Origin of the sequence: Streptomyces liliiviolaceus, assembly GCF_018070025.1 — a bacterium.
Lineage (GTDB): Bacteria > Actinomycetota > Actinomycetes > Streptomycetales > Streptomycetaceae > Streptomyces > Streptomyces liliiviolaceus.
In genome coordinates this window covers 1-57,671 of sequence record NZ_JAGPYQ010000003.1, presented here as the reverse complement: position 1 = coordinate 57,671, position 57,671 = coordinate 1, and the positions used below count along the sequence as shown (strand labels likewise).

General features: G+C 69.0%; 39 protein-coding genes and 6 pseudogenes (1 of these 45 running past the window's edge). 16 read left to right on the top strand and 29 right to left on the bottom strand.

Annotated elements, in window-relative coordinates:
• From J8N05_RS46500 to J8N05_RS46450, 11 genes are all read right to left on the bottom strand, one after another.
• Nucleotides 1-215, bottom strand: the beginning of a protein-coding gene (locus tag J8N05_RS46500) for an enoyl-CoA hydratase/isomerase family protein (RefSeq protein ID WP_210894493.1). The gene continues 598 nt to the left of window position 1, outside the view; only the first 215 of its 813 coding nucleotides appear in the window; the start codon lies at nucleotides 213-215; its stop codon lies off the left edge, out of view.
• 103 nt (nucleotides 216-318) lie between these two features.
• Complete coding sequence (locus J8N05_RS46495) at nucleotides 319-1,458, bottom strand: CaiB/BaiF CoA transferase family protein (protein WP_210894557.1); 1,140 nt, start codon at nucleotides 1,456-1,458, stop codon at nucleotides 319-321.
• A gap of 149 nt (nucleotides 1,459-1,607) precedes the next feature.
• Nucleotides 1,608-2,369: a hotdog fold thioesterase gene (locus J8N05_RS46490; RefSeq protein WP_210894491.1), complete on the bottom strand. Its 762-nt coding sequence runs from the start codon at nucleotides 2,367-2,369 to the stop codon at nucleotides 1,608-1,610.
• 235 nt (nucleotides 2,370-2,604) lie between these two features.
• Nucleotides 2,605-3,420, bottom strand: a complete 816-nt coding sequence (locus tag J8N05_RS46485; protein ID WP_210894489.1) for an enoyl-CoA hydratase/isomerase family protein — start codon at nucleotides 3,418-3,420, stop codon at nucleotides 2,605-2,607.
• 97 nt (nucleotides 3,421-3,517) lie between these two features.
• Nucleotides 3,518-4,276 carry an SDR family NAD(P)-dependent oxidoreductase gene (locus J8N05_RS46480; RefSeq protein WP_210894487.1) on the bottom strand — a complete coding sequence of 253 codons (759 nt, stop codon included), beginning with the start codon at nucleotides 4,274-4,276 and terminating at the stop codon, nucleotides 3,518-3,520.
• A 138-nt stretch (nucleotides 4,277-4,414) separates the two neighbouring features.
• Nucleotides 4,415-5,359: a hydroxymethylglutaryl-CoA lyase gene (locus J8N05_RS46475; RefSeq protein ID WP_210894485.1), complete on the bottom strand. Its 945-nt coding sequence runs from the start codon at nucleotides 5,357-5,359 to the stop codon at nucleotides 4,415-4,417.
• A gap of 56 nt (nucleotides 5,360-5,415) precedes the next feature.
• Nucleotides 5,416-6,660, bottom strand: a complete 1,245-nt coding sequence (locus J8N05_RS46470) for an acetyl-CoA hydrolase/transferase family protein (protein WP_210894483.1) — start codon at nucleotides 6,658-6,660, stop codon at nucleotides 5,416-5,418.
• A complete protein-coding gene (locus tag J8N05_RS46465) occupies nucleotides 6,660-7,850 on the bottom strand; it encodes a thiolase family protein (RefSeq protein WP_210894481.1) in 1,191 nt (396 codons plus the stop codon). The genes J8N05_RS46470 and J8N05_RS46465 overlap by 1 nt, the downstream gene beginning before the upstream one ends.
• Nucleotides 7,850-8,599: an SDR family NAD(P)-dependent oxidoreductase gene (locus J8N05_RS46460; RefSeq protein WP_210892211.1), complete on the bottom strand. Its 750-nt coding sequence runs from the start codon at nucleotides 8,597-8,599 to the stop codon at nucleotides 7,850-7,852. The genes J8N05_RS46465 and J8N05_RS46460 overlap by 1 nt, the downstream gene beginning before the upstream one ends.
• Complete coding sequence (locus J8N05_RS46455; RefSeq protein ID WP_210892213.1) at nucleotides 8,599-9,765, bottom strand: acyl-CoA dehydrogenase family protein; 1,167 nt, start codon at nucleotides 9,763-9,765, stop codon at nucleotides 8,599-8,601. The genes J8N05_RS46460 and J8N05_RS46455 overlap by 1 nt, the downstream gene beginning before the upstream one ends.
• Nucleotides 9,766-9,867: 102 nt before the next feature.
• Complete coding sequence (locus J8N05_RS46450) at nucleotides 9,868-10,935, bottom strand: acyl-CoA dehydrogenase family protein (protein ID WP_210892216.1); 1,068 nt, start codon at nucleotides 10,933-10,935, stop codon at nucleotides 9,868-9,870.
• 203 nt (nucleotides 10,936-11,138) lie between these two features.
• Here J8N05_RS46450 and J8N05_RS46445 point away from each other — a divergent pair, with 203 nt between their 5' ends.
• From J8N05_RS46445 to J8N05_RS46435, 3 genes are all read left to right on the top strand, one after another.
• Nucleotides 11,139-12,191: a helicase associated domain-containing protein gene (locus J8N05_RS46445; protein ID WP_407700022.1), complete on the top strand. Its 1,053-nt coding sequence runs from the start codon at nucleotides 11,139-11,141 to the stop codon at nucleotides 12,189-12,191.
• 104 nt (nucleotides 12,192-12,295) lie between these two features.
• Complete coding sequence (locus J8N05_RS46440) at nucleotides 12,296-12,565, top strand: hypothetical protein (RefSeq protein WP_210894477.1); 270 nt, start codon at nucleotides 12,296-12,298, stop codon at nucleotides 12,563-12,565.
• 35 nt (nucleotides 12,566-12,600) lie between these two features.
• Nucleotides 12,601-13,095, top strand: a complete 495-nt coding sequence (locus J8N05_RS46435) for a hypothetical protein (RefSeq protein WP_210894475.1) — start codon at nucleotides 12,601-12,603, stop codon at nucleotides 13,093-13,095.
• A 908-nt stretch (nucleotides 13,096-14,003) separates the two neighbouring features.
• On the opposite strand, the gene J8N05_RS47840 is transcribed toward J8N05_RS46435, so the two are convergent.
• Genes J8N05_RS47840 through J8N05_RS46420 form a run of 4 tightly spaced genes read right to left on the bottom strand, consistent with a single transcriptional unit; the run spans nucleotide 14,004 to nucleotide 16,181 of the window.
• Entirely contained in the window at nucleotides 14,004-14,756 is a 753-nt protein-coding gene (locus J8N05_RS47840; RefSeq protein WP_247707047.1) for a ThiF family adenylyltransferase, read from the bottom strand.
• Nucleotides 14,756-15,364, bottom strand: coding sequence for a hypothetical protein (locus tag J8N05_RS47835; protein ID WP_247707041.1), 609 nt, complete (start codon nucleotides 15,362-15,364; stop codon nucleotides 14,756-14,758). The genes J8N05_RS47840 and J8N05_RS47835 overlap by 1 nt, the downstream gene beginning before the upstream one ends.
• Nucleotides 15,365-15,393: 29 nt before the next feature.
• Complete coding sequence (locus J8N05_RS46425) at nucleotides 15,394-15,801, bottom strand: hypothetical protein (RefSeq protein ID WP_210894473.1); 408 nt, start codon at nucleotides 15,799-15,801, stop codon at nucleotides 15,394-15,396.
• On the bottom strand, nucleotides 15,798-16,181 hold the full coding sequence (locus tag J8N05_RS46420; protein ID WP_247707040.1) for a multiubiquitin domain-containing protein: 384 nt from the start codon (nucleotides 16,179-16,181) through the stop codon (nucleotides 15,798-15,800). Before J8N05_RS46420 ends, J8N05_RS46425 begins: the two co-directional genes overlap by 4 nt.
• Before the next feature lie 212 nt (nucleotides 16,182-16,393).
• On the opposite strand from J8N05_RS46420, the pseudogene J8N05_RS48290 reads away from it, so the two are divergent.
• Together J8N05_RS48290 and J8N05_RS46415 are read left to right on the top strand one after the other, a co-directional pair.
• Nucleotides 16,394-17,032: pseudogene (locus J8N05_RS48290) on the top strand (helix-turn-helix domain-containing protein); the annotation flags it as partial.
• 361 nt (nucleotides 17,033-17,393) lie between these two features.
• Nucleotides 17,394-18,392, top strand: coding sequence for an STM4015 family protein (locus J8N05_RS46415; protein ID WP_210894471.1), 999 nt, complete (start codon nucleotides 17,394-17,396; stop codon nucleotides 18,390-18,392).
• An 876-nt stretch (nucleotides 18,393-19,268) separates the two neighbouring features.
• Here J8N05_RS46415 and J8N05_RS46410 read toward each other — a convergent pair.
• The 7 genes and pseudogenes from J8N05_RS46410 to J8N05_RS48345 form a co-directional block, all read right to left on the bottom strand.
• Nucleotides 19,269-20,069 (bottom strand): ABC transporter permease, encoded by an 801-nt coding sequence (locus J8N05_RS46410; RefSeq protein WP_210894470.1) that lies wholly within the window; start codon nucleotides 20,067-20,069, stop codon nucleotides 19,269-19,271.
• Nucleotides 20,066-21,064 (bottom strand): ATP-binding cassette domain-containing protein, encoded by a 999-nt coding sequence (locus J8N05_RS46405; RefSeq protein ID WP_210894467.1) that lies wholly within the window; start codon nucleotides 21,062-21,064, stop codon nucleotides 20,066-20,068. Before J8N05_RS46405 ends, J8N05_RS46410 begins: the two co-directional genes overlap by 4 nt.
• A gap of 40 nt (nucleotides 21,065-21,104) precedes the next feature.
• Nucleotides 21,105-21,311 (bottom strand): MbtH family protein, encoded by a 207-nt coding sequence (locus J8N05_RS46400; RefSeq protein WP_210894466.1) that lies wholly within the window; start codon nucleotides 21,309-21,311, stop codon nucleotides 21,105-21,107.
• Nucleotides 21,308-31,792 carry a non-ribosomal peptide synthetase gene (locus J8N05_RS46395; RefSeq protein WP_282108213.1) on the bottom strand — a complete coding sequence of 3,495 codons (10,485 nt, stop codon included), beginning with the start codon at nucleotides 31,790-31,792 and terminating at the stop codon, nucleotides 21,308-21,310. The genes J8N05_RS46400 and J8N05_RS46395 overlap by 4 nt, the downstream gene beginning before the upstream one ends.
• 902 nt (nucleotides 31,793-32,694) lie before the next feature.
• Nucleotides 32,695-33,423: a transposase gene (locus J8N05_RS46390; protein ID WP_210894464.1), complete on the bottom strand. Its 729-nt coding sequence runs from the start codon at nucleotides 33,421-33,423 to the stop codon at nucleotides 32,695-32,697.
• A 40-nt stretch (nucleotides 33,424-33,463) separates the two neighbouring features.
• Complete coding sequence (locus tag J8N05_RS46385; protein WP_247707039.1) at nucleotides 33,464-34,273, bottom strand: SAVMC3_10250 family protein; 810 nt, start codon at nucleotides 34,271-34,273, stop codon at nucleotides 33,464-33,466.
• Nucleotides 34,274-34,712: 439 nt separating this feature from the next.
• Nucleotides 34,713-35,224, bottom strand: a pseudogene (locus J8N05_RS48345) (transposase); the annotation flags it as partial.
• Between the two features lie 348 nt (nucleotides 35,225-35,572).
• On the opposite strand from J8N05_RS48345, the gene J8N05_RS46375 reads away from it, so the two are divergent.
• Nucleotides 35,573-36,088: a hypothetical protein gene (locus tag J8N05_RS46375; RefSeq protein WP_210894549.1), complete on the top strand. Its 516-nt coding sequence runs from the start codon at nucleotides 35,573-35,575 to the stop codon at nucleotides 36,086-36,088.
• A gap of 46 nt (nucleotides 36,089-36,134) precedes the next feature.
• Here the strand turns inward: J8N05_RS46375 and J8N05_RS46370 are convergent, their stop codons facing one another.
• Nucleotides 36,135-37,040 carry a DUF4231 domain-containing protein gene (locus tag J8N05_RS46370; protein WP_247707038.1) on the bottom strand — a complete coding sequence of 302 codons (906 nt, stop codon included), beginning with the start codon at nucleotides 37,038-37,040 and terminating at the stop codon, nucleotides 36,135-36,137.
• 523 nt (nucleotides 37,041-37,563) lie between these two features.
• On the opposite strand from J8N05_RS46370, the gene fxsBH reads away from it, so the two are divergent.
• The 4 genes from fxsBH to fxsT all read left to right on the top strand — a co-directional run bounded on the left by fxsBH (nucleotide 37,564) and on the right by fxsT (nucleotide 45,863).
• The gene (fxsBH, locus tag J8N05_RS46365; protein WP_210894460.1) at nucleotides 37,564-39,708 is read left to right on the top strand and encodes a radical SAM/SPASM protein FxsBH, inactivated beta-hydroxylase extension form; all 2,145 of its coding nucleotides are present in this window, start codon (nucleotides 37,564-37,566) and stop codon (nucleotides 39,706-39,708) included.
• 4 nt (nucleotides 39,709-39,712) lie between these two features.
• On the top strand, nucleotides 39,713-40,507 hold the full coding sequence (locus tag J8N05_RS46360) for an AAC(3) family N-acetyltransferase (protein ID WP_247707037.1): 795 nt from the start codon (nucleotides 39,713-39,715) through the stop codon (nucleotides 40,505-40,507).
• A 104-nt stretch (nucleotides 40,508-40,611) separates the two neighbouring features.
• Nucleotides 40,612-41,931 (top strand): TIR-like protein FxsC, encoded by a 1,320-nt coding sequence (locus J8N05_RS46355; RefSeq protein WP_210894458.1) that lies wholly within the window; start codon nucleotides 40,612-40,614, stop codon nucleotides 41,929-41,931.
• Entirely contained in the window at nucleotides 41,928-45,863 is a 3,936-nt protein-coding gene (gene fxsT, locus J8N05_RS46350) for an FxSxx-COOH system tetratricopeptide repeat protein (protein WP_210894456.1), read from the top strand. The genes J8N05_RS46355 and fxsT overlap by 4 nt, the downstream gene beginning before the upstream one ends.
• Nucleotides 45,864-45,877: 14 nt before the next feature.
• Here the strand turns inward: fxsT and J8N05_RS46345 are convergent, their stop codons facing one another.
• Together J8N05_RS46345 and J8N05_RS46340 are read right to left on the bottom strand one after the other, a co-directional pair.
• A complete protein-coding gene (locus J8N05_RS46345) occupies nucleotides 45,878-46,756 on the bottom strand; it encodes an alpha/beta fold hydrolase (RefSeq protein ID WP_247707036.1) in 879 nt (292 codons plus the stop codon).
• 302 nt (nucleotides 46,757-47,058) lie between these two features.
• Nucleotides 47,059-47,223 (bottom strand): annotated as a pseudogene (locus tag J8N05_RS46340) (LLM class F420-dependent oxidoreductase); the annotation flags it as partial.
• Between J8N05_RS46340 and J8N05_RS48285 the strand changes: the two are divergent.
• Nucleotides 47,207-47,440, top strand: a pseudogene (locus J8N05_RS48285) (aromatic-ring hydroxylase C-terminal domain-containing protein); the annotation flags it as partial. The pseudogenes J8N05_RS46340 and J8N05_RS48285 sit on opposite strands and share 17 nt — an antisense overlap.
• Nucleotides 47,441-47,450: 10 nt before the next feature.
• Nucleotides 47,451-49,601, top strand: coding sequence for an MMPL family transporter (locus J8N05_RS46335; RefSeq protein WP_210894452.1), 2,151 nt, complete (start codon nucleotides 47,451-47,453; stop codon nucleotides 49,599-49,601).
• 207 nt (nucleotides 49,602-49,808) lie between these two features.
• Here the strand turns inward: J8N05_RS46335 and J8N05_RS46330 are convergent, their stop codons facing one another.
• The 3 genes and pseudogenes from J8N05_RS46330 to J8N05_RS46320 all read right to left on the bottom strand — a co-directional run.
• Entirely contained in the window at nucleotides 49,809-51,296 is a 1,488-nt protein-coding gene (locus J8N05_RS46330; protein WP_210894450.1) for a HAMP domain-containing sensor histidine kinase, read from the bottom strand.
• On the bottom strand, nucleotides 51,293-51,976 hold the full coding sequence (locus J8N05_RS46325; protein ID WP_282108212.1) for a response regulator transcription factor: 684 nt from the start codon (nucleotides 51,974-51,976) through the stop codon (nucleotides 51,293-51,295). The genes J8N05_RS46330 and J8N05_RS46325 overlap by 4 nt, the downstream gene beginning before the upstream one ends.
• 127 nt (nucleotides 51,977-52,103) lie before the next feature.
• Nucleotides 52,104-52,229, bottom strand: a pseudogene (locus J8N05_RS46320) (IS5/IS1182 family transposase); the annotation flags it as partial.
• Nucleotides 52,230-52,342: 113 nt separating this feature from the next.
• Here J8N05_RS46320 and J8N05_RS46315 point away from each other — a divergent pair.
• The 4 genes from J8N05_RS46315 (at nucleotide 52,343) to J8N05_RS46300 (ending at nucleotide 56,061) form a co-directional block, all read left to right on the top strand.
• The gene (locus J8N05_RS46315) at nucleotides 52,343-52,564 is read left to right on the top strand and encodes an aromatic-ring hydroxylase C-terminal domain-containing protein (protein WP_210894447.1); all 222 of its coding nucleotides are present in this window, start codon (nucleotides 52,343-52,345) and stop codon (nucleotides 52,562-52,564) included.
• Nucleotides 52,565-52,698: 134 nt separating this feature from the next.
• Entirely contained in the window at nucleotides 52,699-53,826 is a 1,128-nt protein-coding gene (locus J8N05_RS46310; RefSeq protein ID WP_210894445.1) for an amidohydrolase family protein, read from the top strand.
• A gap of 493 nt (nucleotides 53,827-54,319) precedes the next feature.
• Entirely contained in the window at nucleotides 54,320-55,606 is a 1,287-nt protein-coding gene (locus J8N05_RS46305) for an IS256 family transposase (RefSeq protein ID WP_210894443.1), read from the top strand.
• A gap of 92 nt (nucleotides 55,607-55,698) precedes the next feature.
• Complete coding sequence (locus J8N05_RS46300; RefSeq protein ID WP_210894441.1) at nucleotides 55,699-56,061, top strand: hypothetical protein; 363 nt, start codon at nucleotides 55,699-55,701, stop codon at nucleotides 56,059-56,061.
• A gap of 26 nt (nucleotides 56,062-56,087) precedes the next feature.
• On the opposite strand, the pseudogene J8N05_RS46295 reads toward J8N05_RS46300, so the two are convergent.
• Nucleotides 56,088-57,671: pseudogene (locus J8N05_RS46295) on the bottom strand (hypothetical protein); the annotation flags it as partial.

Here is a 57,671-nt window from a genome sequence, read left to right as displayed (position 1 = left end):
TCGTAGCCGGCGCAGAACGCCTTGCCCGCCCCGGTGAGGATCACGACCCGGCAGTCGTCCTCGTCGTCGAGCGCGACGGCCACGTTCTCCAGCTCGTCGAACATCGTGTTCGTCATCGCGTTGTAGCGCTGGGGACGGTTCAGGGTGACCACGACGACACCGGGTGAGCGCTCCTCCAGCGTGAGCGTCTCGTACACCGCTTCCAGACTTTTCATCAGTGCTCCTCGGCTCCGTGGCGTTTCGGCTCTGTGGCGTTTGGGTCCTGCTGCTCTTCGGCTCTGCGTGTCGCCGTCCGTGTCGGACCGGGGTGGACCGGGGTCAGCCCGTGCCGGTTACGCGCACGGCTCCGGCCGCCTCCCAGGCGGCGACCGTCCGCTCGGGAACACCCCAGGCGGTGAGCGCCTCCCGGGTGTGCTCGCCGGGCGCGGGCGGGGGGATGTCCACAGTCGCGGGTGTACGGCTGAAGCGGGGCGCCGGGGCGGGCTGGGTGAGCCCGGCGATCTCGACGAAGGATCCGCGTGCCCGGTGGTGCGCGTCCTCGCCCACCTCGTCGGGTTCGAGGACCGGGGTCAGGCAGACGTCCCGGCCCTCGGCGGCGGCCACCCACTCGTCGCGGGTCCGCCGGCGGACCGCCCCGGCGAAGATCTCCTTCATCCGGGGCCACTGCGCGGTGTCGTTCTGCGGGGGCAGCTCGTCGGGTGCGAGCCCGAGCAGGTCGATCAGCTCGGCGTAGAAGTGTGCCTCCATGCCGCCGACCGCGACCCACTTGCCGTCGGCGGTCTCGTAGGCGTCGTAGTAGGGGGCACCGCTGTCCACGATGTTGCTGCCGCGCTCATGCCATACGCCTGTCTGGCGGTAGCCGAAGAAAGCGGTGCCGAGCAGGGCGGCGCCTTCGCTCATGGCCGCGTCGACGACCTGCCCCTTGCCCGAGGCACGGCTCTCCCACAGGGCCGCGAGGACGCCGAACGCCAGCAGCATGCCCCCGCCGCCGAAGTCCCCGACGAGGCTCAGCGGCGGGGTCGGCGCCTGGCCGGCCCGGCCGATCAGCGAGAGGACACCGCTGTGCGCCACGTAGTTGATGTCGTGGCCCACGGTCTGCGCCAGCGGACCGTCCTGGCCGAAGCCGGTCATCCGCCCGTACACCAGCCGGGGGTTGCGGGCGTGACAGTCCTCGGGGCCGATCCCGAGGCGCTCGGTGACGCCGGGCCGGAAACCCTCGATGAGCACGTCGGCCCTCTCCACCAGCGACAGCACCGCTTCCGGACCGTCGGGGTGCTTGAGGTCGACGGCGACGGAGCGCCGTCCCCGGTGCAGCAGTTCGGTGCGGAAGTCCGCGTTGGGGCCGACGAGGGCGGCGCCCCGGGCACGGTCGATCCTGATCACGTCGGCGCCCAGGTCGGCCAGCAGCATGGCGCAGAACGGACCCGGCCCGATACTGCCGATCTCGACGACCTTCATACCTGTCAGTGGACCGGTGAACGATCGTTCCGGCTGGTGCTGCGTCACTGCGTCACTCCCTCGGACCTAGCTCAGATTACATGCCAATGGTCAGTCCGAATACGGTGACGGCGAGAAACTTCGCCCTCAGCGTCGTCGGCCTCCGCAGGTCAGGTACGTACACCGGTCGTCACGGTGGCGATCGTGCACGGTCTGCCGTTCTCGTTCACGGACGTCACCCGCACCACGGCGAAGCTGCGCCCGGCGTGCTCCACCGACGCCCTGAACCGCACGGCCGTGTTCCGCGGCACCGGTCGCACGTAGGCGATGTGGACGGACGCCGTGTCGGACGGTGGCCCTCCCGCGGCCTCCAGCGCGGCGTGCGCCGCCACGTCCGAGGCGCACAGACCGATGCCTCCGTGCAGGTTGCCGAGCGGGTTGACCAGTTCAGGCGTCGCGACCAGTTCCAGCTCGGCGCCGCCGTCCGTGCTCTTGACCTGCGCGTCGAGCAGTTCCAGGAGATCCCTCCGGTCCGTGCCCTGCGCCGGCCCGGCGCTGTCGCTCCCCGGCGACGCGGCGGGCAGCGTCCGTATCCACCGGCCCTGCTGACGGCACACCGCGACGAGCCCGCCTCGCTCGTCGACGACCGAGCCGGAGGAGATCCCGCCGCGGGAATCGGAGTGGGTAACACTCCCCTCGGCGAGAAGCGCGGACCCGTCCATCGGTACCGGCCCGCACAGGTCGATCGAGATCTCGGAGCTGACCGACCAGTGGCCGGCCGGGCGGTCGAGCATGATGGCGTACCCGAGGACGTTGTCGACGAGCACCCCGAGCGCGCCGCCGACCGGGCCGCCCGCCGAACCGGCGCGCGGGGCGTTCAGCCACGGGCCCGTCCGCATGGACGCCGAGACGGTCCTTCCGTCGGCTGCCACGTCGGTGATCGCGAACGATCGTTCAGGTCCGCTGTGCACTACCTGAAGGGGCTGATTCCCGTCGCCCTGCCCGGCGTTCCCGGTCGTCGTCACTGGAGGCAGCCGTCCGTTCTCTCGTGCGACCGCGGAGCCGCGGCGCGTGTCCGTGCTGTCGTCACCCGTACGGGCTGTCGTCGCCTGTCCGGGCTGTGGTCCCCCGTCCTGGGCCGGGCGTTCCGGGGCCGGTCCTCGGAGGTCAGGCGAAATCCGGGCGCCGTTTCTCGATGAAGGCGGTGATTCCTTCCGCGGCCTCGCCGTCCTCGAACAGCGCCTGCTCCTGCGCCGCCTCGAAGGCGAACCCCTGCTGGACCGGCAGGTCGAAGGCCGCGTCGACCGTACGGACGACGGCGAGCTGCGCCGGCAGTGAGGCGCCCGCGGTCAGTTCCGCGGCCAGCGACAGCGCCTCCTCCACGACATCGCCCTCGGTCAGCCGGTCCACCAGGCCGATGGCGAGCGCCTCCGACGCCGGTACCTGCCGGGCGGTGAGCATGATGTCCAGCGCCCGGCCGCGGCCCACCAGTTGGGGCAATCGCTGGGTGCCGCCGGCTCCCGGGATGAGACCGATGCGCACTTCCGGAAGCCCGTATTTCCCCCGAGGGCCGGAGACCCGCAGGGTGCAGGCCATCGCCAGTTCCAGGCCGCCGCCGAGGGCCAGTCCGTCGACCGCCGCGACGGACAGGAACGGCGCCGCGGCGAGGCGGTCGTTGACGGCGCGCATCCGGTCGCCGTACGCCGTGAACGACTCGGCGTCGATCTTCGAGAGGTGCTTGATGTCCGCGCCCGCCGCGAAGAAGCCGTCGAGGGCCGAGGAGACGACCATGACCTTGACGTCCCCGGCCTTCTCGGCCGCGTCGATCGCCGCGTGCATCCCGTCGAGGATCGCGGGACCGAGGGCGTTGGCCGGCGGACGTGCCAGCGTCACATGGACGATCCCCGGCGCTTCCTTCTTCCAGGTGACGACCTCTGTGGGGTCCTCGGACACGTTCCGTCCGGACACGTTCCGCTCGGCCATCGCTTCCTCACTTGTCGGTGACTTGTCGGTACGGGTACTGCGCGGTACCGCGGTTCGGATCGGGTGCTCTCGGGGACCGCGTTCACGATGTTCCGGCTCAGGCCATGGTGAGTCCGCCGCTCACCGACAGGGTCTGGCCGGTGATGAAGCCGGCGGCGTCGGAGGCGAAGAAGGCGACGGCGGGGCCGATGTCCTCAGGGGTGCCGAGCCGCTTCATCGGCACGGCCCGGGTCATACCGGCGATGACCTTCTCGGCGTTCTGCCCGGCTCCGTCGACGAACTTGCGCAGGGCCGGGGTGTCCGTCGGACCGGGGCAGACGCTGTTGGCGGTGACGCCCTTGGTGGCCACCTCGCGGGCCAGGGTCTTGGTGAAGGCGATGATGCCGCCCTTGGACCCGGAGTAGACGGCCTCCAGCGAGGAGCCCACCCGGCCCGCGTCGGAGCCGATGTTGACGATCCTGCCGAAGCCGCGCTCGATCATGCCGGGCGCGATCGCCTTGACGACCCGCAGCGCGCCCTTGAAGTTGATGTCGAGGATCTTGTCCCAGAACTCCTCGGTGGTGTCGACGAAGGACATGAAGTCGTCCCAGCCTGCGTTGTTGACGACGACCTCGATCGGGCCGAGCTCCTCCTCCACCGTGCGCACGGCGGCCTGTACCGAGGCGGTGCTCGTGACATCGACCTCGACGGCGATGGCCGTGCCGCCCGCGCCGTTGATCTCCTTGGCGGTCTGTGTCCCGGTCTCAAGGTTCATGTCGGCGACGGCCACCTTGAACCCCTGCGCCCCGAGTGTGGTGGCGATGCCCTTGCCGATGCCCTGGGCGCCTCCGGTGACGAAGGCGACGCGGTTGCTCATAGCGAACTCTCCTGTAGGCCTGGTGGTTCAGTCGGGCGGGTGTCGTGCTCGGTCGAGGTGTCGGGCTGGTTCGAGGTGTCGTGCTGGTTCGAGGCGTCGGGCTGGTTCGAATGTCGTACGTGATCCGGGCGCCGTGCCTCAGCTCGCCGCCAGGTCCCAGTGAACGGGGCCCGCGACGATCGAGTGGCTGGTGAGCTTGCGACCCAGGGTGCCCTGTGCCGCACGCGCGGCCTCGATGATCTTCTCCAGGTCGAGGCCGGTCTCGACGCCCATCTCGTGGAACATGCTCACGAGGTCCTCGGTGGCGATGTTGCCGGTGGAGCCGGCCGGGACCGGGCAGCCGCCGAGTTCGCCGAAGCTCGACTCGAAGCTGGTACAGCCCGCCTCCAGTGCGGCGTAGGCGTTGGCCAGCCCCTGGCCTCGGGTGTTGTGGAAGTGGGCGGTCAGTTCGACCCGCGGCAGCCGCTCCCGGGCGGCGGTGAAGAACCGTGAGACGTAGGCCGGGTTCGCCATGCCGGTGGTGTCCCCGAAGCCGATCTCGGTGGCCCCGGCCCCGGCGAACTCCTCGGCGAGGTCCAGGACCCGGTCCATGGACACCTTGCCCTCGTAGGGGCAGCCGAACGAGGTCGCGATCACCGCGCAGAACTTCAGCCCCTCGGCGGTGACACGCTCACCCATCACCTTCACGTCCGCCATGGTCTCTTCGACGGTCCGGTTGATGTTCTTCCTGTTGTGGGTCTGGGACGCGCTGACGAACAGGGTGGCGGCCTCGAACAGGTCGCGTACCTTCAGCGCGTTGTCGAGTCCCTTGCTGTTGGGGATCAGCACCATCCGCTCGACCTCGTCGGGCAGGTCGATGCCCTTCAGCACCTCGACGCCGTCGGCGAGCTGCGGGATGACGTCCGGCCGGACGAAGCTCGCCACCTCGATCCGGGTGAACCCGGCCCGCCCGAGCGCGTTGATCAGCCGGATCTTGTCGGCGGTCCCGATCGTCTCCGGTTCGTTCTGGAACCCGTCACGCGGCCCGACCTCCCGCATGCGTACGCGACGGGTCTCGTCCGGAGTGCGGTTGTCCTGCGTCATCCCGACACCTCCTGCGTCATCTCGATGTCTCCTGCCTCCATGGGGCGACCTGCCCGTCATCGCGCCGCCTCCGGCTCCGTGAGGCTTCTCGTCAGCGCCTCCCTGTGCTGGGGCGCGGCCACCTCGATCAGCCGGCGGGCCCGCTGTGCCACGGTGCAGCCGGTGAGCGTGGCGACACCGTGCTCGGTGACGACCGCGTCGACGTCCACGCGTCCGGTGGTGACGACACCGCCGTGCAGCGCCGGTGTGATGGTGGACCGCCCGCCCGACTCCGAACGCAGCGCGATGACCGACCGCGCGCCGGTCAGGGACGCGGCCCGGCTGAAGTCGACCTGGCCGCCCACCGCGCCGATGTGCACGCCCCTGCGCAGTTCGGCGCCGGCCTGTCCCAACAGGTCGATCTCGATGGCCGAGTTGACGGACACCAGCGAGCGCAGCCGGGACAGGACCGCCGGGGAGTGGGTGTAGGCGGCGGACCGGAACTCGACGGGGAACTCGTGCAGCCGGTCGTACATCGAGGTGCTGCCCAGGGCCGCGCCCGTGATGACGAGTCCGGGGTCGATCTCCTTGCGGGCACCGGTCGCCACGCCCTTCTCGATCAGGGTCAGTACGCCGTCGGTGATCATCCCGGTGTGGAACCCCAGGTCGACGTGGCCCGACAACGAGGCGAGCACGGCGTTGGGCAGTGAACCGACGCCCAGTTGCACGGTGTCGCCGTCCTCGACGAGCCCCGCGACGTACTCCGCGATGGCGTGCTCGACCGGGTCCGGTGCGCGGGACGGCGCCTGGCGCAGCGGACGGTCGGTCTCGACTGTGGCCGCGAAGGCGCTCAGCGGCAGCCGTTCGGTGCCGGTGGTCCGTGGCATGCGGTGGTTGATCTCGGCGATGAGGGTGGGCGTGTGACGCAGGGCGTCGGCGACGTACTCGACACCGATGCCCAGCGAGACCAGGCCGTTCCCGTCCGGCGGGGAGACCTGCAGCAGCCCCACGTCGCAGGGCAGTGCGCGCCGGGCGAAGAGCCGCGGCAGCGCCGAGTAGTGACAGGGCACCACCTCAAGGCGTCCCTGGGCGCTCAGCCCGCGCAGTCGGCCGAGGGCGCCGTAGGACGACACGGTGAGGTTGTCGGGCAACGGCACCTCGCCGGACAGTCGCTCGTTCCAGGTGAGTCCGGCGAAGGCGCGTACCGGACCGATGCTGTCGACCTGGTCGAGCAGGGCGTCGACCAGGGGTTCGGGTTCCGCGCTCCCCTGGCCCCACCAGACGCCGTCGCCGGCCCGGACGTACGGGCTGAGGTCGAGCATCAGCCGACCCGCTGGACGAGGGTCGCGGTGCCGAGGCCGCCGCCGCAGCACATGGTGACGAGGCCTGTTTCGGCATCCCTGCGTTCCATCTCGGCGAGGAGCGTGCCGAACAGGCGGGAGCCGGTGGCGCCGACGGGGTGGCCGAGGGCGATCGCCCCTCCGTTGACGTTGACCCGGTCCATGTCCGGTCGCAGTTCCCGTTCCCAGGCCAGGACGACGGAGCCGAACGCCTCGTTGATCTCGATCAGGTCGATGTCGTCGATCGTCATGCCGTTGCGTTCGAGCAGTTTGCGGGTCGCGGGGATCGGTCCGGTGAGCATGATGACCGGGTCGACGCCGACGGTGGTCTGGTCGAGGACGCGGGCGCGGGGGCGCAGACCGTGGCGGTCGGCCGCCTCGCGGGAGGCGAGCAGGACCCCGGCCGCGCCGTCGCAGATCGGGGAGGAGGTGCCGGCGGTGATCCGGCCGTCGTTCTCCCGGAAGACGGTCCTGAGCGCCGCCAGTCCTTCGGCGGAGGTGCCGGGACGGATGGTCTGGTCGCTGATCCGCTTCTCGCCGTCGAGTTCGAGCGGGATCATCTCCCGGTCGAAGCGTCCGGCGGCGACCGCCTCGGCGGCCAGCCGGTGCGAGCGCACCGCGAACTCGTCCATCTCGCCACGGGAGATGTCCCAGCGCTCGGCGATCAGCTCGGCGCTCTCGCCCTGCGGTACGAAGTCGTAGAGCGCGCGGAGTTCGGCGGGCCAGGGATCGCCGTACAGCTCGGAGATCCTGGCCGGGGAGTTCATGGGTACGTGTCCCATGTGCTCGACACCCCCCGCGAGGACCACGTCGTGGGTGCCGGAGGAGATCAGGGCGGCCGCCATCTCCACCGCGGTCTGGGCGGAGCCGCAGCGCCGGTCGAGGACGGTCGCGGGCACCTCTGCCGGATAGCCGGCCTGCAGCCAGGCGTTGCGGGCGATGTTGCGGGACTGCTCGCCGAACGGCGCCGTGCAGCCGACGACCAGGTCTTCGACGACGTCCGGCGCGAGGCCCGTGCTCTCCAGCAGGGCGGTGTAGACGGCGCCGAGCATCTCGTTGGGGTGGGTGTCGCGGAACCAGCCGCGTTCGGGGTGCGATCGGCCCATCGGGGTGCGCAGTGCCTCGACGATCAGCGCCTCGCGGCCGGTGTCGAGGAAGGGGTTCTTCGGCATCAGATGACCGTCCCACCGTCGACCGGCAGGACCTGGCCGGTGATGTAGGACGCCGCGTCGGAGGCGAAGAACACGAAGCTGCCGGCGATCTCCTCGGGCTGCGCCCAGCGTCCGAGCGGGATACGGGCCAGGGTGACCGCGGCGAGCTTCTCGTTGCCTCGGATGTTCTCCGTCATCGCGGTCGCGGCGAGCGGGGCCAGTGCGTTGACCGTGATCTGCTTCCTCGCCAGCTCCTTGGCCAGGGACTTGGTGATGCCCACGACGGCGGCCTTGGCCGCGCCGTAGTTGACCTGGCCGATCGTGCCGACCAGGCCGGCGGCCGAGGTGACGTTGATGATGCGGCCGGTGCCGTCCGTGGCGAGATGGCCGAGCGCCGCCTGGCTGACGGTGAAGGTGCCGCCGACGTGGATGCCGAGCACGAGGTCGAACTGGTCGGACGTCATCTTCGGGAACATCGCGGGCGCGACAGCGCCGGCGTTGTTGACCAGGATGTTGAGTACGCCGCCGCCCAGGTTCGCGGCCTGCTGGACGGCCTCGGCGGCCTGCCCGGCATCGCGGACGTCCAGGACCGCCGACTCGGCCCGGCCGCCGGCGTCCACGATCCGGCGGACGACCGCCTCGGCGGCGTCCTTGTCGATGTCGGTGACGACGACGGCCGCGCCCGCCGCCGCGTACGCCTCGGCGACGGCGGCTCCTATGCCGGCGCCGGCGCCGGTGACGAGGGCGGATCGCCCCTGCAGAGAGAACATCAGTAGCTCCTGGGAAGTCCGAGGACGTGCTCGCCGAGGAAGTTCAGGACCATCTCCTGGCTGAGCGGGGCGATCCGGGTCAGCCGTGCCTCACGGAAGTACCGGGCGACGTGGTACTCCTCGGAGTAACCCATGCCGCCGTGGGTCTGCAGCGCGCGGTCGGCGGCCTGGAAACCGGCGTCCGCGCACAGGTACTTGGCGGTGTTGGCCTCGCGCGCGCACTGTTTGCCCTGGTCGTAGAGCCAGGTCGCCTTGCGCAGGACGAGTTCCGCGGCGTCGAGGTGGGCGAGCGAGTCGGCGAGCGGGAACTGCAGTCCCTGGTTCATGCCGATGGGCCGGCCGAAGACCTCGCGCTCGTTGCCGTACCGGACCGCGCGGCGCAGGGCGGCGCGGCCGATGCCGAGGGCTTCCGCCGCCACCAGCATCCGCTCGGGGTTGAGGCCGTCGAGGATGTACTTGAAGCCCTGGCCTTCTTCGCCGATCCGGTGGGCGGCGGGGACGCGCAGGTCGTCGATGAAGAGTTCGTTCGAGGTGACCGCGTTGCGGCCCATCTTGCCGATGGGCCGGATGTCGACGTGGTCGCGGTCGAGGTCGGTGAGGAAGAGCGTCAGTCCGTCGGTCTTCTTCGGGGAGTCCTCGAACTTCGCGGTCCGGGTCAGCAGCAGGACCTTCTCCGACTCCATGGCCTTGGAGATCCACACCTTGCGGCCGTTGACGACGTAGTCGGAGCCGTCGCGCTTCGCGAAGGTGGTGATGCGGGTGGTGTCGAGCCCGGCTCCGGGCTCGGTGACCCCGAAGCACACATGGAGGTCGCCGTCGACGATGCGGGGAAGGTTCTCCTCCTTCATCTCCTTGGAGCCGTGCTTGATCACCGGGTGCATGCCGAAGATCGACAGATGCATCGAGCTGGCGCCGTTCATGCCCGCGCCGGACGCGGCGACCTCTTCGAGGAGGAGGGAGGCCTCGGTGATGCCGAAACCGTGGCCGCCGTACTCCTCCGGGGTCGTGATGCCGAGCCAGCCGCCGTCGGCGAAGGCCCGGTAGAACTCCGTGGGGAACTCGTGGGCCGAGTCCTTCTCCATCCAGTACTGGTCGTCGAACCTGCCGGCCAGCTCACGGACCGCTTTCCGGATGGTCAGCTGGTCCTCGGTGAGCTCGAAGTCCACGGTGCCCACGTCCTTTCCGGAACTAATTGGAATGACTATAACAAAGGCCTGACCATTAAACGAGAGTTTCGACGGCCCTCCCGCGAGCCCTCACACGGGCCTTCACACCAGGGCGAGACCGTCCGCGATGCGTTCGTTCCAGACCGCCGGAACACCGAACAGCTGCTCGTCGAGCTTGGCCCGCTTGTAGTAGAGGTGCAGGTCGTGCTCCCACGTGTAGCCGATCGCGCCGTGCAGGGTGAGCGCGCTGTCGGCGCCGCGCGCCCCTTCGGCGGTGACCTGGGCCTTGACCGCCGCCGCGTGCAGCAGCGCCTGCGCATGGCCGCTCTCCACCGACGCGGCGGCGAAGTAGATCGCCGAGCGGGCCGCCTCGACACCGACGAGCATGTCGGCGGCCGCGTGCTTGACCGCCTGGAACGAGCCGATCGGCACCCCGAACTGGTGACGCTGCTTGCTGTACTCCACGGCAAGGTCGAGCATGCGCTCGGTGGCACCCAGCGAGTCGGCGGCCACCAGGACGGCCGCGCGGGCGGACGCCTGCCGGAGCACCTCGGCCGCGTCGACGTCCAGCGGCACGGACGGTACGCGGTCGAGCGTCACGTCGGCGACCGACCGGGAGCGGTCGAGGAGCGGCCGGGCCCCAATACCGATCCCGGGGGCGCTCGCGTCGACGAGCCGCAGCCGCTTCGCGTCCCCCTCCCCCACCGGTACGACGAACCGGGCGGCCGAGTCACCGGCCAGCACCCGGGGCGCCCTGCCGGTAAGGACGCCCTCGCCGTCCGACCACAGCGTGGGCGCCTCGTCGGGCACGGTCTCGGCCGGTACCAGCAGCGCCACCGTGTCGCCGGCCGACGCCGCGCCGGCCAGGTCAGGGCGTCCCGCCAGGGCGGGCAGCGCGAGGGCCGTGGCCAGCCAGGCGGCCGACGGAGCCGCGGCGCGGGCGAGTTCCTCGGCGGTCAGCGCCAACTCGACGAGGCCGCCGCCCTGGCCGCCCAGTTCCTCGGCGAGCCCGACCCCGGCCCAGCCCGCGTCCACGAAGCGCGACTCGAAGACGGAGTCGTCCTCGTCGTCGAGCCACCCGCGCACCACGTCCGAGGGCGCCACGTCGGTGAGCCAGTCCCGGAGCGTCCTCCGGTACGCGTCCTGCTCGTCGGTCAGTTCCCACTGCATCGCATGTCCTCTTCCTCTACCTGTTGCGGCCAGGGGCTCACCCGAGGGCCTTGACCTGTGCGCGGATCTCGTCGACCGCCTCCGGGTTCTCCGCGCCGGAGAGGTCGCCGGGGTCCGCGTCGAGCACCGCCGCCCGGACCGCGCGGCGCCTGCCGGACGGTGAGGACGAGGACGAGGGCGACAGCGGCCCGGAGACGCGGCGGGTGTCGGAGCGGGCAGCGGGGGTGCTGCGGTTCAGCGAGGAACGCGACCCGGCCGCGCTCACGCAGTTCGTGCAGCTGCGCGTCATCGACCCCGAAGGCGCCTACTGGTTGCGCGGCATCGAGGCCGCCACGCGGTGGCTGCGCGAGACCGGCAGCAGCGAGCTGCGGGTGCCGTACGCGTACGTCACACCGGAAGCCTGGGGATCCGCCGGCTCGCATCCCTTGGGAGTCTGGGTGGCGGATCAGCGCCGCTACTACGTGGCCGGGTCGCTGGAGGCTTCGCGCGTCACGGAGCTGGAGAAGGCTGGCATGGTCTGGTCCGTGCACGCGTCCGCGTGGGATGCCGGGTTGGAGGTCGCCCGCTCGTACGCGGCCGTCTACGGGCACTGCCTGCCTGCCGCGTCGGTCGTCTGGGAGTCGTTCCCGCTGGGGACCTGGATGAAGAATCAGCGCGCGGCGGCCCGGAAGGCGGCGGAGAACGCCGTACGGCGGACGGCCGGGGAAACGGGCGTCCCGTATGCCGGGGAGCTCTCAGAAGCCCGCCAGGAGGCGCTCGCGGAGATCGACCCCGGGTGGTCCCCAGCGTGGGAGATCGGCTGGCAGCGCTGCTACCGGCTCACCCTCGCCCACGTGAAGGCCGACGGCGTCTTCCCTGTCGCGGCCGGCGGCAGCGAGCTGGTCGTCCAGGGCGAAGACCTCGGAGCCTGGATCATCGGACAGCGGGCGGGATGGGACCGGCTGATGCCCGCACAGCAGTACCTGCTGGAGACCCTCGGCATCGAGGCACCCGCCGACGGTGAGGTGGTGGTGCCGGTACGGCGGTCACAGGACGAACGCTGGAACACCAACCTGGCGGCTGTAAAGCAGTTCCGTGACCGTGAGGGGCACGTGCGTGTTCCGCGGAAGGCGGTCGAGACCGTGGACGGGGTGCCGTTCAAGATCGGCGCGTTCCTCGACAACGCCCGCCGCCGGGCCGGAAAGCTGTCTGCGGAGCGGCGCTCGGAGCTGGCCGTGCTCGGTCTGGAGTGGGCCGTGCTGAAGGGTGGGGCGTGATGTGGGCTGCGCTGACGTCCCCGGAGGCTGCGGCGGCAGCGATAACGCTGGTGGGCGCCCTTCTGGCCGCCTACTGGGGTGGCCGTGCGGGTGGAAGGGGCGCGGTGGCCGCCGCGCAGACACAGAACCAGGGAATGGCGGACCAAGGCGCTATCAACGCACGTCGCGTGGTCTATGCGGAGTTCGCCCGCGATGCCCGTGCCTTGGCGGACGGGGTGCACCAGTACGTCATGGCTGCGGGGCCTGACCTGGATGCCGACACGGCGGCCTATATCCAGGTGTTGGACCTGGCGCGGTGGTCGTATGACGTGGTGTCGATTGAGGGCCCGCGGTCTGTCGGGAGGCGGCCAAGCTGTTCATCGACCAGGCTGTGACATGCCGGGTGAGGGAAAGCTGGCACTCCAGTGTCGTGGCCGCGTTCAACAAACTGGACGCGTTGAGGCTGACCGATGACGGCGATCAGTTACGCGCGGTCCTAGCTATGGAACAGGAGATGGGTCGGATCCGGCGCGCGATCCGGGCTCTGCCGCAGGGTTGGCGCGGGCAGGTGCGGGGGTGGGCACGGAATGCCTCTACCGACCTGCGGGCGCTCTGGCAGGAGGAGCGCGACAGATCGCCCGAGGGCGCGCCTACTTTTGAGGACGTGGCCACGCTGGTCGGCCTGCTCAGGAATCATGACGGCCCCGCCGCGCCGCTGAATGCCGCCGTCCAGGCCGGTTACCTGACCTCTCAGGACGCCACAAAGATCAGCACGTACGCGGTGACGTGGGCCGAGGAAGATGATCCTCGGGAAAGAGTATCGCGCGGGCTGCGGCCCATGCAGGACGCACTGGATGCGTTCGTGAGGAAGGCGAACCGAGTCCTCCACCCGGAGGAGTCTGAAGAGGACTCCGGGGAAGCCTAAGCACTGCCCCACCCCATTGACCTCCCGCACCGACGCCGTGCGGAGCAGCAGCGCCGACGGTGTCGGAGGCGGGGCCGGGTCGATGGCTATCGGGGTACGGGCCAAGGACCAGCGGGCGGCCGGGGAAACGGGCGTCCCGTACGCCGGAGAGCTCTTTGTGGATAGCAGTCGGCGCCGGGCCGTCAAACTCAGCCCCGAACGACGCGCGGCGCTCGGTGAGTCGGGAATGCGCTGATAGACATGGAGGGCATGCACTCCCGTATCGCATGAGGTGCCCGGTCCTTCCTAGTCCCGATGCCGGTACATCGAGATCGAGGTCGAGTAGTTCTTCTTGCACCTCAGAGATCGTGTGCTTGAGTCTGCAGGGTCTTGCGCGTGGAGAAGTCTGTTTTCGGGGCCTAGCAGCGACACCTCATGGCGAACTGGTAATTGGTTTGCGTCACGCTCTGACGTCATCTTCAACGACCGCCACGCCACGACGGGGATTCGTACGAAATCCGCCAACCAATGACGCTAAGTCGACATGCCTTGCCCGGTTCCTCGACGACAATGAGGGGGACGGCTGAGCCCTCTCGGAGCTGCTTTCCTTCCGCGTCACGTGGACGGAAGGAGGTGAGTACATGCCAGGGAGGGAGAAGCAGCCGCCGGACTGGGCGTTTTGGTCCCTTGTCGTCGCAGTCTTCCAGGTGGCACTGGAAGTGGCTTCAAGGTGCGCCTAGTTCAGCGGCCTGCTCCGTCTGTGGGGCCGACCATCCAGGTCGGCCCCTTTCCATGCCTCCACGGTAACGGCTTGGGCATGGCATTGCCATGCTGTCCCCGCCATTCACTACTGTCGTGAACTGGTTGTCTGCCACTGTTGGGGCGTGAATCAGCTGGACGAGATCGGCGCCTCATGCACCCGTTCATGGTCAGAAAACGCCAGTGGAGAGATGCCGGTGCCCGGCATCAGTCGGTCGGTCTCCGAGCCCGAATTGCTCTCGTGGGGAGCACCATCGGCAGTAGGGGTCCGTGCGGGAGTTGACGAGGTCGCGGGTGCGGGAGCGGGGCTGGTGGAGGACGCTGGCGTGGTCGAGGTCGTCGTCGTGGAGGCAGCTGACGGCGTGCATGAAGTGGTTGACGGCTTCGGCCGCAGCGAGTGCGTTGAGAGGCAAGACGCTGGCGGCTGGTGTGCTGGGGACGTACTGTGCGGCGGCCCGGTCGGTGGAAGCGTGCATGTCGATGGCGAGGTCGGTGGGATCGATCAGTCCGTCGCACCACAAGCAGCCGGTACCGGGGAGAAGGAGTCGGCTGACGGCGTGGATTTGTCCGACTGTTCCGTCTCGTACTGGGATCTTTACGCCGACCTGGGTGGCGGGGATGAGGAGTTGCTGCACGGCGGCGTTGGTGAAGTGGCGGGCGGCCGCGCCGTCGGCTGCGAGGAAGAGCCAGTCGCATGCGCGCAGTTCGGCTTGGGCGTGGGGTTGTTCGACGCGTTCGGTGAGAACGGTGAGAGCGATGTCTGGCTGTGCTTGCTTGGCCAGTCGGCTGGCCAGGGCGGTCTTGGGGTGGCCGATGTCAGCTGCGGTGGCGCCGGCGAGGCGGGGCAGGTTGCTCTCGGCGACGGTGTCGTCGTCGATAAGGACCAGGTGGCCGACACCGAGGCGTGCAAGGTATTCAGTGATCAGGTTGCCGACTCCGCCCAGGCCGATATGGCGACCTTCATGGCCTGGAAGGTCTGCTGTCCGAGGTCGCCGAAGATGCGTACCTGACGGTTGTACAAGGTGGGGCTGCTGTCTGAGGTGTTGGCTGCAGCGGGTCCGGAACGTAGGCGCAGGAGGTTGTTGGCGGGGATGACGACTTCAGTGAGGTCGGTGCGGGTGCCGTTGGGGTACCAGAGGTCACCGGCTGCGGCCTGGGGTGTGAGGACGAGTCCGCACACGGGGGTGTTGCTGATCTGGGTCAGGGTGGGGTAGCTGCGTTCGTGACTGGCCAGGTCGGTGGGCGAGAACTGCACGCGGGTGGTGCCGCCGTGGTTGTGGACGGCGATGTAGGCGAGGTGTTCGTCGCGGGCGCGCAGGATGTTGTCGCGGACGAAGGCGGCGGAAAGGGCGTGGTGGCCGGTGGTGCCGGGCCCGTAGTCGATGTCGTCACGGGCAAGGATCAGTTCGCGGGCCAGGAATCGAGGGCCTCGGGGTCCGTGGGTCCATCCGGCGAGGAGGGCAGCGCCGTGGGCCGCGTGGTCGCCGGGGAAGAGGTGATCGGTCAGTTGCTGCCAGAGTCGAGCGGGCACGGTCAGGCTGGCTCCAGCGGCGGGCGGGTTCACTGCTCGATGAGCAATGCCAGGATCATCCTCAATGCCTTGTTCACGGGAGTGTCGACCGCGGGGTTTCGCTGGTTGGATCGGCGGGAGATCTGCAGGGCCGGCTCGCTGGGGCGCCCCTGCCAGGTGACGGGCTGGATCGCCTGACCGTGCGGTTGGCCGTCGGTGCGGTTGAGCATGCCGGTGTAGTGGGGGTAGATGTCCGCGTCAGGGTGGGCAGCGGAAATCTGGAAGCCGAGCCAGGTTTGTGCGGGGGTATAAGCGGGGCCGACGGTCAGATCGCTGATGACGGCGTAGACGCCTCCGGACCCGTCAGGTGTGGTGGTGACGGTGTCCGCCCCGAAGTGCGCACGCAGCTCGGTGAGAGCTGTATCGATCGGGGCGGACGTCGCCGGGTGCGTGGTCACGAGTTGTCGTCCGGAGGAACGGCGAGGAACTCGAGGTTGCGGTGGATCCCGACGGTGTCGGTGTCCCCGACGATGTTGTAGCGGTGACCGTGCTTGACGGAGAGTTGGAAGCCGGTGTCGATAGGCAGGCCCTGCGCGGCGGCCGCCTGCTTGATCTCCAGACCGGTCATCTCCCGCTCGGGCAGTTGGACCGTCTGGTTGTTGATGCTCACCGGGATCGTGCGCGGCGGCGGCGTTCGGGCGTCGCGGCGCTGCCACACCTCGATGCCGTCGCCATTGACGAGGACGTCGGTGAGCGTCTGCCACGCGCGGTGGCCACACCGCCACCGCACCGCCCCCAGCGGCCCTTCGGCCTGGAGGCGGGGAAGGATCGTGTACAAGCAGCGGGATCGCGTCGCTGCAGTCGCGGTACCCGTCGCCTCGCTCCCCCGACGGGCCGCCCACGGGCTCCCCAGCGGCCAGACCAGAGCTCCCGGATGAGGTCCAGGACGCGGTTCATGCAGTTGTCCATGCCGAGGGCAACGAACTGGCGGTCATCGCCCTCCACAGCCTCACCCACGACCTCCGTGCGGCCCGAACACTGATTGCGGACATGGCCAACCGGCATCAACTGGCTGCCGGCGCCTCCGACCCCGCGCCGCTGGACATGACCGCCACCGCGTGGACCGAAGCAGGCAACGCACGACACCGTGCAACCGCCGGAGCCCTGGCCTCCACAGCCACCTCCCTGGGACCGCACGGGCTCCTCCACACCGTGCCCGCCGACCGGCTCACCACCTGGGCCACCGCCATCCTCACCCCCCTCAACCGAGAACAGCACCGGACACTGGAGGCCTACCTGCGCTCCGGATCCGCCCACACCACCGCAGCCGTGCTCGGCACCTCCGAAGGCACCGTCCGCACCCGGCTGCGCGCGATCAGCACACGCCTGGCCGCCGAACTCGACCACCCCACCATCCAGGCACAACTCCTGCTCGCCCTACGAGCCCCCACCACTCCCACAGGGGCCGACTTGTCCGCACCCCTTGGCCCCGAACCCCCGATACCCGCCGAACTGCTCGACCCCGACAAGGCTCAGCGCTGGGCCTCGGCCCTTCTCAAACCACTGGACCAGCCGCTGCGTATCGCCCTGCGCTGCTGGCTCAACCACCGCGGCCGCACCGCCCCCGCCGCCACCGAACTCGGCCTCAGCCGCAGCACCCTCACCCACTGGCTCAACCGATGCAGCCAAACACTCTCCCTCGACCTGGCTTCCGCAACCGTACGGACAGAACTCCACCTCGCCATCGAGACGACGGCCCCACACACACGACACACCCACCCAACTGCCGCGACGAGGAGGGAGAACCTACCGAGGGGCATAGAAGACGGACCTCCTTTTCCCGTCGGCGGTCATCCCACATGCGGACATTCCATTTCGCCGGAACTTCGCCCAAGAAGCCGGAAGTCCGCGCAGCGGTGGCGTCGGACCTATGGACTCGTGCCCCCAGCGCTCTCACGGTTTGACAGATCGCATGAGGAGTCAGTGGGTGCTGCTAGAACTACTGCTGCGTGCGGTATCCCGGCCACATCATCTGACAGGAGCGATCTGGATGAAGTGTTTCGACAACCACCTGGAAGAGTTGTTCGGTCTTCCGGCTCTGCTCTTTCCCCAGACCGGAGAAGCTGCCGGGACCGTGAAGCCCGGCGCCGTGGCCTGGCGGATCGGCTACCCGCGGTGGGAGGTCGACGAAGAGCTGTGGAACGAGACCTTCGACCGCTTCTGCGCCGAAATTGACGTCACGCAGGTCCGGGCCCTGATCGCCGGCAACTGGGAGGACATGGAGGACACCGACTCCTCGGAAGTCGTCGCAGCTCTGCTGGCGGCACGTGAGCAGTTACCCGCGCTGCGGGCGCTGTTCCTCGGCGACATCACCGAGGAAGAGTGCAAGTTCAGCCGGATCCACCAGAGCGATGTCTCACCCCTGCTGGCTGCCTTTCCCGCGCTGGAGGAGTTCGGCATGCGCGCCGGGGTGCGCGACGATCAGGGACAGACCGGCGGGACGCTGCAGTTTCCCGCCCTGCGCCATGACGCTCTGCGCAGGCTCGTCGTGCAGAGCTGCGAACTGCCCTACGACATCGTCCGCGGCGTGGCAGCGAGCGACCTGCCTGCGCTGGAGCATCTCGAACTGTGGCTGGGCAGCGAGGAATACGGATTTCGCTGCGAGGTCACCGATCTGGAAGACATCCTCTCCGGTACCCGGCTGCCCCGGCTGCGGCACCTGGCCCTGACCAACAGCGACCTGCAGGACGACATCGCCACCGCAGTCGCCTCCGCCCCGGTAGTCGCCCAACTTGAGGTCCTCGACCTGTCCAAAGGCACCCTGGGCGACGAAGGCGCCGCAGCCCTCCTCTCCGGCCAGCCCCTCACCCACCTCAAACAACTCGACCTCCACCACAACTTCATCAGCAAACCATTCCGGCAACGCCTACGCGAAACACTCGAACCCGCAGGCGTCCACGTGAACCTCGGAACCGAAAAATCCGACAAAGACGAAAAAAACATCCACGAAGACCGCTACATCTGCCTGGGCGCCCTCACCCACTGGTGACACCCCAGAACGACCCACCGACCGGCCTTCAAACAGCGCCACACTGCAGACTTCCCCACTGTGATGTGTCTTCACATGTCCGCCCACACCCCCACCCGTGAGAAACGATCTTGAGGCGTGCGAAAAGCACCGAGCGCGCAGCTTCTGCTGGTGCTCTGTGATCAACTCGTCTCCTCGGTGCAATCCGCGTCGAGGGTCTCTCGCGCAACGGCCCACGTCGGCTGGAAGTACCCGGTGAAGGGCTTTCGGTGATGTAGGCGCCCGCGTGGATGTGCAGCCCGTCGAGGTCGCCGTTGGAGCACCGCTCGCCGGAGCGGGCTTCGGCGAGCGGTGCCCAGAGGGTGGACCACGGCAGGCCCGCACCCTGGGCGCAGGCGAGCGGGCGCAGGAAGCGTTCAGCCTTGGAACGTTGGGAGCCGAAGCGGTCGAGGAAGGTGGCGAATGCCTCTCCTGCATCGCTGGGAAGGCGTTCACGCCAGTCCGGCAGGGAGGTGTCGATCGGTCGGCAGCCGGTCGCCCGGCACCAGTACGCCCAACTGCAGGGCCTGCTTGGCCTGCTTGGCCTGCTTGGCCTGCTTGGCCTGTTGCACGATCTGCTGGAAGGCAGGGACTCAGTTTCGCCTGTCGATGCGGAACTCCGTGACTAGCACCACCACTTCACACCTCGATTAACGGAGCGGTGGTGGAGGAGGAGTGTGCCGGGGGGGTGTCAACGGCCGCCGGAGGGGCCTCCCAGGCAGGGTTTCGGCCGTAGGGGCGCCCCGGCTTCGTGTTCATCCCGGGATGCCGAACCCAGGCACGCCGGTTCCCCACTACTCCACCTGACGATCCGCTGAAGGAGCACAACAGCCTTCTGCACACCGGGGCCTGCGGTTCTCATCCCAGAGTCACCCTGCGGAACCTGGCCAGAGACACCAGCATGAAGGCCATTGTGATGAGGCAGGCACAGCCAAGGGCGTAAGGCAGTGCGTGGACCACGGGCCAGGCGGTACTGACCGGGATGCCGCCGGGTGGCGGGTTTCCGAAGAGCTGACGCACGGCTGTCGCCGTCGCTGAGACAGGGTTCCATTCCGCCACGGTGCGCAACGGTCCGGGCATGGTGTGGGTGGAGACGAACGCCGACGACACGAAGGTGACAGGGAAGAGCCAGATGAGGCCGGCACTCTGGGCCACTTCGACGCTGCGGGCGAGGAGCCCGATCGCTGCTCCGACCCAGGACATGGCGAAGGCGAAGAACAGGATCAGGAGAAAGCCGACGAGCGCGTCGGTGACGGAGGCGTGTATGCGCCAGCCGACCAGCAGGCCGCACAGCGAGGTGACGATCAGGGTGACGCTGCTCATGGTCAGGTCCGACAGGGTTCGGCCCAGGAGTACCGCCATGCGGGGCATGGGCAGGGAGCGGAAGCGGTCCACGATGCCCTTGTCCATGTCGTTCGCGAGCCCCAGGGCGGTGAACGCGGCATTGAACGTGACGGCCTGGGCGAAGATGCCCCCCATCAGGAAGGTGCGGTAGTCGGCTCCGCCGAGGCTGCCTCCGAAGACGTACGCCAGGAGCAGGACGAACATGACCGGCTGCACGAGCGCTGCGATGACCGAGCCCGGGGTGCGGCGCAGGTTGAGCAGATTGCGCCAGGCCACGATGGACGAGTCGCGGGCCAGGCGGCCGACGGCGTTCACCGGGCTCCTTCCATCGGTGGTGCGACGGCGCCTTCGCCGGCGGTCCGCGGTCGACCGGTCAGGGTCAGGAAGACGTCGTCGAGTGTGGGTGGCGCCAGTGCGACGTCCCGCACCTCGATGTCCAACTGGCGCAGGCAGCCGAGGGCGTATTCGAGACTGGCGGCACCGTGGTCGGTGGCGACGGTGAAGCGGCCCGTACGGGCGTCGAGGGCGGGGACGTGAGGTCCCAGGGCGTCCAGGATCTCGGCGGCCGGTGCCCGTTGGTGGGCCGCGGGCACGGTCAGGGACAGGCGCTCGCCGCCCACCCGTGCCTTGAGCTGGGCCGCCGTGCCGCGGGCGATGACCCGGCCGCCCTCGATGACGGCGATGGTGTCGGCCAACTGGTCGGCTTCTTCGAGGTATTGCGTGGTCAGCAGCACGGTGGTGCCGGCCGCCACGAGTTCCTGGATGGACGTCCAGGTGTCGGCGCGTCCGCGCGGGTCGAGACCCGTGGTCGGCTCGTCGAGAACGACGACGGACGGCCGGGCGACGAGTGCGCCCGCGAGGTCGAGGCGGCGGCGCATACCGCCGGAGTAGGTTCCGCTGCGCCGGTCCGCGGCGTCCTTGAGGTCGAAACCGTCGAGCAGTTGGCCCGCCCGGCGTCTGGCCGCGTGCCGTCCCATCCCGTACAGCCGGCCGACGAGGTAGAGGTTCTCCCGCCCGGTGAGCTTCTCGTCGACGGCGGCGTACTGGCCCGACAGCCCGAGATTGCGGCGGGCGCCCTCCGGGTCCTCGCGTACGTCGTGTCCGGCCACCCAGGCATGGCCGCTGTCGGCTCTGAGCAGCGTGGACAGCACCCGCACGGTCGTGGTCTTGCCCGCTCCGTTGGGGCCGAGCACCCCGAGCACCGTGCCGGGGGCCGCTTCCAGGTCCACGCCGGCGAGAGCCTGTTTGTCCCCGAAGCGCTTGGTGAGCCCTTCGGCGCGTATCGCGGGCTCGTCGGTCCGCTGAGTCATCGCTGCCTTTCGTCGTGGTGGGGCCGGACCCCGGGGGCTGTCAGGCCACGCTGATACGGGCGCTCCGGGGGGTCAGGTCGGTCCAGTGCAGTTCGACGTATTCCAGGCAGGGGGCCTGTTCGGCGGGGCCGAAGACGGCTTCCCAGCCGGCGGGCACCTCGGCGAAGGACGGCCACAGGGCGTGCTGGCCCTCGTCGTTGACGACGACGCGGTGCTGGGTACGGGGGTCGTCGAAGGGGTTGGTCATGAGGGGTCTCCCTGTGTGGGCCGGTGCCCGGCGCGCAGGGTTGCGGCCAGGGTCGTTCCGATCTGCTCCCGTGCTTGGGGCTGCATCATCTGGGCGTGTGCGCAGGGCACGTCGTGGTTCTCGACGGGGCCGTCGATGTAGGGCGCCCACAGGTCGAGGCCGAAGGTGTCGGCGGGGCGTCCCTCGACGGCGGTGAAGAACAGGGCCGGGCCGTGGAAGGTGCGCGGCGTGTAGTTCCTCATCAGCCGGGACTGGCCGGCGAAGTTGTCGACCATCGCGTCGATGGTGGCCGGTTCCAGTGAGCCGAGCGGGCTGCCCGCCTGCCGGAACGCCTCGCGCACCGCGGAGGCCTGGACGGGCCCGTCGGTGTCGAGGCCGTCCGCACCGACGCCCATGTTGGACAGCAGGGCGCGGAAGACGGTGTCGCGGCTCGCGCTGTCGAGGTCGTCGAGCGGAGCGAGCGGGAAGGCGTCCAGGATGGTCAGCAGTGCGACCTGTTCGCCGGCCTCCTGGAGCTGGACGGCGACCTCCTGGACGACGTTCCCGCCGAAGGACCAGCCGAAGAGGTGGTAGGGGCCGTGCGGTTGGACGGTGCGCAGTTCCTGGACGTAACCGGCCGCCATGGCCTCGATGCTGTCGGGGAAGGGTGCGCGGCCGTCGAGGTTGGGGGTCTGCAGTCCGTACACCGGCTGGTCGGGGTCCAGATGGGGCAGCAGCCCGCCGTAGGACCAGGCGAGGCCGCCGGCCGGGTGGACGCAAAAAAGCGGCGGCCGGCTGCCGGTGGTGCGCAGCGGCAGGAGGGTCGCCAGCGGGTTGTCCTGGGCCGGGTCGAGGAGGCGCTCCGCGAGGAGCGCCACGGTGGGTGCCTCGAAGAGGCTGCGGATGCTGATCTCGACGCCGAGGGTGGCGCGGACGCGTCCGATGAGCCGGGTGGCCAGCAGGGAGTGTCCGCCCAGGTCGAAGAAGTCGTCGTCGATGAGGACCTGTCCGACGCCCAGCACTTCGGCGAACAGCGAGCACAGCACGTCCTCGCGGGGGTTGCGCGGGCTGCGTCCCGTGGTGTCGGTCCGGGTCAGGGGTGCCGGATCCGGCAGGGAGTTCCGGTCGAGCTTTCCGCTCGGGGTCAGCGGCAGCCGCTCCAGGGTCAGCCATCGGGAGGGAACCATGTAGGCGGGCAGCTGCGTAAGGGCGTACTCGCGCAGTGCCGTGAGCCGCTCCTCGGGGGTGCCGGTGTCCTCGGTGCGTTCGTGCAGTACGACGTAGGCGGCCAGTTCGGTGGTGGTGCCGCCCGGGCGGGGCAGGACGGCGGTGCGGCGGACGCCGGGGTGTGCTTCGAGGACCGCCGCGACCTCGTCGGGTTCCACCCGAAAGCCCCGGATCTTGAGCTGGCCGTCGTCGCGGCCGGCGAATTCGAGGGAGCCGTCGGCGGCGCGGACCGCGCGGTCGCCGGTGCGGTACATGCGCGCGCCTGCCGGTCCGTAGGGGTCGGGAACGAAGCTGCCCGCGGTCTCGGCCGGCCGGTTGTGGTAGCCGTGGGCGAGGCTGTCGCCGGCCAGGTACAGGTCGCCGACGATCCCGACGGGTACGGGGCGAAGGCGCGCGTCGAGCAGAGCCACCCGGGTGCCGGTCACGGGTGTGCCGAGCACCGGCCGGTCGGTGTCGCGCACGGCCGCCACGAGTGTGTCGACGGTGGCTTCGGTGGGGCCGTAGAAGTTCCAGCTCTGGACGTCGGGGACGGCGCGCAGGGTGGTCCACAGTGCGGCCGGGACGGCTTCACCGCCCAGGATCACGACCGTCGGCCGGTGGGAGGCGTCCGGGTCGAGCAGGCCCGCGTCCAGGAGCTGGCGGATGTGGGTCGGGGTGGACTCCAGGACGTCGAGGCGCCGCGTGCGCACCGCGTCGACCAGTGCTTCGCCGTCCCTGCGGGTGAGGTCGTCGAGCAGATGCAGGTGATGCCCGTCGATCATCCAGAGCAGCGGGTCGAGGGACGCGTCGAAGGAGAGCGCGGCGCTGAGGGCCACCCTCAGCCGCTTGCGCCCGCCGGCCCGTACGGCCGCGGCGAAGGTGTGCGTCCGGTGGTGCTCCAGCAGCCGGGCGAGCGAGGCATGTCCGACACGTACGCCCTTGGGTTTCCCGGTCGAGCCCGAGGTGTGGATGAGGTAGGCGGCGGCGCCCGGCAGGGGTGGCGCCGTGCGGGCCGACGATGCGGGCGCCCGCAGCAGGCGGGCAGGCTCGGGGTGGTCGAGGAGCAGGCGGGGCCACATTCCGGGGATCAGGTGTGCCGTGGCGTCGGTGGCGACGACCAGCGCGGGGCGGACGTCGTCCAGGACGGCCTCGATACGCCCGGCCGGGAGTCCGGTGTCCAGGGGCGCGCAGACCGCGCCGGCCTTGAACACGCCGAGCAGCGCCGCCACCGAGTCGACGGAACGGGGCAGCAGGACGGCGACGGGATCGCCGGGGCCCGCTCCGGATGTCCTCAGGAGTGCGGCGATGCGGTCGGACCGGGCGTCGAGTTCGGCGAACGACGCCAGGCCGTCGGGCGCGGTCACGGCGATGTCGCCGCTGCGGGCGTGGGCGACGGTCTCGGCGAACCGGCCGAGGACGGTCGACGCGGCCGGGCCGGCGGCCGCGGCTGCGTCCGGGCGGCCGAGGGCCAGCAGGCGGGCCCGCTCCGGAGCGTCCGTCAGTTCCAGGTCGGACAGCCGGGTGCCGGGCGTGGTCACGGCCTGCGCCGTCAGCCGCAGGAACCAGTCCGTCATGCGCCGCACGGTGGCGGTGTCGAAGAGGTCCTCGCTGAACTCCACCGTGGCGTCGATGACGTCGTTCCCCGGGCCGGGACCCTGACGCTGCGTGAAGCTGAAGGAGAGATCGAACTTGGCGCCCGCCGTGTCGACTCCTTCCATCTCCGCCTGCAGACCCGGCAGGTCGAGCCGGGGCTGACGGGTGTTGTTGAGGGTGAGCATCACCTGGAACAGGGGATGACGGCTGAGGGACCGGGCGGGCCGCACCTCCTCCACCAGGCGCTCGAAGGGCAGCTCCTGGTGGGCGTAGGCGCCGAGGTCGGTGTCGCGCACCCGGGCGAGCAGTTCGCCGAAGGTCGGATCGGCGCCGGCGTCCGTGCGCAGCGCGAGGGTGTTGACGAAGAATCCGACGACGGGATCGAGGGCTTCGTCCGTGCGGCCGGCGACCGGTGTACCGATGGTGATGTCGTCGCCGGCGCCGACGCGGTGCAGCAGGGTGGTGAGCGCGGCGTGCAGGACCATGAAGGTACTGGTGGACGACGTGCCGGCCAGCCGGGACAGGGCCGCCGTGGTGGCGGGCGGCAGCTGGAAGGGGACCGTGGCGCCGCGGCCGGTGGGCACGGCCGGCCTGGGCCGGTCGACGGGCAGCAAGGTCTCCTCGGGCGCCCCGGCCATCACGCCCTTCCAGTAGGCGAGTTGCTCGGTGGCCAGGGACCGCGGATCGCCGGCGCTGCCCAGCAGGTCGTGCTGCCACGACGTGTAGTCCGCGTACTGGACGGGCAGCGGGGCCCAGTTGGGCGCGCGTCCCGCGGTCCGTGCGGCGTAGGCGCCTGCCAGGTCCTGGGCCAGTGGGCCCATCGACCAGCCGTCGGCGGCGATGTGATGCACGGTGAGCAGCAGTGTGTGCCGGTCCTCGGCGCACTGGAACAGGTCCGCGCGCAGCGGTATCTCGTGCGCCAGGTCGAAGGGCCCGCGTGCCGCGGTGCGCAGGGCTCCGGGAAGGTCCGCGGCGGGCAGCCGGGTGGTCGGCAGGTCGGGGCGCGCGTCGCCGGGGGCGAGCACGGCCTGGTAGGGCTCCTGGCCGTCGGTGTGGATGAGGGTGCGCAGGCTCTCGTGCCGGGCCACCACGTCCGCGAGGGCGCGGTGCAGGGCGGGCCGGTCCAGGGTGCCGCGCAGTTCCACGGCGACGCTGATGTGATACGCGGCGGAGCCGGGGTCCAGTTCGTGCAGGAACCACAGCCGTTGCTGTGCCGGGGACAGCGGCGGGCGGGCGGGCCTGCGGGTGCGCCGCAGCGCCGGTCGTGCGGTGTCGGCCACGTTCAGGCGTTCGGCCAGAGCAGCCGGGGTCGTCGACTCGAACAGGGAGCGCACCGGCAGCTCGACGCCGAACACCGAACGGATCCGGCTGATGACGCGGGTGGCCAGCAGCGAGTGCCCGCCGAGTTCGAAGAAGTCCTCGTCGCGGCCGACGCGCGGCTGGTCGAGGCTTTCGGCGAACAGGGCACACAGGATCTCCTCCTGCGCGGACCGCGGTGGACCGGTGTCCTCCACTCCGTCCGCCCGCTCCGGTCCGTCCGCTCCTTCCGTCTCCGGGCCCGCGGATTCATCGGCCCGCGACGGCAGGGCGGTGAAGTCGACCTTGCCGTGGGCGGTGAGCGGCAGCGCGGCCACGGGGACGACGGTGCTCGGCACCATGTAGGACGGGAGCCGGTCGGCCATGAAGGCGCGCAGGGCCGGCGGGGAGAGCTTCTGTCCGTCGCACGCGACGACCCAGCAGCTCAGGCGTCCCTCGCCGTGCGGATCGGGACGGACGGCAACCGCCGACTGGGCGACGTCCGGGTGGGCACCGAGGACCGTCTCGATCTCCCCGGTCTCGACACGGAAGCCCCGCACCTTGACCTGGCCGTCGGCACGTCCGACGTATTCAAGGAGTCCCTGCCGGCGCCGCACCAGGTCACCGGTGCGGTACATCCGCGTTCCGGCCGGCCCGTAGGGGTCCGGGAGGAAACGCCGCGCCGTGTCCCAGGAGCGGTTCTCATACCCCCGCGCGAGCCCCGGGCCGCTGAGGTACAGCTCACCGGTCGCGCCCGGGGCGGCGGGCCGCAGCCGGGTGTCGAGGACGCGGGCACGCATCCCCGCGACAGCGCTGCCCAGATGCGGGCGGGTGCCGTAGACGACCCGTCCCATCACACTGTCCACCGTGGTCTCCGTCGGCCCGTAGAGGTTCCAGACGGCGACATCGTGCAGGGCGCCCAGTTCCTGCCACAGCGCGTCGCGGAGGGGTTCGCCGCCCAGGGCCAGCACGCGGGGGCGGGGACGGCCGGGGGCGAACAGCCCGCAGGCCCTGAGCTGTTCGAGGAAGGACGGCGTGGTTTCGACGACGTCGATGCAGGTGTCGTGGATCAGCGCGGTCAGTGCCTCGGGGTCGCGGCGCGTGTCGTCGTCCACCAGGTGGAGTTCGTGTCCGGCGATCATCCAGAGCAGCGGGTCGAAGGACGCGTCGAAAGTCATGGCGGCCGTGAGCGCGACCCGCAGCGGCCGGCCGTTGTTCTCCGCCTCGGCGGGTCCCATCAGCCGCTCGCCGTGCCCTGCGAACAGGTTCAGCAGCGCACGGTGTTCCACGGCCACACCCTTGGGCGTACCGGTGGATCCCGAGGTGTGGAGCACGTAGGCCACGTCGTGGGGCCGCGGCCCGGCCGGGGCCGTGCCATGGGCCGGGTGCGGGGGCCGGGGGCCGTCCAGGAGGAGCCGCTCCGTCGTGGCGGGGAGAGCGCGGCCGGCCTCGGTGGTGGTCAGCAGGAGGCGGGGAGCCACCGAGCCGAGGATCGCCTCGATACGGGCGCGGGGGTGCGAGAGGTCCAGAGGTACGTAGGCCGCTCCGGAGCGGAGCACTCCCATGAGCGCCACGATGTGGGAGGTGTCGCGCGGCATGGCCACCGCCACCCGGTCGCCGGCCGCGACTCCGCGGTCCTGCAGGGTGCGGGCGAGTTGTTCGCTCCGTTCCAGGAGTTCACCGAAGGTGAGCCGGCCGTCCGCGGCGATCACGGCGGTGCGGTTCGGCTGGAGGGTGGCGCGCGTGGTGAACACGTCCATGACGGTGATGTCCTCGCCCACGCCGTCCCGCTCCCGGCGGGCGGGACTGAACCGGGCCGCGGAGGACGTCGTGGGTGCCGTGGAGGCCGGCGGCAGCTCCCCCAGCGCCGCGGCGCGCCCGCTCGCGGTGAGGAACTCGGCGTCGGCGGCCGGACGGTCGGGGGCGGCGAGGACCGCACCGACCAGCCGGGAGAAATGCTCGGCGAAGCGGACGGCCGTCCCGCGGTCGAAGAGGTCCTGGCTGAACTCCAGTTCACCCACGATCCCAGCAGGAGCACCCTCGCCGTCGTGCCGCTCGGCCAGGTCCCAGGTGAGGTCGAACTTCGCCCCGGCGCCACCGATCGCGCTCTCGTGACGGACGGTGAGTCCGTCGAGAAAGAGCCGGGGCGGGGGCGTGTTGTTGAGGCTGAACATGACCTGGAAGAGGGGATGACGGGACAGGGACCGCTCGGGCGTCATCTCCTCCACGATGCGTTCGAAGGGCAGGTCCTGGTGGGCGTAGGCCGCCAGGTCGGCGTGCCTGACCCGCTCGACCAGCTCGCGGAAGGTGGGGGACGCCGATGTGTCGGTCCGCAGTACGAGGGTGTTGACGAAGAAGCCCACCAGGTCGGCGAGCCCCTCGTCGGTGCGGCCCGCCACCGGGGTTCCGATCGCGATGTCCTCTCCCCCGCCCAGCCGGGACATCAGGGCGGCCAGCGCGGCGTGCAGCACCATGAACGTGCTGGCACCGCAGTCGGCCGCCAGTCGCACCAGGGCGCGGTGCGTGGCCGCGTCGATCGTGACCGGCACCTTCTGGCCCCGGCCCGGGCCCTGGGCCCGGCGCGGCCGGTCCAGAGGGAACGTCACCTCCTGCGGCAGGCCGTCGAGGGCCGCCGACCAGTGGGCGAGCTGACGCCCCGCGACACTGTCCGCCCGCCCGGGGTCCCCGAGCAGGGCCCGCTGCCACAGCGCGTAGTCGGCATACTGGACGGGCAGCGGGTCCAGGTCCGGCAGTGTGCCGGCGGCGCGGGCGGCGTACGCGGCGGAGAGGTCGCGCATCAGGGGGCCCAACGACCAGCCGTCGACGGCTATGTGATGCAGCGTCAGGACGAGGGTGTGCTCGTGGTGCGCGGTCGGGAACAGCTGGGCGCGCAGCGGCAGATCACGGCTCAGGTCGAACGGGGTGCGGTCGGGCTCCGGCGTCACGGCCCCCGGGGCGGGCATCATCGTGAGCGGCGGGCGGGCGGATTCCGGCGGCAGGACACGCTGATGGGTGCCGTCCGCGTCCTCGGCGAAGACCGTACGGAGACTCTCGTGCCGTTCCGTGAGATCGGCCAGTGCCATGGCCAGCGCCTCCGTGTCCAGCGGGCCCGACAGCCGCAGAGCGACCGGCAGGTGGTAGGCGTCCGAGTCCCGGTCCACCTCGTGCAGGATCCACAGCCGTTGCTGCCCGAAGGAGATCGGCAGCCGGCCGGGACGTGGCCGCGCCGCTCGCACCGGCGGCCGGGCGATCGCGGCGGTGGCCAGCTGCCCGACGAGTCCCGCCGGGGTCGGCGCCTCGAACAAGGAGCGGATCGGCAGTTCCACCCCGAAGGCGTGGCGGATCCGGCTCACCAGCCGCGTCGCCAGCAGGGAGTGCCCGCCCAACAGGAAGAAGCTGTCGTCCCGGCCGACCCGGGGCAGCTCCAGACAGGCCGCGAAGACCTCGCACATCCGCTTCTCGTCCGGGGTGCGCGGATCGCCGCCGCGCGAGGACACCGGCCGGGCCCGCGGCAGCCGGTCGGCGTCCAGCTTCCCGTTGGGGGTCAGCGGCAGTTCCGGTACCACCGCGTAGGCGGTGGGCACCATGTGCTCGGGCAGCGTCCGGGCGAGGCTGTCCCGCACCTCGGCGAGATCGAGGTCCGCCGGTGCCGCGTCCCGCGCGTCGGCCCGTACGAGGTAGGCGGTGAGCCGCTCCACGCCGTCCTTGGACGGGGCGAGCGTGACCGCGGCCCCGGTGACGCCGGTCAGGGCACGCAGCGCGGACTCGATCTCGCCGGTCTCCACGCGGTGGCCGCGGACCTTGATCTGGCGGTCGCTGCGCCCGAGGAACACCAGCGATCCGCTCTCGCTCCAGCGGGCCAGGTCGCCGGTGCGGTACATGCGGTCGCCGGGCCGGCCGAACGGGTCCGGGAGGAAGCGCTCCGCCGTCAGCCCCGGCCGGCCCGTGTAGCCACGCGCCACGCCCTCACCGGAGACGTACAGCTCGCCCACGGCGCCGTGGGGCAGGGGGTGCAGGGACGGGTCGAGCACGTAGACGCGGGCACCCGCGATCGGCCGGCCGATGACCGGGCTGCCGCCGGTGATCCGGCTGGTCGTCGCGTCGACGGTGGTCTCCGTGGGCCCGTAGAAGTTGAAGACGAGCAGGTCGGCCTGGACGGCGAGTTCGTTCCACAGCTCCTCGTCGACCGCTTCACCGCCCAGCGCGATGATCCGGGGCCGGTGGCCGGACGCGGTGAGCAGACCGGCGTCGAGCATGTGCCGCAGGTAGGCGGGCGTCGTCTCGATGGCGTCGATGCGCTGTGCCACCAGGAAGTCCACCAGCGCCTCGGGGTCACGGCGGACGCCGTCCTCGACGATGTGCAGTTCATGGCCCGCGACCATCCACAGCACCGGGTCCCACGAGGCGTCGAACGAGGTGGCGGCGGTCAGCGCGACCCGCAGCCTGCGCCCCAGGGTCCGCTCGGCGAGGGCGTAGGCGTCCTTGCGGTGATGGTCGAGCAGGTTGCTGAGCGAGCGGTGTTCCACCACGACGCCCTTGGGCCGGCCCGTGGATCCCGAGGTGTAGATGACGTACGCGGCGTCACGGCCGCCCGGGCGGCACGGGGCGGCGACATCCGGTTCCTGCTCGGCGAGAGCCGGGTCGACGAGGCGCAGTTCACGCCGCGGATCGACGACGCCCACCGTGTCGGCGTTCGCGACCAGCGCCACGGGATGCGAGTCCCCGATCATGAAGGCGAGCCGGTCCACGGGGTACGACGGGTCCAGCGGCAGATAGGCGGCGCCGGTCCGCATCACCGCGAGCATCGCCACCACGAGATCGGTGGACCTGGGCAGGCCCACGGCCACGCGCGTGCCGGGGCGGGCACCCGCCCCGGCCAGCACACCGGCCAGTACGTCGACCCGGGCGTCGAGTTCGGCGAAGGACAGCCGTGCCGTACCGCAGACGACCGCCGTCTCGCGCGGGGAAGCCCGCGCCTGCTCCGCGAGCTGCTCGGGAAGGGGAGCGTGGTCATCGGCGGTGCGGGCCGCACCGGAGGAACCCTGTGAGGCGAGAGCGAGGACCTCGCGGCGTTCGTCCGCGCCGACGAACTGCAGCGAGCCGATGGCGCGTTCCGGGTCCTGCGCGAAGGCGTCGAGCAGCCGGCAGAGCCGTTCGTGATGCCCCGCCAGTTCCCGCGGGGTGTGCAGCCCCGGATTGCCCAGCAGGTCGACGCGCAGACCGCCGTCGGCGTACGAGGCGTGGACCGCGACGGCCAGGTCCTCGACGGGGCCGACGGACAGGTTGTGCAGGGTCGCGGCGGCGGGGCCGAAGCCGAGTGTGTCGTCGAAGGCCAGTACGTTCACGGACGGCCCGGTCAGCGGCATGTCCGTACCGATGATGCCCAGATCGCGGCGCAGGTCCTCCGAGGGATAGCGCTGGTGGCGCAGCACCTCACGGGCCTGCGCGGACGCCCGCTTCACCACGTCGGCCACCCGGTCCGCCGCCGATATCCGCAGCCGCATCGGCAGGACGTTGCTGAGCATGGCCGGCGTCGTCCGGGTCAGAGCGGTGCGCCGGCCGGTCACCGGCAGACCCAGCACCACTTCGCCCAGCCCGCGGCTGCGGTGGAGGTAGACCGCCATGGCCGCCATGAAGAACGTCGGCCAGCCGACACCGGCCTCTCTGGCCGCCGCGCGCAGCCGCTCCACCCGGGCGCCGTCGAAGTCCTGGCCGACCCGCAGTGCCGCGGGCCCGGGACGGCGCCGGACATCGCCCAGCCCGACCGGAGGCGGAGCGTCGGCCAGGTGGCGCGCCCAGAACTCCCGGTCGAGGCGCAGCTGCGGCGAGTCCCGGTAGGCGCGCTCCTCGTCGAGGACCGCCTCAAGGGTGCCTGCGGGGCCCGGTACCGGCTCGCTGCCGCAGAGCAGCGCGGTGTAGACCTCGGCGATGCGGCCGAGCGCGAGCACGGCCCCGAATCCGTCGATCGCGAGATGGTGCACCTGCTGATGGAAGAGATGACGCGTCGGCGTCAGCCGGTACAGAGTCATCCTCACCAGCGGCCCCGCGACAAGGTCGGCGGGCCGCCGAAGATCCGACTCCATACGCCGCAGAGCCTCACCGCGCGGGTCCTGGGCCCCGGACAGATCCACCAGCGGAACGTCGATGCCGGCCCGGGAACGGATCCGCTGGAAGGGCACTCCGTCGCGGTCGCCGAACGTCACCCGGAGCGCTTCGCACTCCTCCGTCACCCGCCCGACCGCCGCCCGCAGCGTCTCCGGGTCGACCGGCCCGTCGATGTCCGCGTACTCGGCCACGTTGCACGACGGGTTCTCCGCGTCCATCCGCTGGGCGAACCAGAGCCCCCGCTGCGCCGCCGTCAAGGGCAGCCGCCCGGTCGAAAGGTCGGTGTGCGGTGCGTCGTTCACGTGTTTTCACCTCTGTGGAAGTCCTGCGCAGGCCGCGCCACTGACAGTCGGCAACGGGTCCGAATCCGGCATGCATGGGTCCGCTGAGCCAGCAGCTCCACGGTTGGCGGCACATGGCCGGCTCGTGCCGTGGACCGCGCTGGTTCAGGTGTCCTCCCACCCCGGCCCTTCATTCCGCATCACGGTTGCGAATGCCTGTGCGCAGGGATGCACCTGCGCGTCTCCGATTCCCAGGACGTCGACGTAGCCCGGAAACCCTTCACACAAGTGGTCCGTGACCACAGAGATGTCGGATTGGTGCTGTGACGCACGACACGACCGCAGGGTCTGTTCTTTTGCAGTTCGCTGGCGCGTACATCCGCATATCGAAGAATGTTCCCGCGGCGACCAAGCCGCCCGACCCCCCGGCCTCGGAGCCCTCATGACGAACTGTCTGCCGAACAAGGCCTTGGAGGGTCCATGAACCTGCCTACCACTGTCCTGCGATGGGGCGCTGTGTCCACCACCGCCGCCGCGCTGCTGATAGGGGCTGCGGCATCCGCCGGAGCGGCCACACCGGAGGAAGCGAGCAGTCGGCAGACACACTCCGCACCGTCGGACCGGCCCGGCGACGCGTCCTCGGCACCGGGAACGTACTCGACCGCCTATCGCGGCGTTCAGGGAGGCAACCTCTGCCTGCTGTCGGACTGCTCGGTAGGCGGATCGTCCACGGGTGAGCAGAGCTCCGGCCCCAGCAACACCCAGGGCTTCAATCTGTGCCTGCTGTCCCGTTGCGGGGTTCGCCCCTGAGCGTGGCCGACCCGATGCCCGGCTCGCGTCCGGGCATCGGATCGATGCCCAGGACGGACGGGGGGGGGCTGCGGTGTCTGCGGGCGGCGCGGGCCGGTGTCGCCGTGCAGGTTTCAGTCGGTGAGCCGACCGGGGCTGACCATGCGGTACTCGTAGGCCATGACCACGACTTGGGACCTGTCCCGGGCACCGAGTTTGGCCATGATGCGGCTGACGTGGGTCTTCGCGGTCAAAGGTGAGACCACCAGTTGTGCGGCGATTTCAGCGTTGGTGCATCCGGCGGCGATCAGCCGCATGACTTCGCGTTCGCGGCCGGTCAGCGCGTCGAGGCGCCGGTCGGGACGTCGGGTGGGGTCCGGGCGGTTGGCGAACTCGGCGATGAGCCTGCGGGTGACGGAGGGGCTGATGAGCGCGTCGCCTCGCATGGCGACGCGCACCGCGTGCAGGAGTTCCGCCGGTTCGGTGTCCTTCACGAGGAAGCCCGTGGCACCGGCTCGCAAGGCCCCGTACACGTACTCGTCGAGGTCGAACGTCGTCAGCATGACCACCTTCACCGCCGCCAGCCGCTCGACGTCGCCCGCCGCGTCCGCCTTCGCCTGTGCGGCCTGCAGCATCCGGTCGAACGTCCCGTCCGCCGCCCACCTGCGGAAACGCGTATGCAGCGTGGCCCACGGACCGTAACGCTCGGGCACATCCCGCCAGGCCGTCCCGGTCCGGAGCTTCCACACGATCCCATTCAGGACCCTGCGGTCCTCCAGCCGCTTCCGGCCCCGCAACGACACGGGCAGCAACGGCCGGACGAACTCCCACTCAACATCGGCCAGTTCATGGCGACGTATCACGACACCATGATCCATCACGGTGATCATTTGAAGACACTGCCTAGGCCCGTGTGATACCTGGGGGTCGCCACCAGCGTCTGCGGGGCTCAGGCCCACCGATTTGGGGTGTCGACGGAACTGGCTGCACGCCCACCTCTACGTACAAGGGGGTGGCCACGATCATCCGGTGCCGCAGCCGTTCCGGTGGGAAATTGCACAGCACGCGGGCGTGCCCCCGTAGATACCCAGGGATCCGATAGAAGTGCGAGATCATGGAGAAGGCCGACCTGGCCGCGAATTCTTGATCGTGCAAGCCAGTGGAAGCCAATGCTTCCAGGGGCGTCGTGTCCCCATCTGCTTCTCGTTGGACGAGTTCGGCTGCCATGTCATGCAGCCAGTCAGAGCCGGATCCCATCCTGGTCGGCGGATGATCACGGTGGTCTCTCACATGCTGCTTTGAGCCGCACAGCAGAAGTTCGATGTGAGGGCAGAACTCGCCGTCGCGGTGCGTGCAGTGGTGCTCTTCCAGCGACGCATAGGCAAACACACCACGGTCGTCGTATCCGACATCACTGACTGCGGCGCCGTAGCGGAACGGGCCCCGGAACTCAAGCCAGGCGTCGAGTCCGAGATGCGCGCAGGCTGCGGGCTCCCAGGTGCGCGCCCAGCACTGTTTTTTGAGATGGTCCAAGACGGACTCGAGTCGTTCGGCAGGCGTTGGCTCCGCTGCCACGCCCTCCCCCAGGGCGATGCGAGCGCTGGTGCCCAGCATGCCGGCTTCGGCGTCAACAGCTCGATCGGTGAGTCTTCTTCGTGACGCCTCGTAGAAGTCATCGAGCTTCGCGATCGACAGATATTGAAGCTCTCGCACATCCCCGCCTACTGTTGGTTGGCACTGCGGTCGCCCACGCGCGGGAATTTACCGCGGTGGCACAGATCTTGTCCGAACCATTCCACCACTCCCCCACCGTCGCCCCTCCGTCCATGGCCTCAACTTCAGTCTCCGGTAGGCCGTGTTGATGTTGCCGTGCCAGCGAGCCAGGGCGTCGTGCATGGCCGGGGTGATACGCAGGTGCGGGCGGCCTTTGTGGAGTGTAGGTGCCGTTGTGGGCGTCGGCGTTGTCCATTGAGCGGCGCACGGTGCGCCAGTGGACGCTGAAGGCGGTGGCGACGGTGCGGATGCCGTGGCGGGTGAGGCTGTCTGCGTCGCGCAGGCATCGCAATCGGCGGACGGCGGCTTCGCGCAGGGAGGGTGGTGTCGTAGGGGCCGTCTGGTGGGGTGTGGCAGACACAGGAGGTTGCTGCTTTCTGTTCGTCCGTGATCTGCGTGAAGGCGTCACCAGGAAGCTGCCGCCGCCGCAGCCACCCTGCGATCTGCTCGGGTGACCAGCACAGAGCCAGCGTGGCTTGACCAGAGCGCGTAGAGCGGGCCGCTGGGCGAGCTTGCTTGAGGCGGGGCCCGCGTTCGTAGACGGCTGCATCGGCCGTGGTGGCCCGGTAGCGGTCCCGCCGCCGTTGCGGGCGATCTCGCGCGAGACGGTCGAAGGAGATCGGCCCAGCCGCTCGGCCAGTTGCCGGGTCGATTCCCCGGCGGCGAGGCTGCGGGAGATCTCCTCACGTTCGCTGCCGCGCAGATGCCGCTCAGATGCCGCTCTGAACGCGTTTGCGGAGCGAGGCGGACGTCGCCGCTCTGATGCAGGAACCGGCGGGCGTGCTGCATCGGTGCCTCGACTGCCCCTCCGATCAAGCTGAACGACTGCCCCTCGCGGCGGCGTCTTCAGATCTCGTCCTGCTGAGCTGGCGAGAACCCACAGTTATGCACCTGCACCTGCACCTGCACCTGCACCTGCACGATCACATGATAGTCCGAAGGTGGTTCGTCGATCACTTGAGGGTGCCGTCTCGCGCTTGGTTGGCCGTAGCGCGTCGGGCACCGCTCATCGTCAGGGAGCGACGGATCTCGGGCTGACATCACTAGAGCGGCACAGACCGGTGGGCCACCGTGCGGCCGTCGGTACATGGCGATGTAGGTGCGGGACGGCCGTGAGGTGGTAGCCGTTTGTGGGCACGTGCGCCCCTGCGCATTCTTCGAGGGCGACGCTACGGTGGGAATCCTCGACAGCAATAGGAAGGCGTTCTCGTGACGACCGGAGCCGCGGCGGCCCGAACGATCGGAACCGGTCCCGCCGGAAACGCGTCGGCCCGTACTGGCTTCACCCGGATCGGCGTCACTGGGCACCGTGCGATTCCCGTTGCTGCCTTGCCGTCGGTGCGTTCAGGCATACGTAGACAGCTCAGCGACGGTGGCGTGAGAGCCATCAGTAGTCTCGCTGCCGGCGCTGACCAGTTGTTCGCGGACATCGCCTTGGACAGCGGCATTCCGGTGACGGCGGTGATTCCAGGTATGGATCACGAGGCCCACCTCGACGATGACGCAGCGCGGTCCGTGTATCGCAGGATCCTCAGTTCTTGTGCGGATCGTGTTGATTTGCCGCTTGAACCAACGCATGAGCAAGCGTACTTCGCGGCGGGCCGCTGGATCGTCGACCACTGCGATCTCTTGGTCGCCGTCTGGGACGGGCGTCCGGCCCGTGGTCTGGGCGGCACCGGCGATGTGGTGGCCTACGCACACCGCCAAGGCGTCCCGGTTGCGATCATGTGGCCGAGAGGTATTGAACGAGATTGACATGGTCTTTTGAACTTTGGGCTCGCAAGGTTCGGTTCTTGTCTCTTCACGCACCGAACCTTGCCAGCCATTCTGTATGCGCCGGCGATACCAGCCGTTCCGTCTGCGCCACAGCATCGGCCCAGCCTGCCTGCGTCACCGTGGTGGACATCGCTATCCCTGCCGTCTCCAAGTCCTGCTCGATCAAGGAGTGCGCGTGCGTGAGCGGCCGATGCCGACGCACTTCTTGCCACGCGACACCCGCCGCCGCGCCCGCGCTCAGCAAGCCGGCCAGGTCCCAGCCTTCGATGAACCCGAGACTCTTCAGAACAGCCGCGGCCAGGGCGAGCAGGGTCAGCAGTGCAGTGACAGTTGACCAGTGTGCCGAAGCGCGATGGGTTCGCATCGCATGGTTTCTGTACCAAATCGATTGTTCGAGAAGACGGTCACGCAGATAGATGTCTCGGCGTGCCATGAAGGACTTTGCCCGCACTGCGCGCATCCGAGGCGTAATCTGGCCCGCCCCCCGTTCATCAGCCCCGTCCCGGGTGTCCTCCCAACCCCATGTACGTAACTCCCGCAACTGTTCCTCAACCCGCTCGGCGAACAACGCGTCAGGATCGGCGACGCGGGAGTGAAACGGCCCTCCATGCACCATGTACTGCCAGGCCAGCGACTTCATCAACTCAGCCGCCGCTCGGTGTGTCTGCCAGCGTGCGCGAGCTCGCCGCTTGGAGGAATACAAGCCAATGCCGATGGTCAGCCCGTACAGCGCAACGGCGCACGGCGCTCCGACGTGACTGGGCACCTGCTCCGCCATGACAGCAGCAGCCGTCGCCAGCAGAAGCACGATCAAGTGTTTGCGTACGGAACGGATGGACTCACTCTGATGACGTAATGCGCGTTCGTCACTTTGCCGGTAGAGGAGTGGTACGTCCCCTTCGCCCAAGGTCGTGCTTGGCACCGGAGTCATTGCGGCCCTCATCACGCCCCCTGATTTCATCGCGCCTGGGGTCCCAGCGTAGGAAGCAGGGAAAGGGAAGAGCCAGCCCTGTGCAGGGCCGCTCCCACTGGTTGGCTGGTATAGGGTCCAGACCAAACCCACGACTGGGTACCCGATGGGTTCGCCCCATCCGAACCGGAGCTACGTGACGACCATGACGAACCTTTCGGTGACGCCAGTGAAGCGTCCTTCGACCATGCCGATGGCGGCCTTCAGGGCCACCCTCCTGATGGACATCGATCCCTCTTCGACCCGCAATGTCGAACGGGCCGTCCACCGTTCGACAGATACGCTCGATCTTCGCGTGAACCGGACGATCAGGTTCAATTCCTCGTTCTGACGCCGAACGGCGCAAAATTTCACCCTGGCGTGGGTGCGTCCGGCGGCACCCCCACCGCGCGCACCCATTTCAGTGGCCTGAAGGCGCGTCAACGCCCCCTGCAGCCGAAGGTTTTGGTATGTCTTGACGCGTGCGGTCTGCCAAAATTACGCGGTGAAGAGTCAGCCATCCGGCAATCCACCTCTCAGACAGCTGGTCCTCAAGATCCACAGTAGGTGCGATCTGCTCTGTGACCACTGTTACGTATATCAGCATGCCGACCAGAGCTGGCAGGCCCGTCCGACCTTCATCCGGCCGGACACGGTCCGCTCCGTCGCCGCGCGGCTCACCGAATACGCCTCGGCACGTTCTCTGGAGTCCATCTCCGTGATCCTGCACGGGGGTGAGCCACTTCTGGTGGGACCAACCCGGCTGAAAAACATCTGTGCGGAGTTGACCCGCACGCTGACTCCCGTCACTGCGCTCGACTTGCGCTTGCACACCAATGCGGTGACCCTCAACAGACGCCATCTGGACGTCTGCAGAGAGTTCGGAGTCCACGTCAGTGTGTCGCTGGACGGCGACCGTGCGGCCAATGACCGCCATCGGGTCGATCGCCGGGGACGCAGCAGTTACGACCGGGTGGTGCGCGGGATCCGTTTACTTCAGGAACCGGAGTACCGCCACCTCTTCAGTGGTGTGTTGTGCACCGTAGACGTAGCGAATGATCCCGTCACCGTGCATGACGCCATCACCGCCCTCGATCCACCTCGCATCGATTACCTTCTCCCGCACTCCACATGGGACAGCCCTCCACCCAACCCGTCCGGCACCAGAACGCCTTATGCTGATTGGCTGCTCGCCATCTTCGATCGGTGGGATCAGCAGGGCCGCAAAACGCCTGTCCGGACATTCGAATCGGTGCTCAGCACCCAGCGCGGCGGACCGAGCCTCACCGAAGCCCTGGGACTCGCGCCCAGTGATCTCGCCGTGATCGAGACTGATGGCACCTTCGAGCAGGCAGACTGGCTCAAGACCGCCTACTCGGGTGCCCCCGAGACGGGATACGACGTTTTCCGGCACGGTTTCGCGGAGTTCGCGGCACATCCCGGTGTCCGAGCACGGCAGTTGGGCATCAAAGGTCTCAGCGAGACCTGCCGCAGCTGCCCGGTGGTGCAGTCCTGCGGAGGCGGACTGTATGGGCACCGCTATAGCTCCGAACGCCTGTTTGACAACCCCAGTGTGTTCTGCGCTGACTTGCAGTCTCTGATCGAAGGAATCGGCGACCGGTCGACCGTCCGCACGTTCGCCCGGGCCGTCCTGAACACCAGCGAACTGCACTGGGCCCAGTTGGAACTGGACCGGATGCTGTTGCGCCGGGTGCACGACCTGCTGGCCACGCAGCCGGACTGGACCGATGCCTGGCAGCTCCTGCTGGACCTGGACAAGGACCCGAACACAGCTCCGCACCTGAACGAGGTCCTCGCGCACCCTTATGTGCGCACCGGTTTGGTGCGTTCCTTTCACGGTTCCGCCGATGTCGCCTGGCTCATGGCGCTGGTCGTCGCCGCAGCGCTGCGCGCAGGCGTGAAGGCCAGTCTCACCTGGGTGAACCCAGATACCCGGCTGCACCTGCCGACCCTGGGCACCTACCAGCTCTCCGCTTCGGGGCGGGTCGAGGTCGAGGTCGCGCCCGACGCGTTCAGGGTACGCAGTCACGGCGGGCCCGACGAGGGTCTGGCGTGGTTGTGGATACATCTGGACGAGGCTCCTGTTGACGCGCGCTGGCGCGCCCTGGAGCGGCTGTGGGGGCAGGACGGCCCGCTCGTCGACGATGCCGATCCCTACCGCGACTGCTATCCCGCGCCCGTTGCGGGGCCGTCGGACAGCGGCGATTTCCGTGACCGGCTGACGCGGGCGTACGAGTTGCTGGACAAGGAGTCGTCAGGACCCGATGCGTTCCGCCCCGTCACCTTGACCCCGCTCGCGGCCGGCAGCGGGCTGCTCTTGGGCAGTCATGGGGTCGGGGCGCTCGGTGTGGCGGTCGACGTGGAACCTGAGGAGTTCGTGCGGGAACTGCCGCGCATCGGGCGGCGAGCCCGGTTGGCCGCCCTGCGGGAAACGGCGGACCTGCACCGTCCGGGTGGCCCGGCGGGCGCCCTCCTGGAGCGGGCGGACGAGGAACTGGGAAGGAAATCGTACGCTGGTGCGGCGCCTGCCCTTACGGCCCTCACCCTGTTGCCTGAGCACGAACTGACGCCCACGGGGGCGGTGTTGGTGGCACAGCTTTGGTCACAGTGGGCAGAAGGCTGTGGCTGACCCCATGGCCGACCCCGCGATCGGCACCACCTGCACGCTCGAAGTCGACCACCTGTTGAAGACGTTGGGTGTACGCAGGGGCGGTGTGCTGATGGTGCATGCCTCGCTCAGTGGCACCGGGGCCGACCCTCGGCTGGTGCGCGACGCTCTGCGGACCGCGCTCGGCCCGGCCGGCACTTTGATCGTGCCGACCTTCACGCCGGAAAATTCCGATACCTCGCGTGCATACCAAGACGTTGTTGCAGGCATGAGTGAGGCGGAAGTGACGCAATACCGCATGTCAATGCCGCCGTTCGATCCACAGGCGACGGCGTGCCCGACCATGGGGGCCCTAGCCGAATGCACGTGGACCACCCGTGGGGCCGTGCGCAGCGCCCATCCGCAGACCTCGCTGGCCGGGCTGGGCCCGCAGGCAAAGACATTGCTCAGGCGGCATCCTGTGCGCAGCCATCTCGGCAGGCTCTCGCCCATGGCGAAGTTGTATGCGGCCGATGCGCAGATCTTGCTGTTACGGGTCGGGTTCGAGGCGTGCAGTGCCTTGCACTACGCCGAGTATCTGATGCGTCCCAGGCCGCCGAAGCGTGCGTACCGCTGCGTGGTCGAGGACAAGGGAAATTGGATTACGTATCAGGACATCTCCCTCGATGACAGTGACTTCGGTGCGATCGGGGCCGGACTGCCCCGGGAACTGTTGCGGGAAGCCGTGTGGGCGTCGAAAAGCGTCGTACTGTGCCGAATGCGCGACGTGATCGACCACGCCAGAGCTCACTTACCCGGACATCGCCGGGCTTTGGCTTGAAAATAACGAACCGTACAGGCCTCCGGTCGGGCACATTGTTGACTTCGACCGGATAGCTCCGCCGACGGGGAAGTCCAGCGACTCGTCGGCGGGCGGGGGGATGCGTGGACACAGCGGACCAGGCTCAGGCCCGGATTCCAGACAGCCGGCCCTACTTCTTCCTTTCCTACGCCCACACCCCCTCCTGGGGCCCCGACAGCGGGGACCCGGATCACTGGGTGCGCATCCTGTTCAAAGACCTGTGCAACCACATCATGGCGCTCACCGACCTGCCCGCCGGGTCCAACGCCGGATTCATGGACCGTGAGATGCGCTCCGGAGAGGGGTGGCCGGAGCGGCTGAGCGAGAACCTGGCCACCTGCCGGGTGTTCGTACCCCTGTTCTCGGCACGCTATTTCTCCAGCGAGATGTGCGGGCGCGAGTGGTACGCGTTCACCGAGCGCATGCTGCATGCTCGGGCAACCGGCGCCGGCAGTGCGACCGCGATCGTCCCCGCCCTGTGGACGCGCGTAGATTTAAGGGCTCTCCCCGATTCCGTACGCCACATCCACCTCGGCCACTCGGACTTCGGCAGCCGCTACGCCAGCAATGGGATCTACGGGCTGATCAAACTCAACCGGCTGCGCGACGAGTACGAGGAAACCGTGCTCGGTCTGGCCGATCGCATCGTCCAAGCCGCCAAGGAGTGCCAACTGCCGTCCGGGCGGCCCCGTGACTACGAGAGCACGCCGAGCGCGTTCAAGCCGCGTGGTAGCGGACCCCGGCACATCCAGCTGACCGTTGCCGCCCCCACCCGGGACACCGTCCCGGAAGACCGCAACAAACAGCCCTACGGCGATGACGCCCTGGACTGGAACCCCTACCACTCCGAATCGACACGACCGTTGCCCGCGCACGCCGAAGAACTGCTGCGGTCCTTGGACTACCGGGTGACCGTGGTCTCCTTCGACGACGAGGACACCGGAGAGACCACGTCCAGCCCGCATCCCAAGACGCTCGAAAACCAGCAGCCCGGCATCCTTCTCGTCGACCACTGGGCACTGACCGACGAGGAGCGCCGACGCCGCCTGAAGACCTTCGATACAGGTGCGCGGCCGTGGGTGAGTGCGATCGTGCCCCGCAACCGCGCCGACGCCCAGTGCAACGGAGCCCAAGGGGCCAGACTCAGCCAGGAGTTGGAGCGGGCGATGCCGACCATCCTTGAGCGGGTGCGGCGCAGCGATTGTCGGATCGCGGTCAACGGTGTACCCACACTGAAGGCCTTCACCAGGGTCCTGCCGGACGTCGTGGCGCACACCACCCGCCAGTTCCTGAAATACGCCGAACCACACCCGCCACCGGGCCCGCACGTACCCAGGCCCCGCCTGATGGAGCCCTATCCACCTGGCCTGGACGCGGGAGACGACAACAGAGGAGAGGCATGACGGCCGCACGGGACGGAAGCATCATCACCTTCTACTCGTACAAGGGCGGCACCGGACGAACGATGGCCCTGGCCAACACGGCATGGATCCTGGCGGCCAACGGCAAACGCGTCCTGGCGGCCGACTGGGACCTCGAAGCCCCGGGCCTGCACCGCTTCTTCCACCCGTTCCTCGATGTCAATGTGCTCACGGCCACCTCCGGCGTCATCAACATCCTCCAGGACTTCGCCGCCGCCGCGACGGACGGAGTGCGGCGCACCGGACCTTGGCACCAGGAGTTCGCGGACGTCGAACAGCACGCCGTCTCGCTCACTCCCGAGCGTCTCGGGTTCAGCTTTCAAGACGGCGGCTCCCTCGACTTCCTCTCCGCAGGCCGCCAGTTCCGCGCCTACTCCTCAGCGGCCTCCTTCCTGGAGTGGGACAACTTCTACGACCGTCTCGGTGGCGGCACCTTCCTCGAGGGACTGCGCCAGAGCATGAAGCGGTCCTACGACTACGTCCTGATCGACTCCCGCACCGGGCTGTCAGACACCGCGGACATCTGCACCCTGCAAATGCCCGACCTTCTGATCGACTGCTTCACGCTGAGCGACCAGTCTCTGGAGGGCGCCGCCGAAGTAGCGAACAGCGTCGGAGACGCCAGTCGCAAGCGGCGCATACGGGTCCTTCCCGTACCGATGCGCATCGTCGAGGGCGAGAAGGAGAAGCTGGAGGCGGGCCGTGCGCTGGCCCAGCTGAAGTTCGCCGGACTGCCCAAGGGCGCCGACGGCGAGCCGCTGAGCGCCGACGAGGTCACCGCGTACTGGGGCAGCGTGGAGATTCCCTACCGGCCGTACTACAGCTTCGAGGAGATCCTCGCGACGTTCGGCGACGAGAAGGGCGACCCCAAGTCGCTGCTGTCCGCCTTCGAACGACTCACCACGGTCATCTCCGACGGCGAGATCACGTCAATGCCCCCGATCTCCGAAAGAGTACGGCTGCGCTGCCGGGATGCGTTCATCCGACGGCGGCCGCCGACCAGCGTGACCGAGATCGTCATCGCGTACACGGCGGAGAACCGGATGTGGTCCGACTGGATCGAGTCGCTGCTCAAACGCGCGGGCTGCAACGTCACCCTCCAAGACCTGTCCACCGCACCTCTCACCCCCTCAGCGCCCACGACCCGGGTCCTGGTGCTGTTGTCCAACGCGCTCCAGCGCTCCCGGAGCACCGAAACCGTCCTGGGCACCTTGCCGGCCGCCGACGCCGCGCACGGCCCGCTGGTGCCGGTGAGAGTCGACGAAGTCCGACTGCCGGAGCCGTACCAGGACCGTGCCGACCTCATCGACCTGTACGGACTCGACGAGGCAGGATGCGCCGGCACTCTCCTGGGCGCGCTGGACATGGCCACAAGAGTCACCGGCGGAGGTCCGGCGGCGCCACGGTTTCCCGGACAGACCCCGAACGTATGGAACGTACCGCAGCGCAACACCACGTTCACCGGACGCGGACAACTGCTCGATCAGGTACGTGACCAACTGCGGGGCGGCATGTCCGTGGTCCTGCCGCAAGCGCTCTTCGGCCTCGGCGGTGTCGGGAAGACCCAAATCGCGCTGGAGTACGTGCACCGCTTCATGGCCGACTACGACCTGGTGTGGTGGGTCTCGGCAGAGCACGCCGACAACGTGGTCGCCTCGCTCGCCGAGCTCGGTGCCCTCATCGACGCACCCGGCGGCGAAGACATGGCCCTCGCCAGCCAAGAAACTGTGCACATGCTCTCGCGTGGAAAACCCACCAAGAGGTGGATCCTCGTCTTCGACAACGCCGACAACCCCGACGACCTCGCCGACTACCTGCCCAACGGCGGGCACATCCTCGTCACCTCCCGCAACCAGGCCTGGTCGCAAAAAGGCGCCACTCTGTCCGTCGACGTCTTCCTACGCCAAGAAAGCATCGAACACCTCTTGCGGCGTGCGCCCGGTCTGACGGCCGAAGAGGCGGACCAGGTGGCCACGGCGGTCGGCGACCTGCCCTTGGCCGTGGAACAGGCCGGGGCCTGGCTGGCGGAGACCGCCACGCCCACAGCCGAATACCTACGACGGCTCACCGAACAGACAGCCGCCGTCCTGGCCCTCAACCAGCCCGCCGACTACCCAGAGACCGTCGCAGCGACCTGGAACATTTCCATCGAACGGCTGCAGGAACGTTCCCCCGCCGCCGTACGGTTGCTCCAGCTGTGCGCCTTTCTCGCCCCCGAACCGATCTCCTCCGACCTGCTGTACAGCAAGACCATGATCAACGCGCTCAAGCCGTACGATCCCGCGCTGCAGGACAGCCTTCTGCTCGGCCTGGTCATCCAGGAGATCAGGCTGTTATCCCTCGCCAAGGTCGAACAGGCCTCCAGCTCCATCCAGGTGCATCGGCTCGTACAGGCCGTGATCCGCTCACAGATGACGCAAGAAGACCAGCGCACGGCCCGGCACCTCGTCCACATGGTGCTCGCAGCCGCCCGTCCCGACGGCGACGAACCCACCGACAACCCGGAGACCTGGCCCACGTTCGGAGTCATCTGGCCGCACCTGGGCGCCTCCGACATCCGCAACTGCACCGAGACCGATCCACGCAGGCTCCTCATCGACCGGATCCGCTACCTGTGGAAGCGAGGCGAGTTCCCTCGCGCCCAGCAACTAGCCCAGGACATCCTCGCCCACTGGAAGTCGCGGCTGGGCGAAAACCACCAGCAGTACTTGTACCTCCGGGGCCAGCTTGCCAACGTCCTGCGCTCGCAAGGGCTGTACGTCGAGGCACGGGAGATCGACGAGGAACTGCGCGAGCGGCAGCGTCGGGTCCTGGGCACCAGGCACCCGCACACCTATGTCACCACCTCCAGCCTCGCCAGCGACCTCGCGGCACTCGGCGAGTACACACGGGCAGTGGAACTGGCGAAAGAGGCGCACGACGGGTTCAGCCAGATCTTCCACGACCTGCACCCTCGCACCCTCAACGCCGCCAACAACCTGGCGCTGGCCCAGCGCATGGTCGGCAACTACGGCAGGGCCCGCCAGATCGACCAAGAGACATACGACCGACGTCGCCGCCCCGAAGTACTCGGACCCGATCACCCCTACACCCTGGCATCGGCCGAGAGCCTCGGCCGCGACCTGCGCGAGGTCGGCCGCTACGCCGATTCCGTAACCGTCTTGTCCAAGGCCTACGAGCAGCACAAGAGCGTCCTGGGGAAAAAATTTCCGGGCACGCTCAGGTGCGCGAAGTCGCTCGCGGTGTCGCTACGCCGAGCGGGACAGCTGGAGGACGCGCGACGGCTGACGTCAGCAACACTGGAGCAGTATCAGACCCAGTACGCGGCGCCCACCCCGGACTCGCTCGCCTGCGAACTCAATCTGGCTGCGGACCTGTTCGCCGCCGAGGACAAGGAGACGGCCCGCAAGGTCGCTCAGAAGGTACTCGCCGAGTACGTCCTGAAACCAGGCGAAGCCCACCCCTACACCCAGGCCGCCATGAACAATCTCGCCATCTTCCACTGGGGGTGCGGGGAGGTCGACCAGGCCGAGGCGGTCTACCTCAAGGCGCTCAACCGCATGTCGACAGTGCTCGGGGACCACCATCCCCACACGCTGTTCTGCTCCGCCAACTACGCCATCCTGCTCGCCGAGGACGGTCGTCCGGAAGAGGCCTGGAAACGGGAGAAACAGGCCATCGACGTCCTGCGCTCCATCCTCGGCACCCAGCATCCGGAAACCATGGCTGTCGTCAACAACGGCGCCCTCACTCTGAGCTCCCTCGGTCGCTCCGCCGAGGCCCGCCTGCTGCATGAGGAGGCACTGACCGAACTGGTACGGCAACTGCGCCAGCTCGGCGAGAACAACGGCATCACGTTCTTCGCCACGCACGAACGACGGGTCTACCGGGATCTGGAGCCGCTGGCGGTGTGAGCAGTCGGCACGTGTCAGGCTCCGGACGGCGCTGACAGGAGCCAATCCAGGACCTCCGGAAGCGCACGCAGGGCCGCGAAGTGTGCCGCCTTCGGCTCCAGGACCGCCGTGGCGCGCGGGACGCGGGCAGCCAGCCAGGAAAAGTGGGACGCCGGGGAGAACGCGTCCTTGGCTCCGTGCCACAGCAACACCGGCACCCCGATGTACGCCGGATCGAACCCCCATGGGCCGGTCAGGGCGATCGCGTCATCGAGCCATCCGTAGACCGAGGTGCGCAGTGCTTCGCGGTAGGTGCGCAGCAACATCGAACGGATGGAACTGTCGGAGACGATCAGTCGGTCCTCGTGGGTGAGGTCCGAGCGCAGTTCGTCCAGGAGCCGGGCCGGGTTGCACCGTATGGCGGCAGAACGGGGGATGAGGCCGGCCGCGTACCGGTCCGGATCGGTGACCGCGGTCGTGAACTCCTCCACGTTGGACGGCGTCATTCCCTCGAACCAGTCCAGCCCTTCCGCATCCCTCGGCGCGAGCCCGACCAGAGCCGCTACTCGGGTCACCCGGCCAGGCATGAGGGCAGCGCAGGCCAGGGCATGCGGTGCTCCTCCGGAGCGGCCCACCACCGCGAATCGTTCCAGTGCGAACGCATTGGCTACAGCAGCTACGTCCTCGACGACGTCTGCGACCTGCCGGCCGGCCCTGCGGTCCGAACCGCCGTATCCGGGACGGTCGAAGCTGATGAGTCTGGTGCCGCGCTGATGAAGGAACAATGAGCGCGGCTTGGGTCCCACCCGACTGCCTGGCATGCCGTGCAGGAGAAACACGGGGCGCCCCTCAGGATCGCCCGAGATCTCTACCTGTAATCGCCGCCCATCCGCCGTCCTCACATGGTCAGGCACGTCGTGTCCCCTCCCGTGGCCGCGGCTGGGACCACGTTGCACGACACTTGCCCAGGCGGTCATACGCCGAAACGAATGCACAGGTCAACCGGTATCCGACAAACCAGGCCAGCGATGAGCGTCCGAATCAGCGCCGCACAGTCTCCGCTGACGGCCCTCAAGGTCCATGCTGTCCTCGGCGGGGCTCCAGGCTATTGGCCGGGAGCCCCCACCCTGTCGTTCAGTCCGCCGTCCGACGTAGCGACGTGCTTCTCATTCGAGGTCCACCGCACCTTGTCTGTACCGGACTTGAGCACCTTCTCCAGTTCGTCAGCGAACACCTCGGCGAGTCCACGCCATACCGGCCGTGACAGGCCGGCACCGCCTTCGTCGGCGGTGAGGTCTTGCAGGGCGACGTGGTCAGCCCCGGCGTCGAAGTACTCGCGAGTTCGTGCTCGTACACGCTCGGCGTCGCCCAAGGCGAAAAGAACCGTCGCGCACACGAGCGCCACCGCGTTGCTCATCCGGCCCGACGGCTGTGTCACCTGGGCCTTGCCCACCGGGCAGGACCTCGACGCCAGCACGTCGGTGCGTGCGCTGGGGCGCCTGGTTCAGCCAACCGGCCTGAGCGGTCCTATTAACAGTCGCCTCAGGTTCGCTCGGTACGAAGTAGCCGTCCAGATAAGCGATGCAACCCGTATGTAGGAGGCTAGTGATGGCAGTCAACGCAGCGCCGTCCGGGGAAGCGCCGGCCGGTCGGTTGGCAGGCCGGTGGGTGCCATGGTTGGTGATCGGCTTGTGGTTGGTGCTGGCGGCGGGCATGGTGCCGTTGAGCGGAAAATTGAGCTCGGTCACCACCGACAGCGCCGTGGACACCCTGCCGGCCAGTGCCGAGTCCACCAAGGTGGCGGTGCTGGACGACAGTCTCCCCGGCGGTGACGACAACACGTTCGTCTTCGTGTACCACCGCTCCGGCGGCATGACCGACGCCGACCGCGCGACGGTCGAGCACCACTACAACACCCTTGCCAAGCAGTACCCGCCGAAGCGAACGCGGGCGGCCGACGAGGACGACGAGGGCTCACCGACGAGCCCCTCCACCGACCGCAAGGCGATGATGTTCACCCTTGAGGTGAGCACGGCCTACGGCGCACCGGAGGACATCGTCGGCCCGTTGCGTGACGCCGCGAAGGACCGCCCCGCCGGCCTGGAACTCGACGTGACCGGCCCGGGCGCGATCGACGGCGACATGGATGCCGTCTTCGACGGCATCGACGTGCAGGTCCTCCTCACCACCATCGTCGTCGTCACGCTCCTGCTCATCCTCACCTACCGCAGCCCCGTGTTGTGGATCATCCCGCTGGTGGCCGTCGGCGCGGCCGCACTGACCTCCATGGGGACCGTCTACCTGCTCGTCAAGGGCTTCGGCATCGTGGTCAACGACCAGAACTCGGCGCTGCTGACGATCCTGGTATTCGGAGTCGGCACGGACTACGCGCTGTTGCTCATCGCTCGCTATCGGGAGGCACTGCACCACCATGAGAACGTCCGGCTCGCGATGGTCCACGCGCTGCGCGGCGCGGCGCCGGCCATCGTCGCGTCCGCGGCCACCGTGGTCGCCGGCCTGCTCTGCCTGCTCGTCGCGGACCTGAACAGCACCAGCGGGTTGGGCCCGATCGGTGCGGCCGGCATCGTGTGCGCGCTGGTGGCCATGCTGACGCTGTTCCCGGCGGTGCTCGTGGTGCTCGGCAGGCGGATCTTCTGGCCGGCCATCCCGCGGTTCAGCACGGCCATGGAGGAGAAGCCGGGGCTGTGGGGACGGCTCGGCACCGCCATCGGCCGCCGCCGGTGGCTGGCGGCGCTCGGCTCGCTCGGAGTCCTCGGCGTGCTCGCCCTCGGGCTGGCGGGCAACACCGGCGCCCTGCGGGAGCAGGACCAGTTCCTGTCCGCGCCGGAGTCGGTCACCGGCTTCACCGTTCTGCGCCAGCACTTCCCGGAGCTCGGCGGCCAGCCGATGACGATCTTCACGCGGCCGGCGCACCAGGAGCGGGTGCTCGACATAGTCAAGGACACTCGCGGTGTGGCCCTGGCCGTCCCGGAACAGACCAGCGGTGGCTGGGCCAACATCTCCGTGTTCCCGAAGGACGCGCCGGACACCGTCGCGGAGTACGACACGATCAAGCGGGTACGCACCGCCGTGCACGCCGTGAGCGGGGCGGAGGCCATCGTCGGCGGGCCGAGTGCGGAGAACCTCGACACCGAGGTGACCACCAAGCGTGACGAGAAGCTGGTGATCCCGCTGGTGCTCGCCGTCGTCCTGATCGTCCTCGGGCTGCTGCTGCGCGCGATCCTGGCCCCGCTGGTCCTGATGGCCACCGTGATCGTCTCATTCACCGCAGCCTTTGGCGGGAGCGTGTTCGTCTTCGACACGATCCTCGGGTTCAAGGGGATCGACTATTCGGTGCCGCTGCTGGCATTCCTGTTCCTGGTGGCACTCGGCGTCGACTACAACATCTTCCTGACCAGCCGGGCCCGGGAGGAGACCGTGCGTCTGGGCACCGGAGCGGGCATGCTCAAAGCCCTCTCCGCCACCGGTGGCGTCATCACCTCGGCAGGCCTGGTCCTGGCGGCCACGTTCGCGGTCCTCGCCACACTTCCGCTGGTGATGCTGATCGAGGTCGGGTTCCTGGTCGCCTTCGGCGTGCTGCTCGACGCCCTGCTGGTGCGGTCGGTCCTGGTGCCCGCCCTCACCTTGCTGATCGGCCGGCGGATCTGGTGGCCGAGCCGGCTGTCCCGTCCAGCGGCGGAGCTGCCGGACGCTCAACAGTCGCTCGCCGACGACGAGGAGCCCGCGCTGCAACGGTGAGCGCGGCAGCACGGACGAGATCCGGGACGGGGCCCCAGCCCCTTCCCGGATCTCTTTTTCATGGCCCGACGGTCGCCGCCCTTTGGTCCTGCGCCGTACGGCCGGGGCTGGGGGCCGACGCACCGTGTCCTGCCCCGACGGTGAGCCACGCGGGGCCATGCCTGAGGCCGCAGCCCCTTCTCCCCCGCGCCGCGCCGTGGGAGCGGGTCAGCTCATCACGGTGTCCTCCCCGGCACTGGGCCGCGCAATCGGGTCAGGCGGGGCGGACGGAGCGATCGGGGCAGGCGGGGCAGGCGGGGCCGCTGCCGGAAGGTCGACCCGAAGCAGCGCGCCACCGCGTGCGGAGCGGGCGACGGCGGCCCGGCCGCCGTGTGCGTCGACGACCCGCTGCACGATCGACAGCCCCAGGCCGGATCCCGGCAACGACCGGGCGCTGTCGGCACGGTAGAACCGGTCGAACACCCGCGGTACGTCGGCGGCGTCGATGCCCGGCCCGGCGTCGTCGACCTCAAGCACCGCCGACGTGCCCTCGATACGGAGCCGGACCTGGACCGGCTGGTCCACGGGAGACCACTTACCGGCGTTGTCAACGAGGTTGAGCACCGCCCGCTCAAGCGCAGCGGGACGCCCGCTCACCCACACCGAGGTCACGTCGAGCGCCACCTCGATGTCGGGCACACGGGAACCCGCCCGGGTCGCGGCGGCCAGCACCACATCGGCGAGGTCGAGCACCTCGGTGCTCTCGTCGCTGACGTCCCCGCGCGCCAGGTCGGTCAGCTCGGCGACAAGGGTGCTCAACTCGGCCACCTGGGAGCCGAGATCGTTGAGCAGCCGGGTCCGGCCGTCCGCCGGCAGCGCGCTGTCCAGGGTGCCGCGCCGATCGAGTCGTATCAGCAGCTCGACGTTGAGGCGCAGGCTGGTGAGCGGGGTCTTCAGCTCGTGGGCGGCGTCCTCGGCGAGCAGCCGCTGAGCCCGCCGGGAATCGCGGAGCGCGGCGAGCATGTCGTTGATCGACCGGATCAGCCGCCGGATCTCCCCGCCGCCCTCATCCGGGATGTCGGCGTCGAGATCCCGGGTGTGCGCGACACGTACCGCGGCAGCGGTCAGCCGGTCGATCGGTGCCAGCCCGGTCCGCGCCACGGTCCGACCGACAAGGGCACCACCGACCACGCACAGCAGCCCGATCAGCAGCATGCCGAACCCGAACTGGTTGATCGGGCTGTCGTCGACGACGCGGGCCACCTGGACCGCGCCATCGCCCGCCCGCAGCGTGTAGATGACGTAGCCGTCCTCGTCGCTGTCGTTCGACTCCATCAGGTCGGCCGACGCGCCCTGCGCCACACGCCCGGCGTCCACGCTGACCGGGGGCAGCGGGGGTTGGCCGGCCGGCGTCCGGATCGAGCCGTCGGGCAGGATGACCCGCACCAGACGACCGGATCCGGGATACGGCGGTAGCTGGACCTGCGCCAGACCGGCGCGCTCCGCGTTCGTCGCCAACACGCGGGAGTCAGCACGCATCTGATCCTCGGCGGTGTCCTTCAGCTCCCAGTCCAGCAGCTCACTGGCCACCTGGAAGGCTACGAACACGCTCACCGCGATGGCCGTCGCAGCGATCACCGTCAGCCTGGCCCGCAGGGACCACCGGCGCCACCATCGAGTCAGCCGGCGCGGTTCCCGGCCGACGTGCCTGCTCACGGAGGAGTCTCCCGCAACGTGTACCCCAAGCCGCGCAGCGTGTAGATCAATCGCGGCTCACCCTCGGCCTCCATCTTGCGGCGCAGGTAACTCACGTACACCTGAAGGTTGTTGGCGGTGGAGCTCAAGCCGAAGCCCCAGATCGCCCCGAACAGCGCGTCGCGGGTCACGACCCGGGTCGCGTTGCTCACGAGGACCTGCAGGAGGGAGAACTCGGTCCGCGTCAGGCGCAGCGGCCGCGCGCCCCGCCACGCCTCGAACCTGTCGACATCGAGCCGGAGGTCGGCGAACGACAGGATCTGCGACTCCTCGTCGGTCGGCGTGCGTCGGCGCAGCAGAGCCCGTACCCGGGCCAGTAACTCCTCGGTGGCGAACGGCTTGGGCAGGTAGTCGTCGGCGCCCGCGTCCAGCCCCGTGACCCGGTCGGAGACCTGGTCACGGGCGGTCAGCATCAGCACCGGCAGATCGCGACCTGCGGCCCGCAACCGTCGGCAGGTCTCCAACCCGCCGAGGCGGGGCATCATCACGTCGAGGAGCAGCAGATCCGGTGTGTCGCCACCGACCCCGTCGAGCACGGCGAAACCGTTGGAGACGGTGCTGGTGTCGTAACCCTCGACCTGGAGCACCCGCTCCAGCGACTCACGGATGGCCGCCTCGTCATCCGCGATCATGATCCGCACGCCGGCCCACCCCCCTCCAGTCGATGCTTTTTCCGCTCATTGTCCCCGAGCAACCTGAGGCCAGGATTAGAGCGTCGCCGCTGTAGTACGCGCGGGCCGTGCTCTTGAGGATGCCTACGGTCGTGTCCTACGGGGTGAGGCGGACGAGGCGCTTGTAGAAGCAGAGTGCGGCGGCAAGTTTGAGAAGTACCAGGTAGTTGAAGGCCTGGCGCTTGTAGCGGGGACTGAGTCTGCGGTAACCGGACAGCCATGACGTTGGGTCGGCCGCGGATCAGGCGCGCAGGGGACGTGCCCTTCAGGCGGTTCGCAGCAGCGACGGCATTACGGTCGGCCTGCGGTTTCGCACCTCGCGTCGCCTGCATCTGGTTGCGGACTCCTGCTGGACCTCGTCGCGCGGAGGTCCGTGACGTCGCGGCCGCGAGGGCCGGACAGGTCAACACCGTCGCCGCCCGCACGGACCGGGTGGACGTCGACGCCTTGCTGATCCGGCCCGACGGCTGTGTCGCCTGGGGCCTGCCCACCAGGCAGGACCTCGACGCTTCCACGCTGGTGCGTGCGCTGGGCACCGGGTCCGGCCAACCGCCCTGAGTGGCCGTCCTAACGTTCGTCTCAGGTTCCCTCGGTAGGAAGTAGGCATCCGGATAAGCGAGGTAACCCGTCGTGTCTTGCAGACGGATGCCGCACGGATACCGCACCACACGAACACCTGAGGAGAAACCGAAATGAAGTCCGACGCAAACCCTGTGAAGCGCCTCACGACGGGACGCCGCGGCTTTCTAGCCGGCACGGCAGCACTTGGCTTTGGCGCAGGCTTATCCACGCATGCCATTGCCTCCCGCGCGACAGCGAACGAGACTACGGATTTTTCACTGCGAGACCAGGACCTCCCCTTCATCGGCACGGAAGAGACCTTTTCCACCCATGAATTGATGGTGCTGAACGACAGGCTGTTCCTTGAGGATACTGGTCTTGCCGAACTCGGCCCGCGCCGCATCGGCGCAATGGATGAAGCGGGACTCAACGTTCAAATCCTTTCCGCACATACGCCAGGTGTGCAGAACGTCAAGGGTCAGAAGGGAATCGATTTCGCGTATCGCCTAAACAAGCTGCTCGCCGACGGGCCGATGGCCACCTATCCGGGGCGGTTTAAAGCATTTGCAACCCTGCCTCTGCAGAATCCGGAGGCTTCGGCAGACGAACTGGAACGCACAGTTCGGGAGGATGGCTTCCTGGGATGTCTGACCAATGGAATCATCGGGAAGAAATTTCTCGATCATCCCGATTTCGAGCCGCTGCTGGCGCGGGCCGAAGCCCTTGATGCGCCGATATACATCCATCCGGGCCTGCCACCTGACGAGGTTTTCGAAATCTACTACAGCAACATGCGGCCGGAATATCAGAAAGAGTTCCAGGATCAGGTTCTCAGCATCTCTGCATATGGCTGGCATCAGGAAGTCGTTACTCAGTGCCTCCGAATGATCACCTCGGGAGTGTTCGACAGGCATCCCAAGCTCCAGATCATCATCGGCCACATGGGAGAGGGCCTTCCGTTCTTTTACGCACGCGTCGTGGAGAAGATGAGCGAAGTAACCAAGAAGAGCCTGGACAAGCCGTTCGAGCAGTATTTCCATGACAATTTCTGGTTCACAACCAGCGCATTCCCGCAGACCGAACTACTCGATCTCCTGCTGGAGCACATAAACGTGGATCGAGTGATGTTTGCAACCGACTACCCGTTTGCAAACATCAAAACTCAAACCGACTGGTTCCGGGGAGTCGCCTTGCCACGCGAAGACAAGGAAAAGATTGCGTTCCGAAACGCAGAAAAACTGTTCGGAATCAAAGTCTGACACGCCCCGAGGGTCAGAATGATTCCCGTTAAGCGACGGGCCAGCGTCGGCGGAAACAGAGAATGCTTTGACTGTAAGACGAGCGTGCAGCCGTAGTGTGCGATGCACGGCTAACCGCGCGGTTCGTACGGGTCTGCTGCGGGCTGCCCGGGAACAGCAGAGACAAAAGTGTGCTCCTGAGGTCGTGCGACTCGGGACGCGCGGAAGAGGCACACGGGCCCGCGCCCAGCGGACCGTTCGGAGTCCCGCCCCCCGGATGCGCCTGCACGGATCGGCCCGGAGACGCGGACTGAGTCTGCCGCAGACAATTGCCACCTTGCCGTGCGAAGGGGGCATTCGCCGTCCGAGACGCTCCTCCATGGCCACGATGAGCTCCTCGGACGCGGGCGGGAATCCCAGCCACCGTCCCTCCCGAGCAGCTTCGTTGCCCGCGCTCAGCGCCGTGGGGTCTGTACGGTGAGCGGTGTAACTCCCGAGCTGGAAGCGACAGTTGATGACTGACGTGACGAGTGACACCGAGGCCGGGAAGGCCGCTGTGAGTGGGGCGGGCACCGTGGATGACGGGCTGGTCGCCGAGCTGGTGACCCGGGCCCAGGCCGGTGGGGTGAAGCTCACCGGGGAGGGTGGCCTGTTGCAGCAGCTGACGAAGCGGTTGTTGGAGTCCGCGCTGGAAGGCGAACTCACCGATCATCTGGGCCACGAGCCCGGTGAGCGGGCCGAGGGCGGCCGGGAGAACTACCGCAACGGACACCGCTCCAAGAGGGTGATCACCGAGTCGGGGCCGGTCGAGATCGCGGTGCCGCGGGACCGGGCCGGGTCGTTCGAGCCGCAGCTGGTCAAGAAGCGCCAGCGGCGTTTGGGCGGGGTGGACGAGATGGTCCTGTCGCTGTCGGCGAAAGGGCTCACGCACGGGGAGATCTCCGCGTATCTCGCCGAGGTCTACGGCGCGGAGATCTCTAAGTCCACGATCTCCACGATCACCGACAGCGTGATGGCCGGCATGAGCGAATGGCAGAACCGTCCCCTGGACACCGTCTATCCGGTCGTCTTCATCGACTGCGTGAACGTGAAGGTCAGGGACGGGCAGGTCGCCAACCGGCCTGTCTACATGGCGGTGGCGGTCACCGCCGAGGGACAACGGGACATCCTGGGCCTGTGGATCGGCGACGGCGGGGAGGGCGCGAAGTACTGGCTCCAGGTCCTGACCGAGATCAAGAACCGCGGCGCGGCCGATGTCCTGATGCTGGTCTGCGACGGCCTGACAGGCCTCCCGGACGCCGTGAACACCGTCTGGCCTGCGACGATCGTCCAGACCTGCGTCGTTCACCTGCTGCGGAACAGCTTCCGTTACGCGGCCCGGCAGGACTGGGAGAAGATCGCGAAGGCGCTCAGGCCCGTCTACACCGCGCCGACCGAGGACGCCTCGCTCGAGCGGTTCGTGGAGTTCACCGACGCCTGGGGCGGGAAGTATCCGGCGATCGTCCGGCTCTGGGAGGCGGCCTGGGCGGAGTTCGTGCCCTTCCTCCGGTTCGACGTGGAGATCCGCAAGATTGTCTGCACCACCAACGCGATCGAGAGCATCAACGCGCGCATCCGAAAGGCCGTCCGGGCCCGGGGACACTTCCCCACCGACCAGGCCGCCCTCAAATGCGTCTACCTCGCCGTCATGAGCCTGGACCCGACCGGCACCGGACGCAAACGCTGGACCATGCGCTGGAAGGCTGCACTCCAAGCCTTCGACATCACCTTCGACGGCCGGCTCACCGCCGGACGCCGCTGAACAAATCCGACTGAGTTCCACCGTTCGCTACACAGACCCGCGCGCTGATCCGCCGCCCGTTCCGCGGCGGCGAGGCCGACGGTGCGCTCGTCGTGAGCTCCGGTGAGGCCGAACTCGCGGCGCTGGCAGGGAATCCCGAGGAGCTGGAGCGAGCCCATCAGTTGCGCACGGCCCTCGCCGTGCGCGCGGCACTCGACGCGCAGTTCCGCCGCGCCCTGGACACCTGGTGGCAGCAGGCGCAGTCGGTACGCACGGGTGAAAGCACGGTGACGAACCGGATCAGCGGAGGCACCCAGTACGGCCCCGTCGTCCAGGGCCGGGACTTCAACGGCCTCACCATCACCGCGCACGGTTCGGGCGAGCCCCGTACAACGCCCGCCGGCACACACGGACCGACACTCCCCGACACGGAGGGCACGGCCCCTGGCGGCCCGGGCGGTCGGCAGGAGGACTGAACAGGTTGTCGCCGACGGGACCCGGCTCACGTCCTCCGGGCGAGGCGACGTTGCACCTCGGCGTGGCGGAGCTGGTAGGTGGCGCCGACCTGCCGCAGTACTCCCCGTCGATGGGCATCCGCGAGGAACGACATCAACCGCCATGGCACCTGGCCGCGCAGGGCGAGCCACCATCGGGCGAGCGTGAACGGGCCGTACCTGGCCTGGAGGAAGCCCCATGCCAGACCGGTGGCCAGCCCGTCGGCCACCCCGGTCATGGCCCCCCGCCACGGACCCAGGGCCGAGGTTATGACGACGGCGGCGGCCAGGCCGATGGCGAGGCCGCCCGCCGCGGCAGTGGTCCAGAACGTGACGCGGTCCTGGCCGAGTACGGTCTGCGGATCCGCAGCGACCGTTGCCTCGGCCGGCTTGGCCTCCAGCCCGGCGCCGAAGGAACCGCCGACGGCGGCGACCAGCCCGGACAGCAGCCCGCTGAGCCATCCGGTCTGCAGGGTGACCGCGATCCCGAGGGCGAGACCGCCGCCCAGGCCGGTGAGGATGCCGAGCGGTGACCAGCGGATTCCTCGCGCCGGAAGGCGGCCGTGGCCCAGGGTGACGACGCAAGCGGCGGCGACGCCGAATCCGACGCTGTTGACCAGCGGCGCCGAGTCCCCCATCTCGGGTTCGCCGACGAACGCCCCGACGAACGACGCCGCGACGCCACCCGCGAGCCCGGCCCGGAAACCGCCGAGGAATCCGGGCACCAGGCCCAGCGCGAGCCCGCTGACGAGATAGCCCGCCGGGCTGGGAATCCCGAGGGCGAGGCGCATGCCGAGCCCGAACGCGGAGCCGAGAAGGCTGCCGATCAGACCTCCCGCCAGCCCGCGGTTGAAACTCGGGGCGGGTGGACTCCACCGCCGGCCGACCATCGCCACGGCGACCCCGACGAGCATGCCGACCCCGAGCCAGGCACCGAACGGCATCACCACACCGGCCGGCACCGCCACAAGCCCCACCGCGACCCCCGCCAGAATCCTCGGCGCCGCGTCGGTTAGGTCCCACCATCTGAGGTCGGTGGTGCCCTGCTGGCGGTCCTCCAGGTCACGGGCGAGGAACGTCAGGAAGTGGGACGCCTGCCCGCGCGTCCATCTGTGCCGCGATCCCGAGGGCCCGGCCGGTACCGGGACCGGAGTCCGGTCCCGCGCGTAGGAGGCGGGGATGAAAGCATCCAGCAGATGCTCCCGGATCGCGGTGTCCGTGGGGAACCGTGAGCGGTCCAGGAGTTCGAAGGGACGCCCGGCGTGGGCGTGTTGCTCGTCCGGCGCAGGACCCCGTCCGGAACCCACCGCGGGGGCAGCGGGGGCATACGGGCCGTCCTTCACCGCGTTCGGCGAGGAGTTGTAGGCGACGCGGGCCAGGTACGCCATCAGCGGCGTCGTCAGTAACCGGCCCAGCGGGTGGGTGTCGTGCTCGGCGTCCAGCGCGGCGAACACCTCCAGCCAGCGGGCTTCGCCGGTCGATCCGCCCGCGGAGTCCCGTAAGTACGACGCGACGGTGTCCAGGTCCAGCGGCTCGGCCTCGACGCCCGCCGCGCCGGTCACCCGGACCTCGTACCCGTCCTGAGCCCGCAC

Coding starts and splice junctions, on each gene's coding strand:
- J8N05_RS46495 (WP_210894557.1), bottom strand. CDS start 1,458: ATGAAGGTCGTCGAGATCGGCAGTATCGGGCCGGGTCCGTTCTGCGCC.
- J8N05_RS46485 (WP_210894489.1), bottom strand. CDS start 3,420: ATGGCCGAGCGGAACGTGTCCGGACGGAACGTGTCCGAGGACCCCACA.
- J8N05_RS46480 (WP_210894487.1), bottom strand. CDS start 4,276: ATGAGCAACCGCGTCGCCTTCGTCACCGGAGGCGCCCAGGGCATCGGC.
- J8N05_RS46475 (WP_210894485.1), bottom strand. CDS start 5,359: ATGACGCAGGACAACCGCACTCCGGACGAGACCCGTCGCGTACGCATG.
- J8N05_RS46470 (WP_210894483.1), bottom strand. CDS start 6,660: ATGCTCGACCTCAGCCCGTACGTCCGGGCCGGCGACGGCGTCTGGTGG.
- J8N05_RS46465 (WP_210894481.1), bottom strand. CDS start 7,850: ATGCCGAAGAACCCCTTCCTCGACACCGGCCGCGAGGCGCTGATCGTC.
- J8N05_RS46460 (WP_210892211.1), bottom strand. CDS start 8,599: ATGTTCTCTCTGCAGGGGCGATCCGCCCTCGTCACCGGCGCCGGCGCC.
- J8N05_RS46450 (WP_210892216.1), bottom strand. CDS start 10,935: ATGCAGTGGGAACTGACCGACGAGCAGGACGCGTACCGGAGGACGCTC.
- J8N05_RS46415 (WP_210894471.1), top strand. CDS start 17,394: ATGAAGTGTTTCGACAACCACCTGGAAGAGTTGTTCGGTCTTCCGGCT.
- J8N05_RS46405 (WP_210894467.1), bottom strand. CDS start 21,064: ATGACTCAGCGGACCGACGAGCCCGCGATACGCGCCGAAGGGCTCACC.
- J8N05_RS46400 (WP_210894466.1), bottom strand. CDS start 21,311: ATGACCAACCCCTTCGACGACCCCCGTACCCAGCACCGCGTCGTCGTC.
- J8N05_RS46370 (WP_247707038.1), bottom strand. CDS start 37,040: ATGACTCCGGTGCCAAGCACGACCTTGGGCGAAGGGGACGTACCACTC.
- J8N05_RS46360 (WP_247707037.1), top strand. CDS start 39,713: ATGGCCGACCCCGCGATCGGCACCACCTGCACGCTCGAAGTCGACCAC.
- fxsT (WP_210894456.1), top strand. CDS start 41,928: ATGACGGCCGCACGGGACGGAAGCATCATCACCTTCTACTCGTACAAG.
- J8N05_RS46335 (WP_210894452.1), top strand. CDS start 47,451: ATGGCAGTCAACGCAGCGCCGTCCGGGGAAGCGCCGGCCGGTCGGTTG.
- J8N05_RS46310 (WP_210894445.1), top strand. CDS start 52,699: ATGAAGTCCGACGCAAACCCTGTGAAGCGCCTCACGACGGGACGCCGC.
- J8N05_RS46305 (WP_210894443.1), top strand. CDS start 54,320: ATGACTGACGTGACGAGTGACACCGAGGCCGGGAAGGCCGCTGTGAGT.